Raw genomic sequence first — 42888 nt, 5'->3', positions numbered from 1 at the left:
TGTGGAAGCGCGGTAACGCGTGGAGCTGACGAATACTAATCGGTCGAGGACTTATCCACACACTTAGCAATCATGCGTATTCAGTTTTGAAGGAACAAGCCTTCTATATGGAGCTGTGGTGAAGTTGGAGTTCACGCCGGTCTGTCACACCGGAGGTCGCGGGTTCGAGTCCCGTCAGCTCCGCCATTCTTACTCAAGAGTGGCGAACAAAGTATATGGCTCGGTAGCTCAGTCGGTAGAGCAGAGGACTGAAAATCCTCGTGTCGGCGGTTCGATTCCGTCCCGAGCCACCATGTACGAGCCATTAGCTCAGTTGGTAGAGCATCTGACTTTTAATCAGAGGGTCGAAGGTTCGAGTCCTTCATGGCTCACCAGTTTTTCAATCGGACAAAATATGAATAGTTGATAAGATATGCGGACGTAGCTCAATTGGTAGAGCGTCGCCTTGCCAAGGCGAAGGTCGAGGGTTCGAGACCCTTCGTCCGCTCCATTTTTGTTCGTAAACACCACTTGCTATGGGCCAGTGGTGTTTCTTGCTTTATCCGCTGAACACTTTAAAAGACGAGTCAGCTTGTAGGGTGCTGATGCTTCTGGTACGATACTTGGAGTGTAAGCTCCTACGATGTTGGAGGTTTTATGAAACATAACAAAAGTATTTTGAAGAAAACGACCGTCGTTGACTTTAAGCAAGATGCTGCTTTTTTTGTTGACCGGGGAATGCGTTGTTTGAATCGGTACGACTATGATAAAGCATTGCGTTCATTTCGCCGAGCAGTTGAAATGGAGCCGACGAATGCAGAATGCCATTGCCATTTGGCTAGTGCCTTAGCTGAAACCGGACAGTTTGAAGCGTCGAATGAAGTCCTCTATGAAGTGATAGAAAAATGGGACCCATCCATGACAGAAGTGTATTTCTACATGGCGAACAACTATGCCAACTTAGAAGATTACCATATGGCAGAAGAAATGGCTGTTCGTTATTTACAAGAGGACAGTACCGGACCGTATCGGGAAGATGCTGAAGAGCTCCTCGACTATATTTACTTTGAGCTGGACATGCCACCGCGACACTTCCTCCCAAGCGAAAAAGAGGACGTATACAGCAAGCATGAACGAGCTCGTCGCAGTCTGGAAGAGGGACGTTTCCTGGAGGCACTGGATACTTTAAAAGAAATCGTCGAGGCCGATCCTGACTTTTTGCCGGCGTGGAACAATTTATCTCTCGCCTACTATTATGCTGGAGAATTCAAGAAGGCGATGGAGACAATCGAACAGACGCTGGATAAGGAAGAAGGAAACCTGCATGCACTGTGCAATTTGGCGGTTTTGCTCTCCCATCACAATCAAACGACAGAGCTGTTGAGCTTGATTGATGTGCTGAAAAAGGTCGTTCCGTTCCATCCGGAAAATACTTATAAGCTGGCAACAACCATGGGAGTGCTCGGCCAGCATGATGAAGCGTATTTCCATTACCAACGCATGCTGCGAAATGGACGGCCGCATGAAGCGTGCACGTACCACTATGCTGCGATCTCAGCTTATTTGAGCGGGAAAAAGGATCAGGCACTGCGCTGGTGGCAAAAAGCCAAGCAGCTAGATCCAGAAGCAGGAATCGCAGATCAATACATTCAAATGGTAAAAAACGAACAAGAAGGGGAGACTATAAAACCGATCCCCTACCAATACAATACGACCCAACGTGATGTTTCTTGGGAAAAGGCTTCATTCACGGGAGTGGAAGATTTTAAAACAGATCCAATGATCCGAGCTTCCCTTCTCTGGGCATTGCAACATGGACGCGATGAAGTGAAATTTGCGGTGCTGCAAACGTTGTCTCTGATTGGAGACGATGAAGCTGAAACTGCGGTCCGTCAATTTTATTACCAGACGGATAACCAGCAGCTGCAAAAGTTGGCTTTGCTGGCTTTGGCTGATATGGGTGCAGACATGCCAGAGGGAACTCCTGAAGGATCGAATGATTCACCGACGACGGAAGAGCAAAAGAGCAGTATAGAAGAAGGCATAAGCCGTTATTTGCTCTCGCAGGGCAAGCAAGAGGCCGGAGAATGGTGCCTCGATGTATGGCGCAAGCATCATGAATATGCCCAAAGTCGTGTACAAGTGCGAAAAGAAGTAGCGTGGGTCGCAGCATTAGAATATGTATACGGAACGATAACCAACGAAAAGCAGTCACAAGCCCTTCTAGCTCAAAAATATGGCATTTCTGCCGCTACCTTGGCAAAGTGCGTCAAAGTTTTGTCGACACTGGATTTTAAATAGATTATTACATTATAATTAATTTAAATAAGGAAACAGAACTGTGTGAGATGAGGAGGCAACAAGCATGAGCGATCAAAAAATTTATGATGTGATTATCGCCGGAGCTGGCCCTGCTGGAATGACGGCTGCTGTATATACATCCCGTGCGAACATGAGCACATTGATGCTGGAGAGAGGAATCCCAGGCGGTCAAATGGCGAACACGGAAGATATCGAAAACTACCCAGGTTTCACTTCCATTCTTGGTCCTGATCTCTCTACAAAAATGTTTGAGCATGCACAGCAATTTGGTGCGGAGTATGCATATGGCGAAATCAAGGAAATCCGCGATGAAGAGCCGTACAAGCGCGTTATCACGGGTGACAAGGAATACTTGACAAAATCTGTTATTGTGGCAACTGGTGCAGAGCATCGTTTGCTCGGTGTACCAGGCGAAAAAGAATTGTCCGGCCGTGGCGTTTCTTACTGCGCGGTTTGCGACGGTGCATTTTTCCGCAATAAAGAGCTGGTGGTAGTTGGTGGAGGAGACTCCGCGGTGGAAGAAGCTGTATTCCTTACTCGCTTCGCTTCCAAAGTGACGATCGTACACCGTCGTGATCAGTTCCGTGCACAGAAAATCCTGCAAAAACGCGCTTTCGATAACGAAAAAATCGAAGTGATCTGGGATACAGAACTAAAAGAGATCCGTGGTGAAGGCAAAGTACAAGCGGTTCTCTTGCAAAACACCAAAACTGGTGAACAAAAAGAATTCCCAGCGGACGGGGTGTTTATCTACGTAGGTATGGACCCATTGACTGCAAGCGTACGTCCACTGGGCATCACTAACGACGCAGGCTACGTACTGACAGACGAAAAAATGAACACCAAAGTAAAAGGTGTTTTTGCAGCAGGAGATGTACGCGAAAAAATGCTGCGTCAAGTCGTGACAGCTACTGGAGACGGTTCTATCGCTGCTCAATCTGCTCAACACTATGTAGAAGAGCTGAATGAAAAGCTAAAAGAACAAAATGTCACAATCTCTTAACCTGCTTGTAACATGGGTGAAATAATTCAAGAGTAATCTATAGACAATGAATTGACCCCCTTATCTATATAAACAATTGTTGCGTGGCTGGCATTCAGTCACGCATCTTTTTTTCTAAAAAAGCTTGTACGCCTGTAGAAGACGTCATTGGAAAAACAGGGGAAGCGGTTCAAAAAGGTGCGAATAAGGTGGACAATATGGTATGCTATTGTCAGAATCGTAGGAGGCGAGTTGCGTGACGGAATTGGGAAACGACAAGGCCATGAATCTCCTGATTATTACCGGAATGTCAGGTGCGGGAAAGACAGTTGCTGTACAAAGCTTGGAGGACCTGGGCTTTTTTTGTGTAGACAACCTACCCCCTGTACTGATTCCCAAATTTGCTGAGTTGGTCAAACAGTCTGGTGGGAGTATTGAGCGAGTCGCATTGGTGATTGACTTGCGAGGGCGTGAGTTTTTTGAAAATCTAGCCGTAACCATGGAAAGCCTCAATCAGATGAATGGATTATCGTACCACATCCTTTATCTGGATGCGAACGATCAGACACTGGTTTCTCGCTATAAGGAAACACGTCGCAGACATCCGCTTTCTCCAAACGGTTCGCCTTTGGAAGGAATTCACGCTGAGCGCCGTTTGTTGCAGGAAATGAAGGGCTGGGCGCATCAGATTATCGATACGAGTCAAATGAAGCCAGTACAGCTTCGAGAAAAAATCATCAACCAATACGGTCAACAAGGATCACCACTTACGATTAATGTTTTGTCGTTTGGTTTCAAATACGGCGCACCGATAGACGCTGATTTGATGTTCGATGTTCGTTTTTTGCCCAACCCGCATTATGTGGAGGATTTGCGTCCGAAAACAGGATGTGATCCAGACGTGGCAGAGTATGTGATGCAGCACAAGGACACAAAGGAATTCTTAGAAAAGCTTACAGACTTTTTGGGGTATACCCTGCCGCATTACCAGCGTGAAGGAAAAAGTCAACTTGTGATAGGAATTGGATGCACCGGTGGCAAGCATCGCTCGGTCGCTATTGCAGAACATTTGGGAGAAACCTTTGGCAAAGATTTTTCTGTCCGTGTCAGTCATCGAGACATGGAAAAAAACAAATGAGCATAAGATGGCAGGAAAGACTGAAGCGTACGTAAAAAGCCACCTGTGGTATGTGTATTAGAACTAATGAGGTGACATATGCCTACTAAGGGAGTCGGGAGGCTACAGTCAAGGCCATTACGGGTAGTCGTTATTGGCGGAGGAACGGGTCTGTCCGTCCTTCTACGCGGTTTGAAGCACGAGCCGGTGCATATTACAGCGATTGTGACGGTAGCAGACGATGGGGGAAGCTCTGGACGTTTGCGAGAAGAAATGGATATGCTTCCACCTGGCGACATTCGAAACGTCTTGACTGCTCTGGCCGATACAGAGCCGCTGATGGAAAAAGTCATGCAGTATCGTTTTTCCACAGGCACGGGATTAGCCGGGCATAATTTGGGAAATCTATTACTTGCAGCGATGAACGAAATCACTGGAGATTTTGTCACCGCAGTCAAAACATTAAGCGGGGTTTTGGCAGTGCGTGGAGATGTATTGCCAGCTTCCACGCAATCGATTCGGTTGAAAGCGGAAATGACAGATGGATCTCTCGTAATCGGAGAATCCCAAATACCGTTGACTGGCAAAGAAATCAAGCGGGTGTTCCTTGATCCGGAGGATGCTGTTCCTCTGAGCGAGGCCCTGATGGCCATTGCCGACGCGGATGCCATTTTGATTGGGCCTGGCAGCTTGTACACGAGCATTCTGCCCAATTTATTAGTACGCGGGTTATTTGAAGCGATTACACGCGCACAAGCCCCGAAAATCTACATTTGTAACGTCATGACACAACCGGGGGAGACAGACGGTTTTTCTGCATCCAAGCACGTGAATGTCATGTATGAACATGTAGATAGACCATTTCTGGATACGATCATTGTCAATTCAGCCGAGCTGCCTACCCATGTATTGGACAAATACGCGGAAAAAGGAGCAGCTCCTGTCCGATGTGACCTAAAGCAATTGCGCCAACTCGGTCTGCATGTGGTGGCGAAGCCGTTAGTCACATTTGAGGATGGCTACCTACGTCATGATGCACATGCTGTCAGCAAGCAGGTTGTGTCACTCGTCAAACGTAGACGGAAGGTGCTGAAGATAGAGAAGGAGTAGTGAAGTCGATGTCATTCGCCGCGCATACCAAAAAAGAACTGACCATGACGGAGGGTGCCGATTGCTGCAGCAAGGCAGAGCTCTCAGCCTTGATTCGGATGAATGGAAGTCTGCAGTTTGGAGCCGGACGACTGGTGCTGGATGTGACGACAGAGAACGCGGCGATTGCCCGACGCATTTACACATTAATCAAGAGGTTGTTTCAGATACACGCTGAACTGCTGGTTCGCAAAAAAATGCGTCTGAAAAAGAACAACGTCTACATTGTGCGTATTCCGAATAAGGCCAATGAGATCTTGCAGGACTTGGGCATCATGGATCAAAGCCTATCGTTTATTCCAGGAATCGCTCCTGAGATCGTGAAAAAATCCTGTTGCCGCGCTGCTTATTTGCGGGGTGCTTTTTTGGCGGGGGGATCTGTAAATCATCCAGAGGCATCCAGCTACCATCTGGAGATTTTCACTTCCTATCAGGATTTTTGCGAAGCATTGACCAAGATCGCCAATCGGTATAAACTAAATGCCAAGTGCATCGAGCGGAAAAAAGGGTATGTTCTCTATATCAAAGAAGGCGAAAAGATTACAGAGTTTTTGAGCTTGATAGGGGCTCATCAGGCGCTTCTGTATTTCGAGGACGTCCGAATCGTAAAGGACATGCGGAACTCGGTAAACCGTTTACACAATTGTGAAATCGCCAACATAAACAAAACGGTGAATGCAGCCACGAGACAAATGGAAAATATTCAGCTCATCGATCAAGAGATGGGATTGGAGAATTTGCCAAAACGTCTGCGTGAGGTCGCGGAGCTTCGAGTGGCTCATCCTGACATCAATTTGAAAGAATTGGGCGAGATGGTGCCAAGCGGAGTAGTAAGCAAATCGGGCATTAACCACCGCTTGCGAAAAATTAACGAAATCGCTGACAAAATACGAGAAAAACAAAATATTTCGATGTAGATGCATGATATACTAAAGGATAATAGTCTACAAGTAAGGAGGTCCATTCATGGTTCAACAGCAGGTCGTGGTTCAGTTAAAGACCGGTTTGCAAGCTCGTCCAGCAGCCTTTTTCGTACAGGAAGCTAACCGTTTTGCATCGGAAGTATTCGTTGAAAAAGGCAACAAGAAGGTCAATGCGAAAAGCATCATGGGTATCATGAGCCTCGCAATCAGTTCTGGAACGGAAATTACCATTTTGGCAGAAGGGCCGGATGCCTCCCAGGCAGTCACCAGCCTTACGAATTTGGTAAGCAAGGAAGAATAGAGTCACGAGAGACACTTTTCCCTTTTAGGGAGGTGTCTTTTTTTGTTGGTCATCTTGATGAATATGTATCAATTCACTTCGGGCAGGGCATTTCTAACCATGTATATTGCATGAAGGAGGGATGAGACATGAGTAACCGTGATAAGTGTTACGAAGGCCGCGATTGTTATGATATGGACATTGATCGGATGGTGAACGAGGGACTGGGGGGCGGAGTTGTTTCCGACCAAAACGGCCTGATTGAAGAAACGTCTGTAGACACGATGACAGGGGCTACATCAGCCAAGCAAGTCCTTGACGATGACCAGTAGAGGGGGAGCCGCTTATGAATGTAACGAGAGCACAATCCATCATGAAATCCGACGACCATATCAAGGTAGAGTACGAGGGACAAGCTGTTTGGATCGATGCTGTAGACGAAAAAACCTCGACAGCACGTGTGCATGACGAAAAAAATCCAGCACATAGCCAGACTGTCTACGTCAGTCAGTTAATGGAAGTATCACAATGACCCATCGAAAAAGCCGAGCAAACGAAGGGAAGCCCTTGGGGTTTGCTCGGCATACAAAAGAACACTCGGCCAGTAGTCCAGGCACGAGTGCTTCTTTTTTACTACGTATCGCTTATTTTTTGGAAGACGGTTCGGAAGTGATGACTTTGTCAATCAATCCATACTCTACTGCTTCTGCGGCAGAGAGGAAGTTGTCGCGATCGGTATCCTTTTGGATGCGCTCCAAAGGCTGTCCAGTGCGATCAGCCAGGATGGTGTTCAGATGATCACGCATCTTCAAAATACGTTTTGCGGCAATCTCAATGTCGCTCGCTTGTCCTTGGGCACCACCCAATGGTTGGTGGATCATGACTTCACTGTTTGGCAGAGCAAAACGCTTGCCTTTTGCCCCAGCAGCCAGCAGGAATGCTCCCATCGAAGCAGCCATTCCGATACAAATGGTGGATACATCAGGCTTGATGAAGTGCATAGTATCGTAAATCGCCATACCAGCAGTAATAGAACCGCCTGGGCTGTTTATGTACAAGTGAATGTCTTTCTCCGGATCTTCCGCCTGAAGGAACAACAACTGTGCCACAACGATATTGGCTACGGTGTCGTTGATTGGGGTTCCCAGAAAGATGATGCGGTCTTTGAGCAGGCGGGAATAAATGTCGTAAGCACGTTCCCCGCGGTTTGTCTGTTCAATGACGGTTGGAATTAAATTCATATGCATCTAGTCTTCCTCCTCTCTTTGTAACAATATCATACACAAAAGGTCAATGAAGGTCAAACACATAAGTGCGCTCCCTCACTACCATGTTTGCCAATTTCCCTCTGTCTAAACCTACTCGAAAAAGAAAACATTCATTCCTTGGAATTCTCATCGGCTTCGGTCAAATCGACGGCGAGTTTCAGCGTGGCTTTCATCTTTTTTCCCTTGATGATCGTATACTCATCGACTTGTTTGGCTTGCAATTGATTGATGGCTTCCGCTAGCTCCTGTTGGTCTTTGTATGGTTCAATGGTCAATAAGCATTCTTCGTCACTGGCCTCTTGATAAATGAGAAAAAAACGTTCCCCTGCCATGGCAAACCTCACTTTCGAAAGTTATCCACAATGTTATACACAGGTTGTGCACAAAAACATTTGTTCGCGGGATATTTATTTTTTCATTAGTCTGGTCATGTTTGGCGAGAGAATTACATAGGAAATGTATGGGATAAAAAAGAAGGAAAAAGTTGATTTGTGTCGAACATTACAAAATTGGAATTCATTTCATGATATTTGAGGGGTGTTCATTATGCTTCGCAAGTTTTCGACAATGATGCTGACAGCGGCTCTTCTAACAGGAAGTGTAGCGGCAACGGCTGCGTTTGCCCAAACTGCTCCTGCTCCTGTACAGCAACAAAAAATCAAGGTTCAGCTAAACGGCAAGGAGTTCCCATTCCCACAAGAAATCGTTACTGAAAATGGTGTTGCGTATGTGAATGCGAGCACATTGGCGATTGCTTTGGGTGGTTCCGCAGCTTGGGATAGCACGACCAAATCTCTGCTGGTTGCCAAAGACAACACGTACGCTCTGCGTATGTACGAAAACAAAAACTTTGCTTATAAAAACGGCAAAGAAACCAGTGTAGCAAATCCGCCACGTCCAGTGACCGGAGCAGTACTCGTTCCTCTCGTATTTATTGCCCAAGAATTGGGTGCAAAAGTAGAGTACGATGCAAAAACGCTCACTTACAAGCTGAGCATTCCAATTAATTCCTAAAAATGAATGGAACTTCTCATCAAGATAGCCACTTCTATGCGTAGAAGTGGCTATCTGCCTCAATACTACACGTGTACGCCTCTATTAGCAGACAGCGATAGAGGCTTTTTGATTGATTCTTCTTTTAATCATTTCTATTGCAAATTTTCTAAAATATCCTACAATAAGATTGTGATTCATAGTTTGCTCATAAATAAAGAGGGGGATGTTTTGCTATGAAAAAACAGAAATCATTGTCGATACTGGCTGCAACATTTGCTTTGAGCACATTGCTCGCAGGCTGCGGTGGAGGTACAGGGACTGGTGGACAAAGCGCGACACCACAGCCGAGCAATAATAGCGGAGGAAGCACGGGCGGTGCAAGCGGAGCAACTGAGAAGCTCGTGATTGCTGTCGTTGGTCCGATGTCTGGTCAGTACTCCGATTACGGAAGCACAGCAAAAGCTGGTGCTGAATATGCGTTGAAAGAAAAGGCGGAGGCATTCAAAGCACTTGGCTTTGACGTTCAATTGTCCGCTCAAGACGACCAAGCTGACCCGAAACAAGGGGTAGCAGTCGCGCAAATGTTGATTTCGAATCCTGATGTAGTCGGGGTGGTAGGCCATGCTACAACAGGTGCTTCGATTACAGCAGCAGCGCAATACGAGCAAGAGAAGCTTGTGATGGTATCTCCTTCCGCAACGGGATCAGATTTGACTGAGCAAGGCAAGAAGATCGTACACCGCATTTGTGCGCGTGATGATCAGCAAGGCTCCAAGGCTGCTATTTTTGCCAAAAATCAGTTGAATGTAAAAACGGCTTTCGTCATGCATGACAAGGCTGCTTATGGACAAGGTCTTGCGGAAGAAGTGAAAAAGCAATTTGAAAAAGACGGTGTACAAGTTCTCGGCTTTGAAGGGGTAACGGCAGGCGAGAAGGATTATAGTGCGATCATCACCCAAATCCTTGCGAAAAATCCAGAGATGATCTACTTCGGTGGATACTACTCTGATGCAGGGATCATTGTGAAGCAAGCACGTGAAAAAGGCTTCAAAGGTGTCTTCATGGGTGGCGATGGCTACGACTCCGCTGACATGGTGAAAATTGCTGGTGCGGAAAATGCCAATAACGTAGTCTTTACTTCTACTGTAGGCGATATTGGTGCTACCGAAGACGGCAAGAAATGGATCACAGACTTCGAGAGCGCGACAGGCAACAAAGTTGGGATTTTCACTTCGTTTGGCTATGACTCCATGGGTGTTATGCTGAACGGACTGGAAGAAGCGATCAAAGCAAACGGCGGCAAAAAGCCAACTCGTGAACAAGTGCTGGAAGCTGTTCACAAAACCAAAGATTACAAAGGCAAATTCGTCAACGTAACATTCAATGATAAAGGCGATAACGACTTTGCTTCCGTATACGTGTACAAGTATGAGGACGGAAAGAAAGTATTTATGGGTGAAGCGAAGTAATTCTTCATTAGGAATAAGCCGTCTGGGACATACTAGGTTTGGCATGAATACCAGAATGAAAAGGAAGGGATTCTAATGTCAAACAATCGAAATACGAAGAATGGCGGCAATCAAGGACACAGCAGCAAGACGCAAGGCACCCAGAAGCAAAAGTCCGAAAGAGATCGTAACCTGAATAAGCAAGATCCGCAATAACAATGACAAAAGCCCACCCGTTTGAGCCAAAGGAGCTCGCGGGAGGGCTTTTGCTTGTTAAATGCCTTGCTTGCTGGGCAAACGCTTTTCGGGATGACCGTAGCCTTGATGTTGTCTGCTTCGCAGATTTTTCGCTTGGGATTCGCGAATTTTGGCCACGAACTCACTCGTGCTCATTTTGGTGAAATCCATAGGGCACCTCCACTGATGATGGGATGTACACCTTTCTAGGATGACCCAATTTGGTCCTGTACAATCGGAAGTGTAATCTCTACTACTGTACCTTCGTGCTCCCTGCTTTTAATTTCCAGGCTGCCGTTGTGGTCTTTCATGATTTTGCTGCTGATCATGAGGCCGAGGCCAGTTCCGTTTTCTTTTGTCGTGAAAAAGGGGGCGCCCAGCTTGTGAATCATTTCTTCAGAGATTCCACAGCCAGTATCCGTGAGCGTAATGAGCACCTGATGATTGTCTTTTAAAGTGGTGGCAATCAGAACTTCACCATGTCCGTCGATCGCTTCAATGGCATTTTTAATGATGTTGATAAAGACCTGCTTGAGCTGGTTTTCTTCTCCCGCAATGATCGGATAGTAAGCGAATGCGGTACGGAAATCGATGTTTTTCAAATTTGCTTCTGACCTCAATAGTGCCAAGACGCTTTCAAGCAAAGGGATGAGCGGAAGAGGCTTGATTTGAATGCTATGTGGCTTTGCCAAGACTAGCAATTCACTCACAATAAAATTGATCCGGTCCAGTTCAGAGAGCATGATGTCGGCGTACTGCTGGTTATCATTCATGCTCGGATAAAGAAATTGGATGAAGCCCTTCAAAGATGTGAGCGGATTGCGAATCTCATGGGCGATTCCAGCAGCCAGTTCCCCAATCACGGACAGCTTCTCAGCCTTCCGTAATAATTCCTCGTTATTTCGGCGTTCTGTAATATCCCGCGATACGATGATAAAGCCGTCACAATCTCCCGTTTTTGTCAGGATAGGGGTACCCTTTGATTCGAGAACGATCCATTTGTTATTTTTTGTTTGGAAACGAAACTCGCATATTTTTGGTTCTTGGCTCGCCAGCAAATGATGAAAGTGGTCAATGACAGTTTGCCGATCTTCTGGATGAATCTCGGCAAAGGTGAGCTGACGGCAATTTTCACTCGTTTCGATTACGCGTGAATGCGAAGGGGAGAGATAGAGGATATCCCCGTTTTTGTCTGTAATCAGAATAAGATCATCTGTGTATTCCGAGATGATTTTGTTCGTTTTCTCGCTTTTAAACAAGGCAGCCTCAGAGTATTTGCGTTCTGTGACATTTCGCGAGACTAACATGATGTTTTGGACGTCTCCTACCGCGCTTAAAATGGGGATACCGCGTGTTTCAAAGGAGACCTCGTTTCCATTCCTATCCATAGAGCGTGTCTCGAAATGAACGGGTTGTTTCGTTGTCATGATCTCTTGAAATTTGTCCCGGAACATGGGGATATCCTCTGGATGTGTGAGTTGCAGATTGTTAGGGGAAGTAACCTCGGCTGGAACAAATCCCAATTGCTCGATTGATGGGGATGCATAGATACGTCGCATGGATAAATCATAAATCGTCACGATATCCTGGGTATGATCAATGAGGAGACGATATTTGGCTTCGGTTTGACGTAAGGCCTCTTCAATTTTTTTGCGGTCGGAAATGTCACGGGTAATGCAGGAAGCACCAATAATTTTTCCTGTTTCATCTTTGATTGGAGCAGCCGACAGAATGACATCCATCTTCGTGCCATCTTTTCGCTGTCTGATGGTTTCGTAATTGGTTAGTAATACACCCATGCTCCTGACCGCATCAAATAACTGTTTGGTTTCGCTCCTGTACTCTTCTGGAATAAAGCAGAGCGGTGAAGCGTAAATCTCCTCCATGGACCAACCGTAGTATTGCTCAAAAGCATGATTCACCAAGACGATATTGTTATCGAGATCACTAATCGAGATGGCATCTGTTGTAAAGTGAAAAAATGCTTTTAATATTTGATCTGGAAATAACACTTGCGTGATTTCCTTTTTCGAGCGTTTCTTTTTCCATAAGAAAGGGGTTTTAAGCTTGTTCATCAGATTTCCCCCGCATAGTCTATCAAGTATTTGAATGAGATAGCGTTGTCGTAACTATTCGAGATATAGGAGCCATTTTCCTATCAAAATTTGGAATAGTTTGTTATTCCATAATGAATTGGTTATGCATGAAGGTTCTGACTTGCATGGAAATCCGCTATAATGAGAGTTAGAAAAAAGTCGGGGGTGTATGCATGACAACTGGTTTTATCGTTGCGTTGGTGCTTATTTTTATCGTCATTATCGGTGCGACGATTTTGGTTACAAACAAAGCTTATTCGCGTAAACCTGAACAAATAGATCCGATTCTGCCCAGTAAGGATACCGCTGGAAATAAGGAACTCGATCAATAATGCCAGCAGGCAAAAGAAAAGGAGTGGTTATCTCAACCACTCCTGCTTTATTGACGGAATCGGAAAGTATATAGCCTACAGTTTGGAGAAGCGTTCTACGATGTCATCAACAAGCAGTTCAGCAGAAAGGATTCCGCCGCCTACGTTCCAGATCACTTCGTCAACTTGGAATGCCTTATTGTTTTTCGCGACATTCAGTTTTTGATAGAGCGGATCTTTCATCCATTCCTCGGTGTATTTATTAGCAGATCCATCACCAGAATAATCGCCGATCCAGTAAAACATGACGTCGCCATCCATTTCAGCCATGAGCTCTTTTGGAATGTCTTTTTTGAACTCATCGATGTCTTGGGAGGCTGGTCGAGCAAAGCCAAGCTGGCTCAGAACAACGCCAGAGAAAGTGTCTTTCAAGTAAAGACGAGTTTTGCCAGCTACGAAACGAACGACAGAGATTTTCATCTTCGTCTTGTCACCCAGTTTTCCTTTTGCATCCTCAATCTTCTTATCGAAATCAGCCATCAGCTTGTCGCCTTCAGCTTTTTTATTCAGCGCTTCTGAGTAAAGGGTAAAGTTGATTTTCCATCTGCCTACGAGATCCTCGGAGAAGACGGTTGGGGCAATCGAGGAAAGCTGAGCGTATACTTTTTCTTGCCCTTGGCGTCCTTTTGTTCCCAGAATCAGGTCTGGCTTCAGGCTGGCGATCAGCTCAACGTTCGGTTGGTTCTCATCGCCTAATTCAACTGCATCCTTCATTTTCTCTTTAATATGTGGATGCCATGGGTCACCAGGTTTGCCGAGGCCACTCATGACAGCCCCAACTGGTGTAATTCCTAATGCGAGAACAGCCTCTGTGCTTTCACTAGTGAGAGTGACGACACGTTGAGGAGTCCCTTTTATTTTTGTTGACCCCATAAAGTGTTTGACTTCTCTCTCTTCAGACGCTGCCGGTGCAGGTGCTGATGATGCGGCTGGTGTTGAAGAAGACGAGTTGGATGAAGGCGTTGCCTGTCCTCCGCAACCTGTTACGAGCATGACAGCGGAAAGCATAGCCCCGAGCATCAAACGCAGGGAAGTTTTGCGCATGATGGAAAATCCCCCTTTTAACTGATAATGATTATCATTTTTCTTCATTACTGTATATGCTCATATGACAATGTGTCAATATATTTTTTGGAACCAAAGGAAAACTATAGATATTTTTGTGCGATATTTTCCATTAGCGATAATAAAAATCAATATCATTGACTAGCCCAATCCGCACGCTTAGACTGATTAGTGGGAGAAACTTACATACAGATGTAACGAAAAGGAAATAGACAGAATAGGGAGAATGCAACGGAAAGAAGGGAACAGGCGTGAATGTAATTTTGTCCAGCCGACTGCAAAAGACTACTGTACTCATAGTAGGACTCGTCGTCTTGGCGGTCGTGATGGTAGCTAGTATCCTTTTCGGAATCAATCGGTATTCGCTCACTACGGCAGTAGAGGCATACACTCAATTTTCCGGTTCGGAGGAACATTTGATTATTACGACTTCCCGAATGCCGCGTACACTGACAGCAGTAGCGGTGGGGAGCAGTCTCGCTGTAGCAGGTGTTCTGTTGCAGGCGTTGACTCGTAACCCTTTGGCTTCACCATCTCTTATCGGTGTGAACGCTGGAGCTGCAGCCGCTATAGTGACGACGATTGCTGTTTTTGGCTCGAAATTCCCAGTGTCGCAAATGATGTGGGCAGGCTTTATCGGAGCGGGTGTGACTGCATTGCTTGTATACGGATTGGCTTCCGCTGGGCGGGGAGGCATGACTCCGATTAAGCTGACACTTTCGGGTGCAGCGGTTGCTGCTTTTGCTTCGTCTGTGACTTCTCTGTTTATGCTGCTGCAAGAAAAGACGATGACAGAGGCCTTTTACTGGTTAGTTGGCTCTGTGGAGGGAAGACAGCTCGATCATTTTTTTATGATCATTCCTTATTTGCTTGTAGGCTGGTTAGGTGCTATGCTACTGACCGGCTCGTTAAACTTGATGGTACTCGGTGATGATGTAGCGACTGGCCTGGGCCAAAAGATTATCTTGGTAAAAGCTTCAGCGATTTTGATCGTGGTGCTCTTGGCTGGTGGGAGTGTCGCACTCGCCGGACCGATTGCATTTGTGGGTATCATCATACCGCATCTTTGTCGTTTTTTAGTCGGTCTTGATCATCGCTGGTTGATTCCCTATTCGATTGTCTTCGGCGGAGCTTTTCTGGTTTGCGCGGACTTGCTTTCTCGCCTTGTATTGATGCCTATGCGTTTGGAAGTACCAGTAGGCGTAGCAACCGCCATGATCGGAGTGGCTTTTATCATCCCGCTGGTCAGGAGGAGGGCGTATGCATAGACATGTAGTCATTCGGACCAAAAAGCCGGCGCTCTCGTTTCATGTAAATAAGCGGGCGTTAGGAATGAATTTCATACTATTTTTGCTCTTATCTGTTGTGATTGTATTGAGTATTGGCTTAGGAAGCTTGCATATTCCTGTGTGGGAAGTCATCAAAGCTTTTGTGGGCGCGGGCAGTGAACAGAATGAATTGATCGTGCTCGATTGGCGATTGCCTCGCGTTGTCGTTTCTGTCATGGTGGGGGCTTCCTTGGCAGTATCTGGGGCTATCTTGCAGTCCTTGGTGCGAAATCCGTTGGCTTCGCCTGATTTGATTGGAACTACAGCGGGAGCGACGGCAGCGGCGGTAGCATTTATCACATTCGCAAAAGATGTAAGTGTGCAATGGATGCCATTGGTGGCCTTGATCGGTGGATTGTTAACCGCTACGCTTACGTATCTCACTGCCTGGAAGGAGGGAGTCTCCCCTTTCCGTCTCGCGCTTGTGGGTGTATGTATTTCAGCAGGCATGGGGGCATTAACGATCTTTTTCATGGTGATCACTCAAACCCACAAAGCCTCAAACGCTCTCGGGTGGATGACAGGAACCGTGTACGGTATGTCTTGGGTAAATGTGATGACCTTGCTTCCGTGGACTGTTTTGTTTCTCGGCGCTACGATTTTCCAAATCCGTTATTTGAATGCCCAGGAGCTCGGGGATGATATCGCCAAAGGCATTGGCGTAGCGATTGATAAGAAGAGATTGCTCCTGATTGCGATTAGTGTGGCATTGGCTGGTGCTGCTGTCGGAGTGGCAGGAGGAATCAGTTTTATCGGTTTGATGGCTCCACATATTGCGCGTAGGCTAGTAGGTTCTGCGTATGGCTACTTGCTGCCGGCTTCCGCCGTTTTGGGCGGGATGCTTGTCGTCTTGGCTGATTTGATTGGGAGAACGGTGTTTTTACCGCATGATTTGCCAGCAGGGATTTTTACCGCAGCGATTGGAGCGCCGTTTTTTGTGTATCTTTTGTATAAAACGAGGAATCATCAGTAGGAAATAGCTTTTTAACGAAAAAAAGCAGCCCGTTCTCCTTAAGGAAGCGGGCTGCTTTTCTTCCAAGGGTGCAGAAGAAGCTCCTACTAGAGAAGAAGTTCGCGCATCGAGGCTGTCAATTGAAAAGCAAGTCGCCCCATCTCTTTACAGGACTCTTGAAATCGTCTCAATGTCCACTCAATCAAAAGCACATGGAGGGTGGAGGACATCGATCTTTGTGCATAGTAGTAGAGGCTCTCCTGTTGATGATGGTTCTCTGGATTTGCCCTGTTTGGAAAACGCTCTTGAATAGAAAAGTCAACGCTCCGAAAAATGATCTGTCGCACTTTCCTGTCACCACTGCAAATGTTCTCTATTAAGGAAGGGGGAGAGTGCTGCTGCCACATCTCGAAAAAAGCTATCAGCATATCTTCATTCAGCTCGTTCTCTTCATCTATGATCCTCCAGTAGGTCGCATACTGAGCGCACAAATATTCATATAAGATTTCGTCTTTATCCTCGTAATTGCGATAAAAGGTTTGTCTGGCAAGCCCTGCTTTTTGTGTGATCTCGGTAATGGAGATGTGGGAGTATTGCGTTTTTTCCATGAGTTGAAGCAGAGCAAGAGTGATCCATTCTTTTGACGGTTGTGTTCGATTTCTTACATTGAGATTCAAATGTGACACATCCTTGCTTTTGTCTATTTTCGAGTGGTTTTTCCTGAATTCAATTGAAAATGGGAGATATCTATATTAGTGTACAATTGTAACATTTGATCTCCCTTTGCGCAGTGGGAGAACGTGGTGGAAGAGGAAGCACAGATAGATAGGCCTATTTTTTTACTTCCAAATTGATAATGATACTCATTACCGTAAAAGGGGACACAACTATGTTTAAAACAGGAAAGCTCTCACTGCTAGTGACGATGATCATGTCGCTGCTTTTGGCTGCTTGCGGTACGGAAACGGCTGCTCCAGCCCCACAGGCACAAACAGAGCAGCCGCAGTCAGAACAGGTCCGCAAGATTACACATGCCATGGGTGAAACAGAAATCAAGGGCACCCCACAGCGCATCGTTGTTTTGACCAACCAGGGGACAGAAAGTTTGCTTGCATTGGGAATCAAGCCGGTAGGAGCAGTTAAATCATGGATCGGAGAACCGTGGTTCGACCATATTAAAGATCAGATGAGTGGGGTTGAAGTCGTAGGGGACGAGACACAGCCTAACATGGAGCTGATTGCCAGCTTAAAGCCCGACCTGATCCTCGGAACAAAAGTGCGACAAGAGAAGATTTACACGCAGTTATCAGCGATTGCGCCAACCGTTTTTACTGAAAACCTTGGTGACAGCATGATTGAAAACTTCGAATTATATGCGCATGCGGTAAATAAGGAAACAGAAGGAGCGAAAGTCCTGGCTGATTTCGATAAATTGATCGCAGAGACTAAAACCAAGCTAGGTGACAAAGCGAAGATGGAAATCTCGTTGGCACGATTCCAGCCTGGGAAAGTACGTGTCTACTATAAACAAAACTTTGCAGGGGTTATTTTCGACAAGCTAGGCTTTGCACGTCCAGCGGAGCAGAACAAGGCGGAGTTTTCCAAAGATATCGCAAAAGAGCAGATCAATGTACTGGACGGAGATGTTTTCTTTTACTTCACCTCTGACCGTAATGGGGATACCGGAGCTTCGAAGACCGCACAAGAATGGCTAAGTGATCCACTCGCGAAGAACATGAAGGTGGTACAGACAGGCCGTGCGTATCAAGTAAACGAAGCTGTTTGGAATACGGCCGGGGGAATCCTGGCAGCGAATTTGATGGTGAAGGATATCGAGAGGATCTTTGCGGATATCAACTAATAGAAGAGATAGGAAAATAAAAAAGGCTGGAAGCATCCAGCCTTTTGGTTAGCAATTATGGTACGCCTGAAGGGAATCGAACCCCCGCACATGGTTCCGGAGACCATTGCTCTATCCACTGAGCTACAGGCGTATAGTGTTTTTTAATGACACTATTTCATTATATGACAGCGATCAGGCAAAATGCAAACGAAAAAAAGTGGTTTTAGTGGATTTTTTCATGAATATGAACTCGGTCCATATCTAAATGGGCAGCAGCATGAGAGAAGGGGATCGAACGTGCAATCTTTTTTATGCAGCCGTGTTCAAAAATGGTCTGTACTGATTATGGGGATCGTGATTCTTGCGTTGGCCATGACGGCGAGCGTACTGTATGGATTGCAAAACTTCCCTCTATCAACAGCCATTGAGGCGTATACTCAGTTCGATGGGAGCACAGAACATCTTATTATTAAGGATACGAGAGTACCTCGGGCAATTACGGCTGCATTTGTCGGAGGAAGCTTGGCTGTAGCGGGAGTTCTTCTGCAAGCCCTCACCCGCAATCCGTTAGCTTCCCCCTCTGTTTTGGGAATCAATTCGGGAGCGGCCCTGTTCATTGTGATTGCGTTGTTTTTGGCAGGGAACGTTTTTTCCTTTACACAGTTGATGTGGATTGGATTTTTGGGCGCGGGATTTACGGCTATTCTGGTTTATTTGCTTGGATCAGCGGGACGAGGTGGGAGCTCGCCGTTAAAAGTGACACTTGCGGGCTCGGCTGTGGCCGCTTTTGCCTCTTCGTTGACTTCCTTATTGATGCTAATGAGTAACCAGACGTTAGAGGAAGCGCTCTATTGGCTGGTGGGATCTGTGTCTGGACGCGATTTGCAGCACGCCTTGATGATTATTCCCTATTTGTTCTGTGGGTGGATACTGGCATGTTTTATGGCAGGCTCTCTCAATTTGATGGCACTGGGTGACGATGTTGCCACAGGTCTGGGACAAAAGATTATATGGATAAAGACGGCGATCGTTTTGGTTGTCGTACTTCTCGCAGGTGGGTCTGTAGCCTTGACCGGCCCCATTGGCTTTGTTGGAATCATGATTCCCCATATTGCGAGGTATTTGGTCGGCTTTGATCACCGTTGGATTTTGCCTTACAGCGTCGTGTTAGGTGCCATATTCCTCGTTGTGGCTGACGTGATCTCCCGGTTCTTGCTTGTGCAGGAAGAAGTCCCTGTAGGAGTAGCTACTGCCGTTCTAGGAGTGCCGTTCGTCATTGCCATTGTAAGGAGGAGGGCACATGAATAACTTTAAAGTGATTCGAAGTCAGAAGCCGATGTTCTCTTTTCATGTGGAAAAAAGGTCGATGGGCATCTTGATCCTTTTGGCTATTCTGCTGGTGGCTGCTGTCGTCATTAGTATCGGATTGGGCAGTACACGCATTCCCGTGTTGGAAGTTTTGAAAACATTGGTTGGTTTGGGAAATGGCACTGAGCAACTCATTGTGCTCGAGTTGCGTCTGCCGCGCATTGTGCTCTCGGTACTTGTGGGTGCAGCGTTGGCTGTGTCCGGTGCTATTCTCCAAGCCCTCGTCCGCAACCCGCTGGCTTCGCCAGATTTGATCGGGACGACAAGTGGTGCAACAGCTTCGGCTATGGCTTTCATCGCATTTTCCAACGGAGCGTACAGTATTCACTGGCTGCCAGTTGCTGCGCTAATCGGTGGATTTTTTGCTGCTTTTCTCACTTACATAACTGCTTGGAAACGTGGGGTCTCTCCGTTTCGCTTTGCTTTAATAGGTGTTTCGATCTCAACGGCAATGAGTGCATTGTCTATTTATTTCATCTTATCTGGTCCAATCTATCTCGCTTCCCAAGCGCTTGGCTGGATGTCCGGGACTGTGTACGGGAGTTCGTGGAATCATGTGTTTAGTTTACTTCCGTGGACAGTCGGATTCTTCATTCTGATTATGATGCAGGCAAGGACACTGAATTCACTGGAGCTAGGGGACGAAATAGCAAAAGGATTGGGTGTTTCCGTCGAACGAAAGCGGCTCATTTTGATTGCCATTAGTGTGGCGTTGGCAGCGGCAGCAGTCGGGATTGCAGGAGGAATAGGCTTTGTTGGCTTGATGGCTCCGCATATGGCACGCAAGCTGATCGGTTCAGGCTACAGTCGTTTACTCCCTGCCTCTGCCATACTTGGTGGACTTTTCGTTTTAGTGGCTGATTTGGTGGCACGGACGCTGTTTGTCCCACTGGATGTGCCTGTTGGCGTGTTTACGGCAGCGGTAGGAGCTCCTTTTTTTATCATGATGCTTTATCGCAGCCGCCAAGGATAGAAAAAGACTCCAAAAGTGATCCTGACCACAAGGGTCACTTTTTTGTGCTGCTGTATCATAATTTGGCAGGAAAATTGCATGAGAGAACGAATATAATGAAAATAAAGAGTCATCGAGCAGCATGAGCAAGTGCGAAGGAGGCGAGCTTCATGAACATGGGATTGGGGTTATTTCAAGAACAAACACTGAAATTAGTGATGACGCCGGAATTACGCCAAGCGATTACCATATTGCAGTATTCAGCCATTGATCTCATCTCCTATTTGCAGGATCAGGCAAATGAAAATCCTGTTTTCGACCTTGAAGTGGCTGGAGAAGTCGCTTCTGCAAAAGCAGAGAAACCAGCTCCTGAGATTGACTGGAAAGAAATTGTGGGCAATCGCGCGACAGGTGAGTACGGCTCGTCGAAAAATGAAAGCACTTACAATCCGCTGGATCACGTCCAGCAAGGTGCGGAGACGCTGTACGAACATCTGGAGCGTCAACTCGGCTATGTAAAAGGATTCTCGTCGCTGCAAAAACAGATCGCTCTCTTTTTGATCGGGAATCTGGATGAGAAGGGGTATTTGGAAATTACATTGGAGGAAGCGAGTGCGCGCCTGGGCGCCGAAATGCTGGAGATTGAGGACGTGTTGTCCGTTTTGCAGCATTTTGATCCGGTAGGCGTAGCTTCACGCAGCCTGGAAGAATGTCTTTTGCTGCAGCTCGGGCATTTGGCGCTCGATGATGAAAAGATCGTTCAGGTCGTTCGCAACCACCTGCAAGATTTGGCGGACAATCGCTATCAGCGGATCGCAGACAAAATCGGATGTACACCGCAAGAGGTACAGGCGATGGCAGACCTGATCCGTACGCTGAATCCGCGTCCAGGGGCGGCTTTTTCCACAGTAGAGACAAGATATGTCATTCCAGATGTGACGGTAGAGAAGGTCGGGAATGATTATGTAGTATTGGTCAATGATGTTGCTGCACCGCGGCTGAAAATCAACAGCTTCTATGAAAAAATGCTGAGCCAGCAAAAAAGTCAGGATGAAGCCAAACAGTTCATTCACGATAAGCTGAATGCCGCCATGTGGCTGGCAAAAAGTCTGGAGCAGCGCCGCTTGACGCTTATGCGTGTAACACAGGCCATCCTCGATATGCAACGGGAGTTTTTTGATCGGGGAATTCATTATTTAAAGCCCATGACGCAAAAGGAAATAGCAGAGCGGGTCGGCCTGCACGAATCGACGATCAGCCGGGCAACCAGCAACAAGTACGTCCAGACACCGCGCGGAATTTTTGAGCTGAAGTATTTCTTTACGTCAGCACTCTCTACTTCCAGCGGGGAAGCGACTTCTTCTGAGAGTGTGAAGCGCAGGATCAAAGCACTGATCGAGCAAGAAGATCGGAAGTCTCCGTTATCTGATCAAAAGTTGGGTGAGATGCTCCTTACAGAGGGGATTGAAATCTCCCGCCGCACGGTTGCCAAGTACCGGGAAGAGATGCTGATCCCATCGTCGGCCAAACGAAAGAGGTTTTAATGAGAATGAATGAAAAAACGTTTGAAATTGTTTTGTACGGACGAAAGAAATGTCATTTGTGCGACGAGGTGGAGCTCTACATCCGAGGTCTGGCGGAGGAGTTCCCCCTTCGTATGCGCATGGTTGATATTGAAAGTGATCCGGTCTTGCATGAAGAAATGATGTTTGTCATTCCAGTAGTCGAGATAGATGGAGAGATCGTGTTTCGCTCCATTACACATGTGGTGACGTTCGAGGAGCTGCGAAACGAATTAGATAGACGTGCCGCTCGGTCATGAGTGGCACTTTTTATATAGGCTCGGGGGAACTTGCAAGATTTTGTTAAATATGATACATTCGAGTTGTAGCAAGTGATCTTTTTTTGCACCAAGCGGGACATAAAATGTATATACAGGGACACAAAACGTCCCGATCAACAATTTGTAACCAAGGAAGAAGGCCAAATGCGACGTTTACTGGAACTGCAACAAAAATTGTTGCCTGACTTGATTCAGGTTTTGCGTCAGCGGTACATGTTGCTCCGATCCATCTATCATTTGCAGCCGATTGGCAGAAGAGGTCTCGCTCAAGCCATGGATACCACTGAGCGTATTTTGCGGGCAGAAGTGGAACTGCTAAAAGAGACGGGGCTCCTTTATGTAACGGCTGCCGGAATGAGCCTGAGTGAAGAAGGACAACAAGTCTTGGACGACATGGAGCCTCTCGTCGGAGAGCTGTTCGGTCTTACTGACTTGGCGGAGCGCCTGCAAAAAAAGCTGGGCATTCCGGAAGTCATTGTGGTGCAGGGCAATGCAGACCAATCGCCTTGGGTAAAGGAAGAGCTGGGACGGGTAGGGGCAAGGGTCCTCAAACAGGTCGTTCAAGAAGGAGACATTGTAGCGGTAACAGGTGGTTCATCCATCGCTAGCGTAGCAAGTCATCTGACGCCTTCTGCTTCGTTCAAAAACGTTCAGTTTGTCCCTGCTCGCGGTGGACTGGGAGAACGCGTAGAGCTGCAAGCGAATACGCTCGCTTCCGCCATGGCAGCGAAAACAGGTGCTTCTTATCGGCTTCTTCACGTACCGGATCGCCTCCATCCAGAAGCCTTGCAGACATTGGTCAAAGAGCCGCAAGTGCAAGATGTGCTGTCGCTCTTGGGCGAGACTCGAATCGTTTTGCATGGAATCGGGGATGCCGTCAAGATGGCGAAAAGGCGGAATTATTCGGAGGAAGAGCTCGCAGAATTAGTCGAGACGGGTGCTGTATCAGAAGCATTCGGCTACTACTTTAATGAAGCGGGAGAAACGGTCCACAGAATGCCGACCATTGGTTTGCAGCTAGAGGAAGTGCACAAGGCAGAAACGGTGCTCTCCATTGCGGGGGGCGAAAGCAAGGCAAAAGCGATTCTTTCCTTTGCTAAGCAATCGTGTCAGAATGTACTCATTACGGACGAAGGGGCAGCTTACACGCTGTTGTCCACACGATTGTAACGGAAGGAAGTCGGTCGCATGTCTATCACATCGGTAACACCCATCTTGGCAATGATCGCTGGCATCATTTTGAGCCTATCGCTCGGTTTTCCGATCGCATGGGGGATTGTTTTTGCGATCTTGGTCACACTGGTTAGTGTAAAAAGATTGGGGTATCCGTGGAAGCAGCAGCTCGTTTTTGGCTGGGAAGGTGTCCAAAAGGCAAAGCCCGTCCTTACGATTCTGTTTTTAGTAGGACTCTTGATTCCGCTATTAATGATGGGAGGAACCATACCCGCCATCATTTACTACGGATTATCGATTGTGAATGTCGAGTATTTGTTCGTCCTCTCTTTTCTGTTGACCGCAGGCGTCAGTTATTTATTGGGTACATCAATCGGTACGCTGAGTACGATTGGGCTGTCCCTGATGGGCATTGCACACGCAGCAGGGATATCACCTGCGATCGTAGGAGGTGCGCTCATCTCTGGAGCGATGGTGGGGGAACGTTTCTCACCGATATCCAGCAGTCGTTTACTTGTGCTTTCCAATGTCGGTATGACAGAAGAGCAGGAAAGAAGAATACGGCGTCCTGCTTTGCTTACGGTAGCGATTTGCGCTTTGCTTTTCCTGATCCTTGATCTGTTTCGACCGCAGGCGAACTCGACGGATACCATTCAAATGTACCAAGAGCTGCTAGTCAGTCATTTTTCTGTACATTGGAGCTTGATGCTGCCGCTCGTCGTATTAATTGCTTCTTTTGCACTGAGAGTCAAGGCGGTCAAGGCATTGTTTTACGGTATCGGAGCCAGTGCGATTCTAGTCGGGATCAATGGGAATTTGGATGTGAAGACGTTTTTTACATCGATGCTAGTTGGATTTGAGCTTCATTCAGGAACGCCGCTGGATCAACTGGTCCATGGGGGCGGGATGTTCGCCATCTTCAGTGTTCTGGCGTTAATCATTCTCGCAGGCTTTTTAAACGGCATTTTGAACAGAGCCAATTTATTAACCCCCATCGTAGACAAAATGATGGGCCATACAAAAAATAAGACGGTACTGGTAGCGAAGGCAGCGGCATTGTCGTTGTTAGTGGTCATCATCAGCTGTAATCAAACCATTCCGATTCTGGTTCTCGGCTCTACTCTTCTCGGGCGGTTCTCCCAATGGGAGGGAGGGCGCGAGCTGTTGGGCAAGACGATGCTGGACTCCACAGTTGTCATGCCTGTACTGATTCCGTGGAACGGACTATCGATGATGATGGCGCTCACGCTAGGTGTTTCGACGATCCAGACATTGCCCTTTGTGTTTTTTCCAATCTTATTACCGATTGTAACGATATTATCGACCCGCTGGTTTTGGCCGGAGGGCAGGTTTCTCGCGATGAAGAATAAAGCTAGCTAATGAGCAGGAGGTATACATTATGGTAAAAGTAGGTATTAACGGATTTGGTCGTATCGGTCGTAACGTATTTCGTGCAGCACTGAACAATCCGAATGTAGAAATCGTAGCGGTCAATGACCTGACAGATGCGCACACACTGGCGCACCTTTTGAAATATGACTCCGTACATGGCGTACTTAACGTGAACGTTGAAGCTTCCGAGAACACGCTCATCGTTGACGGCAAAGAAATCAAGGTGTTGGCAGAGCGCGACCCCGCTCAACTCAAGTGGGCAGATTACGGTGTTGAAATCGTAGTGGAATCGACTGGACGCTTCACGAAGCGCGAAGATGCAGCGAAGCATTTGGAAGGTGGCGCGAAAAAAGTCATCATCTCTGCTCCAGCAACAAATGAAGACATTACAGTCGTAATCGGTGTAAACGAAGACAAGTACGATCCAGCACAACACACCGTGATCTCCAACGCATCCTGCACAACGAACTGCTTGGCGCCATACGCGAAGGTTCTCAATGAAAAATTCGGCATCGTACGCGGATTGATGACAACCGTTCACTCTTACACCAATGACCAGCAAATTCTCGACCTGCCGCACAAAGATTTGCGCCGTGCCCGTGCTGCTGCGGAGAACATCATTCCAACCTCTACAGGAGCGGCAAAAGCAGTGGCACTCGTATTGCCTGAGCTGAAAGGCAAGCTGAATGGTTTCGCTATGCGCGTACCAACTCCAAACGTTTCGGTAGTGGACCTGGTAGTTGAGCTGAAGACAGATGCAACTGTTGAAGAAATCAACAACGCGCTGAAGGAAGCGGCAGAAGGCCCGCTCAAAGGCATTCTGGGCTACTCCGAAGAGCCGCTCGTATCGTCTGATTACAACGGAAACCCTGCATCCTCCACAATTGATGCTTTGTCTACTATGGTACTGGAAGGAAACATGGTGAAAGTCGTTTCCTGGTACGATAACGAGTGGGGTTACTCCAATCGTGTCGTAGACTTGTGTCATTATGTTGCACAGCGCGGCTTCTAACACGTAAAATAGAACTGTTGTGGAAAAAAAGGGAGAGCAATCTCCCTTTTCCCATATCTTTTTTCCGAATAAAAAGCCAATGATTTGGGAGGATCGTTCATGAACAAGAAATCTATCCGCGATGTTGAGCTGGCAGGCAAGCGCGTATTCTGCCGTGTCGACTTTAACGTGCCGATGCAGGACGGGGTAATCACCGACGATACACGCATTCGTGCTGCTGTACCAACCATCCGTTTCATGGTGGAGGCAGGAGCCAAAGTAATCCTGGCGAGCCATTTTGGGCGTCCTAAAGGCCAAGTAGTGGAAGAGATGCGTCTTACTCCTGTCGCAGCCCATCTGTCCTCACTCTTGGGCAAGGACGTACGTAAGCTGGAGGATTGCCATGGTGCTGACGTAGAGGCGGCAGTGGAACGGATGGAGTCTGGCGACGTCATCCTGTTGGAAAACGTGCGCTTCCATGCGGGAGAAGAAAAGAACGATCCAGAACTGGCAAAAAGCTTTGCGGCCTTGGCTGATCTGTTTGTCAATGATGCATTCGGGACAGCTCACCGGGCACATGCTTCTACAGCGGGAATCGCTGAGTACATACCAGCAGTTGCGGGCTTGCTGATGGAAAAGGAAATTCGCTTCATGGGCGGAGCCTTGTCCAATCCGGAGCGTCCGTTTACAGCGATTGTCGGCGGTGCAAAAGTAAAAGATAAAATTGCTGTCATTGAAAATTTGTTGACCAAAGTTGATCACCTGATTATCGGCGGCGGTATGGCGAATACATTCCTCAAAGCACAAGGTTATGGTACTGGTGCTTCTCTGTGTGAAGACGACAAGCTCGACCTTGCACGTACGTTGATGGATCAGGCAAAAGAGCGCGGCGTTCAATTGCTGATGCCAGTTGATGTTGTGGTAGCTGACCGTTTTGCGGCAGATGCAGAAAAGCAGGTCGTGGGAATCGATGCGATTCCAGAGGGCTGGATGGCACTCGATATCGGTCCAAAAACAGTGGAACAGTACCACAGCGTTATCGTAGATTCGAAAACGGTTGTTTGGAACGGTCCAATGGGCGTATTTGAAATGGATGCTTTTGCAAGCGGCACGATTGGCGTAGCCAAGGCAATGGCAGCATGCAGCGGTACGACGATCATCGGTGGCGGTGATTCCGTAGCAGCAGTGGAAAAAGCAGGTGTAGCCGAGCAAATGACACACATTTCTACAGGCGGCGGAGCGTCTCTGGAATTCATGGAAGGCAAGGAACTGCCAGGCGTAGCTGTGTTGGCAGATAACGAATAAGAGCGAAGAGGGGGAGTTTGCATGCGAACACCAATTATCGCGGGGAACTGGAAGATGTTCAAGACGATGGGCGAGGCAAGAGCGTTTGCCCAGGAAGCCAAGGCTGGCAATAATACTTCCGGAGTACAAAAAGTCATTTGCGCACCTTTTACAGCGTTGGCTGCACTTAAGGAAGAGCTGGCGGGCACGGATATTGCCATCGGCGCGCAAAACATGCATTTTGAAGAGCAAGGTGCTTATACAGGCGAAATCAGCGCGTCTATGCTGAAAGAAATCGGTGTGGAGTACGTGATCCTTGGTCACTCAGAGCGCCGTCAATATTTCAATGAAACAGATGAGACGGTGAACAAAAAGGTTGTAGCCGCGTTAGCAGCAGGTCTCGTACCGATTGTGTGCGTAGGCGAGAGTCTGGAGCAACGGGAAGCGGGCGAGACAGCTGACGTAGTCCGTACGCAGACAGAAGGTGCCTTTGCTGGAGTAGATGCTGCACAAGTGGCGGATACCGTTATTGCATACGAGCCGATCTGGGCGATTGGTACAGGCAAATCTTCCACGGCAGAGGATGCGAATGAAACGATTGCTATCATTCGCAACGTAATCGGAGAACGCTTCGGACAAGCGACAGCCGAGAAAGTGCGCATTCAATACGGCGGAAGTGTCAAGCCGGAAAACATCGCAAGCTACATGGCACAGCCGGATATCGACGGAGCATTGGTTGGTGGAGCGAGTCTCGTAGCGGACAGCTATTTGCAGCTTGTGGCGGGAGCTACGTCGCGATAGGAGGAGAAAGCAATGGCACTAAGACCAAAACCGGTTGCCCTTTTGATTTTGGATGGTTTTGCTCTGCGGAACGAAACGCATGGAAACGCAGTAGCACAAGCCAACAAGCCGAATTTCGACCGTTACTGGAACCAATACCCTCATGCGACCCTGGAGGCAAGTGGGCTGGCTGTTGGACTGCCAGAAGGACAGATGGGGAACTCCGAGGTAGGCCATCTTAATATCGGGGCAGGGCGTGTTGTTTATCAGGATCTGACGCGCATTACCAAGTCGATTCGAGAAGGCGCATTTTTTGAAAACGAAACATTGATCGCTGCTTTCCAGCACGCGAAGCAAAACGGCAAGCAGCTCCATCTGTTCGGGCTTTTGTCCGATGGCGGTGTACACAGTCACATTGACCACCTGTTTGCGATGCTCGAGTTGGCGAAAAAGCAGGACTTTGCGGATGTGTTCATTCACGGTTTCCTCGATGGCCGCGATGTATCGCCTGACAGTGCAGTGGGCTATATCGAACAGCTGCAAGCCAAAATTGCAGAAATCGGCGTTGGCCGCATTGCTACCGTACAAGGTCGCTACTATGCGATGGATCGTGACAAACGCTGGGAGCGCGTAGAGAAGGCGTATCGTGCCATGGTGTACGCAGATGCTCCGGCTTATCGTGATCCGGTTCAAGCGGTAAAGGAATCCTACGAAAAGTCCATTATGGATGAGTTCGTCATGCCAACCGTGATTCTCGACGAGGCAGGAAAACCAGTGACGACCGTTCAAAGCGGCGATTCGATTATTTTTTATAATTTCCGCCCAGATCGTGCGATTCAAATGTCGCAGGCATTCACGAATGAAGATTTCCGTGGCTTTGACCGCGGAGATGAGCGCCCACGCGATCTGCATTTTGTGTGCCTGACGCATTTTTCCGAGACGGTTGACGGGTATGTCGCTTACAAGCCTTCCAATCTGGATAACACGTTGGGAGAGGTGCTTTCCCAGCACGGTTTGAAGCAGCTGCGCATTGCCGAGACGGAGAAATACCCGCACGTGACATTCTTCTTCAGCGGCGGGCGTGAAAAGGAGTTTCCAGGTGAGGAGCGTATCTTGATTCCTTCGCCAAAAGTGGCGACGTACGATTTGCAGCCGGAGATGAGTGCACCAGAGCTGACAGACGCTGTTGTCGCTGAGATCGAGGCAGATAATTTTGACGCGATCATCCTGAACTTTGCCAACTGCGACATGGTGGGTCATTCCGGCATGATGGAGCCAACCATCAAAGCAGTCGAGACAGTCGATGCATGCTTGGGCAGAGTAGTCGATGCAATCGTAGCAAAAGGCGGCGTAGCCGTCATCACGGCTGATCACGGCAACGCGGATCTGATGCTGGATGAAGCGGGACGTCCGATTACTTCACACAGTACGTATCCGGTGCCTGTAATCGTGACCAAAGACGGGGCTGCTCTGCGCGAAGACGGTATTCTGGCCGACTTGTCGCCAACGCTTTTGGAGCTTTTGGGGGTAGCGCAACCAGTTGAAATGACAGGTAAATCGTTACTTGCAAAATAGGCTTCACTGGGACACACTGTAAGGGTAGCTTGGCGTTTATCGAAATAGAGTGTAAGTGCACATGAAAAAAGGAGATGGACGAGAAATGGCAATGATTACTGACATTTATGCACGTGAAATTATGGACTCCCGCGGTAATCCAACTGTGGAAGTAGAAGTGTATCTTGAAGATGGCTCGATGGGTCGCGCAGATGTTCCATCTGGAGCGTCTACAGGTGCGTATGAAGCAGTAGAGCTTCGCGACGGTGACAAATCCCGTTACTTGGGCAAAGGCGTTCTGAAAGCCGTAGAAAACGTGAATGAAATCATTGCTCCTGAACTGATCGGCATGGATGCCCTGGATCAAGTCGGCATCGATATGGCGATGATTCAGCTCGACGGCACGCCAAACAAAGGCAAGCTGGGCGCAAACGCGATTCTCGGCGTGTCCATGGCAGTAGCACGTGCAGCTGCAGATTCTCTTGGCGTTCCTCTCTACAACTACCTCGGCGGCTTCAACGCGAGAATGTTGCCAGTTCCTATGATGAACATCCTGAACGGTGGTAAGCACGCAGACAACACTGTAGACATTCAGGAATTCATGGTTATGCCAGTAGGTGCTACTTCCTTCAAGGAAGCGCTGCGCACAGGTGCGGAAATTTTCCACTCCCTGAAAAAAGTATTGGGTGAAAAAGGCCTGAGCACAGCAGTAGGGGATGAGGGCGGTTTCGCTCCAAACCTGAAATCCAACGAAGAAGCGATCACAACCATTTTGGATGCGATCAAAGCAGCTGGCTATGAGCCAGGCAAAGACGTGTTCCTCGCGCTGGACGTAGCAGCTACAGAAATGTTCAAAGACGGCAAATACCACTTCGAAGGCGAAGGCGTTGTGAAAACAACAGAAGAAATGATCGCGTTCTACGAAGATCTGGTAAACAAATACCCAATCATCTCCATCGAAGACGGTCTGTCTGAAGACGACTGGGATGGCTGGAAAGCACTCACTGACAAACTGGGCAGCAAAGTTCAGCTGGTAGGTGACGACTTGTTCGTTACGAACACAGAGCGTCTGGCTCGCGGAATCGAGACCTCTACAGGTAACTCCATTCTGGTAAAAGTAAACCAAATCGGTACGCTGACAGAAACCTTCGAAGCAATCGAAATGGCGAAGCTGGCTGGCTATACTGCGGTGATTTCCCACCGTTCCGGTGAAACCGAAGACTCTACGATTTCGGATATCGCAGTGGCTACAAATGCAGGTCAAATCAAGACTGGTGCGCCTTCCCGCACGGATCGCGTAGCGAAGTACAACCAATTGCTGCGCATTGAAGACGAACTCGCTGATACAGCTCGTTTTGGCGGTCGTTCTGCATTCTACAACCTGAAGAAGTAAGCTTGCATGATTGCTAGATAGAGCGCGGCAGTCCAGGACGAAAAAAAGTCCGGGACTGCCGCTGTTCTTTTTGTAGGATTAAAGAAACATGCCACCGGAAGCCTCGATTCGTTGCGCGTTCACCCAGCCCATTTCGTCGGTGCACAATGACGCGACAAGACCACCAATATCATCAGCTCTCCCAACCCGGCCTAACGCTGTTTGCGAACCAATAAAGTCATGTATTTCCTGATTATCCCGTACTGCTCCTCCCTGAAAGTCCGTAGCAATCGCTCCCGGGGCGATCGTATTAACCCGGATGCCCCGTTTTCCCCATTCCTTTGCCATATATCTCGTCAATACTTCGACGGCGCCTTTCATGGCGGCGTATGCTCCATAGCCGTCAAGGGCAAACCGGGTCAATCCAGTCGAGACATTAATGATTCGTCCATCATCAGAAATACGGGGCAATAATTTCTGTGTTAAGAAAAATACGCCTTTGAGGTGCACGTTTACCAAACTGTCAAACTGTTCCTCAGTGGTAGCCGAAAGTGGAGCGTTCACTCCGAAACCAGCGTTGTTAATCAGAACATCAAAACGCTCCGTATTCCATTTTTCTTGCAGTACATCGGCAAGGCGGGATACGAACCTTTCGAAAGTGGACACGTCACCCGCATCAAGTTGCAAGGCGGCAGCTTTTTGACCATTCTCCTCAATTTCTTTGATTACCAATTCCGCTTCTTCCTTGCGAGAATGATACGTCAGGATGACATCAAATCCTTTTCGAGATAGCGCGATAGCTGAATTTCGCCCTAGCCCGCGACTGCCCCCCGTTACCAGGGCGATCTTTTGCATTTTATTCATAGCGATTTATCTCCTTTACGTTATAATTGGACCACTTGAATGGTTGTAAACATGTGATCTATAGTGAGCATAAAGGTTAAAGTTCACTTTAAGTCAAGGGGGCGTGAAAAGATGTTTTACACGATTAAGCAGGTGGCTGATCTATTCGGCCTACCTGCCCATACATTGCGTTACTATGACAAAGAAGGCCTGCTGCCCTTTGTCTCACGAGACAAAAACGGTAATCGTCTCTTTAGCGAATTGGATCTCAATTGGATAGCCTTAATCTGCTGCCTCAAAAATACCGGTATGCCCATTAAAGAAATCAAAGAATACAGCGATTGGTGTAAGCAAGGAAGCCAAAAGCTAGAGGAGAGAAAAGCCCTACTTATCGCTCATCGTGAGCAAGTGGAAAAGCAAATGGAGGAATTCCAGAAAAACCTTGCGCTTATCGATGCGAAGATAGCAACCTACGAAGATCCCAAATTGGTCAAAAAAATGGACGAGCAAGCGACATTAGCTTTGCGGCAATCTGCCCATTAGCTTAAGGAAGGACGTTTTTGCATACGAAAAAAGACTGCCCATACTACTCATGGACAGTCTTTTTGTTGTTTGGAGCTTATGACATGGCGAATGCTTTTTGTTCGGTTTGCACAGTGCCCAGACGGCTTTTACTGTACGGGATGCACATAGGAGTTCCGTACAGCGGGTCTTGCGTAATTTGGCAATCCATATCGAAAACCGTACGGACAAGGTCGGTCGTCAGCACTTCGTCCGGAGCACCTTCTGCCACGACGGTCTGATTGTGAACGGCAACGATATGATGGGCATAGCGGCAAGCGAGATTCAGATCGTGGAGAACCATGACGATGGTGCGCTGTTCCGTTTGATTCAGTTCAAACAACAGGTCCAAAATCTCAATCTGATGCGACATATCCAAATAAGTCGTAGGCTCATCCAGCAAAATCGTTTCGGTACCTTGGGCGAGAGTCATCGCAATCCAGGCGCGCTGACGTTGTCCGCCAGAGAGACTGTCGACGGCGCGGTTAGCCATATTCGTTAGTTGAGTAGCTGCCAATGCTTTGTTGACCATCTGCTCGTCTTCTTCTGACCATTGCTGTAGCCAGTTTTGATAAGGATAGCGTCCTTGTTTGACCAATTGCAGAATCGTCAATCCTTCTGGTGCAGATGGGCCTTGAGGAAGGATGGCAAGACGTTTGGCTACCTCTTTGGTAGAGCGTTTCGCGATCGATTCTCCTTCAAGCAGGATGGCGCCTTCCTTTGGTTTGAGTAAACGTGCCAGAGAGCGCAGCAACGTCGATTTGCCACTGCCATTACTGCCAATGAAAACTGTGATTTTTCCACGTGGGATATTTAAATCTAACGCTTCAATGATATTGCGTTCTCCGTACGATAACGTAAGCCGTTGGGTTTCCAAAGCTTGCATATGGTCTTGACTCCTTTCAACGTATAGGAAGTTAAAAAATATTTTCAGGGCCGCATGTGGCTGTGGTGGGAGAAGAATATTTCCAGTCTAGGCTCGCTACGTCTGGAAATATTCTTCTCTGGCGTTACTGATCACATTCTTCAATGTTTTAAAGGCTTTTTAAAATCCGTATAGCACGACAGCTCGTAGAGGAAACAGGAGAAATAAGCGAAGATCTTTGGTACGCCGACCGAGACGGAATGCAAAAAGCGAAACACGCTCTTAAGCGTCCACCTCTGTAAAACTTCCTGATAGAACCACTTTGGACGCGGGTTTCGCTTTTTTTCATGGAGTCGGGCAGTCCATCCCACAGCGGGTGGCCCAAGAAGCTGAGCGTTTTCTCCTGTTTCCTCCCCACCACCACAGCGGGACAAAGTTTTTCCTAGCGATTTCGGTTTTTGTACAGCAAGTAGATGAAAAACGGAGCGCCGATGGCAGAGGTGAATACCCCTACAGGCACTTCGATTGGTGAAAATGCCATGCGTCCAATCAAATCGGCAAGCAATACGATAATGGCACCCAAGAAAGCCGAGAGTGTCATGGCACCGCCAAAGGACGGACCAATCAGTTGCTTGGCAATATGTGGGGCCAGCAAAGCCACAAAGCTGATATCTCCTCCAACAGAGACGGCTGTTCCCGTCAAAGCCGCGCAAATCATCAGCAGGAGGAAGCGATCTAATTGCAAGGAACTGCCGAGACTCGTCGCCAGATCATCGCCGAGCTGTTGAATGTTCACGCGTCTAGCAAGGAAGCCAGCTGCGAGAATCAGTCCGACGACCCACGGCAAAATCATGAATACGTCGTTCCAGTCAACGCCGTAGATGCTGCCAGTCAGCCAGAGCAATGCCTTATTTTGCAGCAAAAACGGACTGAACATGATCAGCATGGTGACAATGGCACCCGCTGCGATTTTGATTCCAACACCGATCATGACGAGACGAAGCGGTGTGACGCCTTTTTTCCAAGAGAGGGCGTACAGCAGGAATGTCGTCAATGTTGCCCCCAAAAAAGCGATGGGAGGAAGCCACTTGATGCTCGCTGTTTCAAATAGGATCAAGAAGCCGACAGCAAAAACAGATGCTCCACCCGATACCCCAAGAATATCCGGGGAAGCCAGCGGATTGCGGACGAGACCCTGCATGATGGCACCAGCTACGGCGAGTGCGGCACCTACGAGAATAGCAATGACGATGCGCGGCAGGCGAAATTGCTCCACTATCAAAGCATTCTCTTCTGAACCGATTCCCAACAAAACTTTTACCACATCGAGCGGGGCGATTTTCATTTCACCCATTCCGAGACTGACAACCGCCACTGCTACGACAATAAGCAAGGCGAGTAGCGAAAACCAGATCGTCTTTTTATGTAGCTGAAACGATGAAAAGCGCTTGCCGATGCGAAGAGACAGGTAGTCTTTCATTATTTATCCAGCCCCTTGCGTGCGACATAGATGAAGAACGGAATCCCGATCAGGGCTGTCATTACTCCAATAGGCACTTCAGCAGGCATTGCAATATAACGAGCGCCGATGTCTGCTAACAGCAGTAGGATGGAACCAAGCAGACCGCTGTACAAAAGTACCCAGCGTGTATCGATTCCGACGAGATAGCGGGCCAGATGCGGAGTGACTAAACCGACAAAACCAATAGGTCCAGCAACAGCAACTGCGCAACCGGATAAGAGAACAATGACGATTCCAACACTGAATTTGACCAATAATGTGCGTTGTCCGAGACCTTTTGCTACGTCATCACCCATCAACAACGTTTGAATCGGACGTGCGAGGACAAAAGCAGCGATCCAGGCGATGACCATATAAGGAAAGACAGTGGCTAAGTACTCCAGCTTTCTGCCTCCGACTGATCCTGCCAACCAGAAAAGCACCTCATCCGTAGCCTTTTCATTCAGGACCATCATGCCGTGTCGGATCGAAGAAGCCAAGGCGGTGATAGCTGCACCTGCTAGGACCAGCTTCACAGGCGAAAGTCCATCTCTGCCGAATGAACCGAGCAAGTAGACGATCAAACCTGCTACAGCGGCTCCTAAAAAGGAAATCCAAGTAAATTGGGTCAAGGAGCTGATCCCGACAAAAGTAACGGCGAACACAACAAATAGAGAAGCACCTGCATTTAGACCGAACAGTTCAACGTCTGCAACAGGGTTTCTCGTCAAGGATTGGAGCAGAGTTCCGGCCAAGCCGAGGCAGAAACCGACCGTAAGCGCATTGAGCACACGCGGTACACGCACTTCTTTAATGACGATGTGTTCATTGGAGCCGTTAAAATTCGTATAGGCATCAATCGCAGTTTGCCAACTCGTGTCAATGACGCCAAAGATGAGGCTGGCATAACTGAGGTAAGTCAGGAGGAGAAGGGCGAATACCAGTCCCAGAATTTTACGAAAGTTGCTAGCTAAAAAAGTATTCATGATGGCTACATCCTTATTTCTTAGATGGTTTCATAGTTAAGTGTAGAGCTACATAAAGGAAGTGTCAATGATGTTGATAGTCATTATCATTTTATGATTGACTTTTGACAAGCAGGGGAGTAGGATAGACTCTGTCATTGATATGCATTCTCATTATAGAAAAGGGAAGGGGTCCTTTCATCATGTTTTCTCGTACATATCGGACCGCAGGCGGTAAAGCTTTCTTTGCTGTCTTAATGGCGCTCTTGCTGGTTGTTACTGGTTGTGGTGCTCCGCAAGCAAGCGAACAAAAGCCAGCAGAACAAAAGCCTGCTGATCAAGCAACTGGCAATTCCGAGGGTTCCGGCCAAAGCTACACAGTGAAACACGCGATGGGCGAAACAACCATCAAAGGTACACCAGAACGCATCGTCATGTTGACCAACCAAGGTACTGAAACCTTGATGGCACTTGGTGTGAAGCCAGTAGGGGCTGTAGGTTCGACCATTGATCCTACTCAATTCTACGATTTCACGAAGTCTTTCCTTGAGGGGACAAAATCCGTAGGTACAGAAGGTCAACCTAACCTGGAAGCAATCGCGGCACTGAAGCCTGACTTGATTCTGGGTATGAAATTCCGTCATGAAAAAATTTATCAACAATTGACTGCAATTGCTCCAACCGTATTCGTGGAAGAGCCACGCGGCGACTGGAAAGCAAACTTCTCCTTGTTCGCAGAAGCAGTAAACAAAAAGGCTGAGGGAGAAAAAGTCCTCGCTGATTGGAACAAGCGCGTTGAAGACTTTAAAGCAAAAGCTGGCGACAAGCTAAACACACAAGTATCTGTTGTACGCTTTATGCCTGGTAAAGTTCGCATCTACTATAAAGACACTTTCACTGGTGCTATCTTCAAAGACCTTGGCCTGGCTCGTCCAGCTTCCCAAGACAAAGACGAATTCGCAGCAGAAGTTACGAAAGAACGCATTCCAGAAATGGACGGCGACATCATGTTCTACTTCACGTACGAAACAGGCAAAGGCGAGGCTTCCAAGCTGGAGCAAGAGTGGACAAATGATCCTCTCTGGAAAAACCTGAACGTCGTGAAAGCAGGCAAAGCAATTAAAGTGGATGACACCATCTGGAATACTTCCGGTGGCGTAATCGCAGCGAATAAAGTACTGGATGAGCTGGAAGGCCACATCATCGGTAAATAATGAGAAAAGACGGGACTGATGCTCCCGTCTTTTTTGTGTGGTTATCCCGCCATATTGTTGAATGTTCCTCGCGGGTAGTAAATGTTTACATGATCGATGTAGAGGCTGTTTGGATCATCGGTCATGATGCCTGAGAAAATGAATTTCAATTCATAATCAGGGGTTACCTTGTAGGTGTAGATGGTTTGGCCGCCCGTGGTGGTTTTGCTAACTGGCTCCCCAAGTGTTTCACGTACCTCGGCAAGTGTGATTGCTTGCAGACGAAGGTCATAGGAACGAATATCAACGATCTGCATTCCTTTGTTAAAGGCGAAGACTAGATTTAGATCCCGGTACGTATTGTACGTGATGCCATTGACGAAGGAGACGACATCTGGTTTGCCCAGCTGTTTTTCTGCTTCATCGAACACATCTTTTTCTACTCGATACTGACTACCAAAGATTTGGCCTTTCCCGGCGAGATCACGCACGCTTTGCAACATCTCGGCATTGTCCCCATACAGCATCAGATTTTTGTTTCCTTGTGGGTAATACAGATGGTATTCAACAAGAATCAGGTCTTCCTTGCTCGTGCTTTTTGTTCCTTGGAAGAGGAATTTCACCTGATAGTTGCTTGTGACATCGTAGGAGTAAATCGTTTGGTTGCCAAACTCGCTGATACGCCCCGGCTTTCCCCAGCTCTTTTCGACGGCAGACAGGCTGATTTGCTGCAAACGTGAATCTGTCCTGTGCATGTCTACGATCTGCATGCCTTTGTTGTAGCCAAACACGACTTCTTTTTTCGGATAAGCGGAGTAGATCAGTCCATTTGCTGTGTAGGTTTTCTCAGCTTTTCCCCAGCCCTTTTCCACTTCATCTACCGTTTTTTCCAGAACGAAAGGAAGGGAGATGACTCTGCCTTCTTTAGCGTGTGAGCGAATTTGTGACAATAGCTCCTCTGACTGCGGAGCAGGCTGTGTTGTTATGCTGTTGTTTGGACCTGGTCCCGGAGAAGCGGTAGGAGAGCCAGGAGCGATAGGCGCAACGGTGTCTGGCAATGTGCTCTGTTGTTGGTTCGTAAGGAGTGAGGCTCCCAGCCAGACGGTCACAGCGAGTACGGAGCAGAGGGCCAATCCCTTACCAAGCGCAGAGAAACCACGAAAAGAAGTAGTCCCTCCATTTTTGCTCACATTTGTTTGGCGAATAGCAGAAACGATCTCTTGCTTTTTTTCTCCGCTCATTTTCATATCCGGCATCCCTTTCAATTTCGCTAGTAAGTCATGGTCTGAATTAGATCGCATCGCCAATCATCTCCTTTTTCTCACGCTCAAGTATTTCCCTGACCGCTTTCATGGCACGGTGCAGTGTCACGTTTACTTTGTTTTCGGACCACCCAAGTATTTCAGCCGTCTCCTTGGAGGACAGTCCCTTGACTCCGCGCAAAATGAGCACTTCGCGAAAAGCGGGTTTTACGTCACGGATTGCATGGTAAAGTGCTTGCTGCTCCTCATGTACGTGCAGAATTTCTTCCGGTGTTTTTTCTTCAGTCTCTACGTTCGCCAGCCATTTATCTGGCAGCCAATTGCGAAGACGTTGCTTTCGTCTATGATCGATGGCGGTATTCCTCGCGATCGTCAATAGCCAAGTTTTTGGCTGCGACCTGCCTTCGAATGCATCCAGAGACCGAAGCGCTTTTAAAAAGACATCCTGAACGAGATCTTCTACATCGCGGGTTCCGGTGTAGTAAATAAGAAATTTGTAAATATCATCGCCATAGCGCAGGAACCATTGCTCTATTAAACCGTTTTTGTCCATAGCTGAACCACCTTTTGTACGTTCTACTTGTAATTTGACGACTCAGGGGGCATTTCATTACAAAAACAAAAAAACTGCCGGAAGCAGAGGTCCGACAGTGCGTGTATTTAAGAGTGGAGCATAGAATCCCGTGTAAACCAGAGCTGATAGCTGAGCATGCTGATCAGAACCGCCGAAATGGCCGCAGAGGAGCTGAAGCTGAGCATAATGAGGATTTGGTAGCGCACGGCTTCGATGGGACTGGCACCCGCGACGATCATTCCGGTCATCATCCCTGGCAATTGGACGAGTCCGATTGTTTTCATCGTATCGAAGGTAGGAATCATGCTCGCTTTAACAGCGCGCTTCAACACCACATGCACGGCTTGGCGTGTCGTGGCTCCCAGACAAAGTAGTGTCTCGATTTCCCCACGGGAGGCTTCCACTTCTCTGTTCATGTGCGTGAGAAAAAGGCTCGTGACGATCATGGAGCTGCCAATAATCATGCCGCTCATCGGGATAAGGTGCTGCGGGGTAGGAGAGACAAGCCCGAGTACAACCAACAGTCCCATGGTGATGACCTCTGTTATCGCAAGTGAAATGGAGATCCGCCAAAAGATCCCCGATAACCGTTTCGCTCTGCTGGCAGCGTTCCACGAAGCGACCAAGATCATCATGAGAATGATCAATAAAATAAACCAGACACTATCGGCAGCAAAGACAAAATGTAGGACGTAGCCGATCGCGAGCAATTGAACGGTAGAGCGGATGGTGCCAATCAAAATGTCTTTTTCCAAACCGAGCTTCTGCCAAACAGAGAGCAGGAGGGCAATGAAAACAAAGGCATAGGCAAAGAGTAGCCACATGTATGAAAACGTAAACGTATGCGTCATCGCTGCACCTCACTTAGGGCAGCATGGACATAGCCATCTTGCAAAAATTCACGGGCTTCAACGGATTGGGGCGAGTGGAAAAATGCATCACAATCAGCGTCTTCTGCGAGCTGGTGGTTGGCCATAAACCAGATGCGCTTGCAAGCGACTCGAGCTTCTTCTAAATCATGCGTGACCCAAATTAAGGTCGTACCCGTTTGGCGGTGCAAATCGACGAGGAGCCGCTCACCAGCCTGCTTGCTTTTCGGATCAAGTGAAGCAGTGACCTCATCCAGAAGCAGGACAGGTGGCTGAAGCAACAGGCTGCGGACGAGAGCGAGCCGTTGCTTTTCACCGCCGGACAGTTGAGCGGCTGGTTTTGCCCAATCGATCTCTTCCATATATAACTGCTCCATCAAGTCAGAGGCGAGCTTCTTATCAAAAGGACGCTGATGCAGGCTGCTCACTGTCCGCAGGTTGTCTTCCACGCTGCCTGGCAGCATAACAGCCTGCTGTGCCACATAACTGATTTTCATTCGCCAAGCTCTCGCGTCCCACAGTGACATTTCTTTATTCTCTAAGAAAACCGTACCGGCGTCAGGCTGCAGAAGACGACCCAAAATACGGAGCAAGGTGCTTTTTCCTTGGCCTGATTTTCCCAGAATTCCAATAATCGTAGGCTTTGTAATACTGGCGTTTACGTCACGGAACAACCATGTACTCGTGGGAGAGTGGATTTGTTTCCCTAAAGCTTCGATCTTGATGGTCATATGTAAAAGCCTCCCCATTAACGCGGAAAACACCGAAGAGGACGAGTCTTCGGTGTTTCTTTCCTACTGGCTATCTATGTACTTATTTCTTCTCCGACAGCCACTGTGAAACCGCTTGAATTTCTGGTTGTTTCTTCAGCAATCCAGGAGGCATGCCGCCCTTACCTTCTTTGATAATTTTGGCAATGTCTTCAGCGCTGTGTGTTGCTCCAACTTTCGTCAGGTTTGGACCTGCAATGCCTTCGAGATTTTGACCATGACAGGAAGCGCAATTTTGTTTGAATACAGCAGCAGCGTCAATTTGTGCAGTTGGTGCGCCGCCACCATTTGCTTCTTCCCCATGTGTTGGTGGGAAAATGATTGATCCTACAAGTGCAATGAGAAAAACTAGAAACAAGATACCAAACGAAGTAAAAAAGGCCTTCGCGGAATCAATTACATCGTTTTGATTCATGTCTTTTTTGTTGGACCCAGCCATCTGACAAAGACCTCCCAAAGCAAATAATAAAGTTTCATGGTAATTTTACGGCAAAAGTTTGACAATATCAAGGCGACTACCAAACAAGACAAAGAAAGTACACAATTTGCCATTTTTTATTAAAAACACGTTGCTCTTATTCTACCTTACAACGGTCAATATTATTTGAGAGAATTTCTCTTATAATGGAAGGGATAGCGGGTTGCTGTTACCAGACAAGTGTGATAAAGTTGTTGTATTGGTTTTTTCCGCCTTGGAAATACGTTTTGAGGTGAATGAAAATGGCATTGGCTGCGAAAATTTTACTTGTGATCGCAAGTATTGGCTTAATTATCGTCGTGTTGCTGCAATCGGGAAAAAGTGCCGGCCTTTCCGGAGCGATTGGTGGCGGCGCAGAGCAACTGATGGGCAAACAAAAAGCCCGCGGGATTGACGCACTTTTAGGGAAACTGACCGTTGTATTTGCGGTTGGCTTCATGATTTTTGCGATTTTGCTCGGGTATTTCTTGAAATCAGGAGCGTAATAGACGAACGGCCGAAAGACAGCGAGTGCAACTTGCTGTCTTTTTCTCTATTCCGATTGCGATATGCGGGAACGGTGAATACTACATAATAGGATGGTCATGGAGAAACGCGGGAATGCCACGCGAAAAAGGAGGTTTGTGAATGGAAGACCAAGAAAAAATACTCGCGTTTATGCGAGAGCAAGCATATCACCCGATGACGGTGAGGGAACTGGAAGAAGCGTTTGGAATCAAGGATTCTGCCACGTTCAAGGAGCTTGTGAAAACGCTGAATGCACTGGAAGCGAGCGGAGAGGTGATCCGCACCAGAGCGAATCGGTATGGCGTGCCTGAAAAAATGAATTTGGTACGTGGACGTCTGCAAAGTCATCCGAAGGGCTTCGGATTTGTGATCCCGGAAACACAGGGCACGGAGGACGTTTACGTTCATGCGAATGATATGAACGGTGCACTGCATGGGGATACCGTACTGGTTCGTGTGGAAAAGGAAGCGGGCGGCAATCGTCTGGAAGGGCAGATTATTCGCATCGTCGAGCGGGGAATGAAGCAGGTTGTCGGGACGTTCAAGGACGAGACGTATTACGCGTTTGTCATTCCCGATGAAAAGCGGCTCGGCAAGGATATTTTTGTCCCCAAAGAAGCCTATAACGGTGCCGTAGATGGTCACAAGGTAGTTGTGAACATCGTTCGCTACCCAGAGGGACGAGTGAATCCTGAGGGTGAAGTCGTCGAGATTCTCGGCCATAAGAATGATCCGGGCGTCGATATCCTGTCGATTATCCGTAAGTTCAACTTGCCTGAAGCTTTTCCAGAAGACGTGTTAGCAGAGGCTGAGGCAGCACCAGATGAGATTTCCGAGGAGGAGATCAGCGGCCGTCGTGATTTGCGCGAGCGAATGATGGTTACGATCGACGGTGCGGATGCCAAAGACTTGGACGATGCCGTTTCCCTGGAGAGGCTGCCAAACGGAAATGTAAGACTCGGCGTGCATATCGCTGACGTCAGCTATTATGTTCGTGAAAAGTCCCAGCTGGACAATGAGGCGTATCGTCGCGGTACCAGTGTCTACTTAGTTGACCGCGTCATTCCGATGCTGCCGCATCGCTTGTCCAATGGCATATGCAGTCTCAATCCGCAGGTAGATCGATTGACGATTTCCTGCGATATGGAGATGGATGCGAACGGAAACACCGTGAAGTACGACATCTTTTTGAGTGTGATTCGTACAGATGAGCGCATGACGTATGCAGATGTACGCAGTATTTTGGAAGACAAGGACGAAGCCTTGACCGAGAAATACAGCAGACTCGTTCCGATGTTCGAGGATATGAAAGAGCTGGCCTTGAAGCTGCGTAAAAAACGGATGCAGCGCGGCGCGATTGACTTTGATTTCCGCGAAGCAAAAATTTACGTCGATGAAGAGGGAACCCCTACAGAAATCGGCTTCCGTACGAGAT

Annotated in this window: 44 protein-coding genes and 5 tRNA genes (1 of these 49 cut by a window edge); 33 read left to right on the top strand and 16 right to left on the bottom strand. The window is 47.8% G+C overall.

Annotated elements, in window-relative coordinates; genetic code table 11:
* Positions 1-109: 109 nt before the first annotated feature.
* From FB479_RS22800 to FB479_RS22745, 12 genes are all read left to right on the top strand, one after another.
* Positions 110-186: transfer RNA gene (locus tag FB479_RS22800), tRNA-Asp, on the top strand.
* Between the two features lie 31 nt (positions 187-217).
* A tRNA-Phe gene (locus FB479_RS22795) sits at positions 218-293 on the top strand.
* Between the two features lie 5 nt (positions 294-298).
* A tRNA-Lys gene (locus tag FB479_RS22790) sits at positions 299-374 on the top strand.
* Between the two features lie 40 nt (positions 375-414).
* Positions 415-490 (top strand) — tRNA-Gly (locus tag FB479_RS22785).
* Between the two features lie 146 nt (positions 491-636).
* Positions 637-2280 carry a tetratricopeptide repeat protein gene (locus FB479_RS22780; RefSeq protein WP_142066812.1) on the top strand — a complete coding sequence of 548 codons (1644 nt, stop codon included), beginning with the start codon at positions 637-639 and terminating at the stop codon, positions 2278-2280.
* 64 nt (positions 2281-2344) lie between these two features.
* Positions 2345-3304 carry a thioredoxin-disulfide reductase gene (gene trxB, locus FB479_RS22775; RefSeq protein ID WP_106656368.1) on the top strand — a complete coding sequence of 320 codons (960 nt, stop codon included), beginning with the start codon at positions 2345-2347 and terminating at the stop codon, positions 3302-3304.
* Positions 3305-3539: 235 nt separating this feature from the next.
* Positions 3540-4421, top strand: coding sequence for an RNase adapter RapZ (gene rapZ / locus FB479_RS22770; protein WP_106656367.1), 882 nt, complete (start codon positions 3540-3542; stop codon positions 4419-4421).
* Positions 4422-4499: 78 nt separating this feature from the next.
* Positions 4500-5510 carry a gluconeogenesis factor YvcK family protein gene (locus FB479_RS22765; RefSeq protein ID WP_106656366.1) on the top strand — a complete coding sequence of 337 codons (1011 nt, stop codon included), beginning with the start codon at positions 4500-4502 and terminating at the stop codon, positions 5508-5510.
* Between the two features lie 8 nt (positions 5511-5518).
* Entirely contained in the window at positions 5519-6466 is a 948-nt protein-coding gene (gene whiA / locus FB479_RS22760) for a DNA-binding protein WhiA (protein WP_106656365.1), read from the top strand.
* Between the two features lie 49 nt (positions 6467-6515).
* Positions 6516-6773 carry an HPr family phosphocarrier protein gene (locus tag FB479_RS22755; RefSeq protein WP_048034964.1) on the top strand — a complete coding sequence of 86 codons (258 nt, stop codon included), beginning with the start codon at positions 6516-6518 and terminating at the stop codon, positions 6771-6773.
* 128 nt (positions 6774-6901) lie between these two features.
* On the top strand, positions 6902-7084 hold the full coding sequence (locus FB479_RS22750) for a hypothetical protein (protein ID WP_142066811.1): 183 nt from the start codon (positions 6902-6904) through the stop codon (positions 7082-7084).
* Between the two features lie 14 nt (positions 7085-7098).
* The gene (locus FB479_RS22745; RefSeq protein ID WP_106656363.1) at positions 7099-7284 is read left to right on the top strand and encodes an H-type small acid-soluble spore protein; all 186 of its coding nucleotides are present in this window, start codon (positions 7099-7101) and stop codon (positions 7282-7284) included.
* Positions 7285-7396: 112 nt separating this feature from the next.
* Here FB479_RS22745 and clpP read toward each other — a convergent pair whose 3' ends face one another.
* Together clpP and FB479_RS22735 are read right to left on the bottom strand one after the other, a co-directional pair.
* A complete protein-coding gene (gene clpP, locus FB479_RS22740; RefSeq protein ID WP_185746401.1) occupies positions 7397-7993 on the bottom strand; it encodes an ATP-dependent Clp endopeptidase proteolytic subunit ClpP in 597 nt (198 codons plus the stop codon).
* 137 nt (positions 7994-8130) lie between these two features.
* Positions 8131-8352 (bottom strand): hypothetical protein, encoded by a 222-nt coding sequence (locus tag FB479_RS22735; RefSeq protein WP_026043328.1) that lies wholly within the window; start codon positions 8350-8352, stop codon positions 8131-8133.
* 214 nt (positions 8353-8566) lie between these two features.
* Between FB479_RS22735 and FB479_RS22730 the strand changes: the two genes are divergently transcribed.
* Positions 8567-9034 (top strand): copper amine oxidase N-terminal domain-containing protein, encoded by a 468-nt coding sequence (locus tag FB479_RS22730; protein ID WP_106656362.1) that lies wholly within the window; start codon positions 8567-8569, stop codon positions 9032-9034.
* A 215-nt stretch (positions 9035-9249) separates the two neighbouring features.
* A complete protein-coding gene (locus FB479_RS22725; RefSeq protein ID WP_106656361.1) occupies positions 9250-10485 on the top strand; it encodes a branched-chain amino acid ABC transporter substrate-binding protein in 1236 nt (411 codons plus the stop codon).
* A gap of 252 nt (positions 10486-10737) precedes the next feature.
* On the opposite strand, the gene FB479_RS22720 is transcribed toward FB479_RS22725, so the two are convergent.
* The gene (locus FB479_RS22720; protein ID WP_015893478.1) at positions 10738-10872 is read right to left on the bottom strand and encodes a DUF4023 domain-containing protein; all 135 of its coding nucleotides are present in this window, start codon (positions 10870-10872) and stop codon (positions 10738-10740) included.
* Between the two features lie 35 nt (positions 10873-10907).
* Positions 10908-12776, bottom strand: coding sequence for a PAS domain-containing sensor histidine kinase (locus FB479_RS22715; RefSeq protein ID WP_142066809.1), 1869 nt, complete (start codon positions 12774-12776; stop codon positions 10908-10910).
* Positions 12777-12970: 194 nt separating this feature from the next.
* Between FB479_RS22715 and FB479_RS30595 the strand changes: the two genes are divergently transcribed.
* Complete coding sequence (locus tag FB479_RS30595) at positions 12971-13129, top strand: hypothetical protein (protein WP_007720456.1); 159 nt, start codon at positions 12971-12973, stop codon at positions 13127-13129.
* A 75-nt stretch (positions 13130-13204) separates the two neighbouring features.
* Here FB479_RS30595 and FB479_RS22710 read toward each other — a convergent pair whose 3' ends face one another.
* On the bottom strand, positions 13205-14212 hold the full coding sequence (locus tag FB479_RS22710; RefSeq protein ID WP_142066808.1) for an ABC transporter substrate-binding protein: 1008 nt from the start codon (positions 14210-14212) through the stop codon (positions 13205-13207).
* 272 nt (positions 14213-14484) lie between these two features.
* Between FB479_RS22710 and FB479_RS22705 the strand changes: the two genes are divergently transcribed.
* Entirely contained in the window at positions 14485-15501 is a 1017-nt protein-coding gene (locus FB479_RS22705) for a FecCD family ABC transporter permease (protein ID WP_142066807.1), read from the top strand.
* On the top strand, positions 15494-16534 hold the full coding sequence (locus FB479_RS22700; protein ID WP_142066806.1) for a FecCD family ABC transporter permease: 1041 nt from the start codon (positions 15494-15496) through the stop codon (positions 16532-16534). The genes FB479_RS22705 and FB479_RS22700 overlap by 8 nt, the downstream gene beginning before the upstream one ends.
* 86 nt (positions 16535-16620) lie before the next feature.
* On the opposite strand, the gene FB479_RS22695 is transcribed toward FB479_RS22700, so the two are convergent.
* Positions 16621-17190: a TetR/AcrR family transcriptional regulator gene (locus FB479_RS22695; protein WP_142066805.1), complete on the bottom strand. Its 570-nt coding sequence runs from the start codon at positions 17188-17190 to the stop codon at positions 16621-16623.
* Between the two features lie 212 nt (positions 17191-17402).
* Here FB479_RS22695 and FB479_RS22690 point away from each other — a divergent pair, with 212 nt between their 5' ends.
* The gene (locus tag FB479_RS22690) at positions 17403-18374 is read left to right on the top strand and encodes an ABC transporter substrate-binding protein (protein WP_142066804.1); all 972 of its coding nucleotides are present in this window, start codon (positions 17403-17405) and stop codon (positions 18372-18374) included.
* Between the two features lie 58 nt (positions 18375-18432).
* Here FB479_RS22690 and FB479_RS22685 read toward each other — a convergent pair.
* A tRNA-Arg gene (locus FB479_RS22685) sits at positions 18433-18507 on the bottom strand.
* Positions 18508-18653: 146 nt separating this feature from the next.
* Here FB479_RS22685 and FB479_RS22680 point away from each other — a divergent pair.
* From FB479_RS22680 to eno, 11 genes are all read left to right on the top strand, one after another.
* On the top strand, positions 18654-19664 hold the full coding sequence (locus tag FB479_RS22680; protein ID WP_142066803.1) for a FecCD family ABC transporter permease: 1011 nt from the start codon (positions 18654-18656) through the stop codon (positions 19662-19664).
* Positions 19657-20697: a FecCD family ABC transporter permease gene (locus tag FB479_RS22675; protein WP_142066802.1), complete on the top strand. Its 1041-nt coding sequence runs from the start codon at positions 19657-19659 to the stop codon at positions 20695-20697. Before FB479_RS22680 ends, FB479_RS22675 begins: the two co-directional genes overlap by 8 nt.
* A gap of 149 nt (positions 20698-20846) precedes the next feature.
* Positions 20847-22220 carry an RNA polymerase factor sigma-54 gene (rpoN, locus tag FB479_RS22670; RefSeq protein ID WP_106656312.1) on the top strand — a complete coding sequence of 458 codons (1374 nt, stop codon included), beginning with the start codon at positions 20847-20849 and terminating at the stop codon, positions 22218-22220.
* Positions 22220-22498, top strand: coding sequence for a glutaredoxin family protein (locus FB479_RS22665; RefSeq protein WP_185746400.1), 279 nt, complete (start codon positions 22220-22222; stop codon positions 22496-22498). Before rpoN ends, FB479_RS22665 begins: the two co-directional genes overlap by 1 nt.
* A 165-nt stretch (positions 22499-22663) precedes the next feature.
* Positions 22664-23689, top strand: a complete 1026-nt coding sequence (locus FB479_RS22660) for a sugar-binding transcriptional regulator (protein WP_106656311.1) — start codon at positions 22664-22666, stop codon at positions 23687-23689.
* An 18-nt stretch (positions 23690-23707) separates the two neighbouring features.
* Entirely contained in the window at positions 23708-25072 is a 1365-nt protein-coding gene (locus tag FB479_RS22655) for a Na+/H+ antiporter NhaC family protein (protein WP_142066800.1), read from the top strand.
* 19 nt (positions 25073-25091) lie between these two features.
* Positions 25092-26096: a type I glyceraldehyde-3-phosphate dehydrogenase gene (gap, locus tag FB479_RS22650; protein WP_106656309.1), complete on the top strand. Its 1005-nt coding sequence runs from the start codon at positions 25092-25094 to the stop codon at positions 26094-26096.
* A 99-nt stretch (positions 26097-26195) separates the two neighbouring features.
* Positions 26196-27380 carry a phosphoglycerate kinase gene (locus tag FB479_RS22645; protein WP_142066799.1) on the top strand — a complete coding sequence of 395 codons (1185 nt, stop codon included), beginning with the start codon at positions 26196-26198 and terminating at the stop codon, positions 27378-27380.
* A 21-nt stretch (positions 27381-27401) separates the two neighbouring features.
* On the top strand, positions 27402-28160 hold the full coding sequence (tpiA, locus tag FB479_RS22640) for a triose-phosphate isomerase (protein ID WP_142066798.1): 759 nt from the start codon (positions 27402-27404) through the stop codon (positions 28158-28160).
* Between the two features lie 12 nt (positions 28161-28172).
* Positions 28173-29714 (top strand): 2,3-bisphosphoglycerate-independent phosphoglycerate mutase, encoded by a 1542-nt coding sequence (gene gpmI / locus FB479_RS22635; RefSeq protein WP_142066797.1) that lies wholly within the window; start codon positions 28173-28175, stop codon positions 29712-29714.
* An 85-nt stretch (positions 29715-29799) separates the two neighbouring features.
* Positions 29800-31086, top strand: coding sequence for a phosphopyruvate hydratase (eno, locus tag FB479_RS22630; protein WP_048034946.1), 1287 nt, complete (start codon positions 29800-29802; stop codon positions 31084-31086).
* Between the two features lie 78 nt (positions 31087-31164).
* Here the strand turns inward: eno and FB479_RS22625 are convergent, their stop codons facing one another.
* Entirely contained in the window at positions 31165-31929 is a 765-nt protein-coding gene (locus FB479_RS22625) for an SDR family NAD(P)-dependent oxidoreductase (protein WP_142066796.1), read from the bottom strand.
* Between the two features lie 111 nt (positions 31930-32040).
* Between FB479_RS22625 and FB479_RS22620 the strand changes: the two genes are divergently transcribed.
* Complete coding sequence (locus FB479_RS22620) at positions 32041-32451, top strand: MerR family transcriptional regulator (RefSeq protein ID WP_142066795.1); 411 nt, start codon at positions 32041-32043, stop codon at positions 32449-32451.
* Between the two features lie 76 nt (positions 32452-32527).
* On the opposite strand, the gene FB479_RS22615 is transcribed toward FB479_RS22620, so the two are convergent.
* The 3 genes from FB479_RS22615 to FB479_RS22605 form a co-directional block, all read right to left on the bottom strand.
* The gene (locus FB479_RS22615) at positions 32528-33355 is read right to left on the bottom strand and encodes an ABC transporter ATP-binding protein (protein ID WP_142066794.1); all 828 of its coding nucleotides are present in this window, start codon (positions 33353-33355) and stop codon (positions 32528-32530) included.
* A gap of 421 nt (positions 33356-33776) precedes the next feature.
* Complete coding sequence (locus tag FB479_RS22610) at positions 33777-34814, bottom strand: FecCD family ABC transporter permease (RefSeq protein ID WP_142066793.1); 1038 nt, start codon at positions 34812-34814, stop codon at positions 33777-33779.
* Positions 34814-35821, bottom strand: a complete 1008-nt coding sequence (locus FB479_RS22605; RefSeq protein ID WP_142066792.1) for a FecCD family ABC transporter permease — start codon at positions 35819-35821, stop codon at positions 34814-34816. Before FB479_RS22605 ends, FB479_RS22610 begins: the two co-directional genes overlap by 1 nt.
* Positions 35822-36003: 182 nt before the next feature.
* On the opposite strand from FB479_RS22605, the gene FB479_RS22600 reads away from it, so the two are divergent.
* Positions 36004-37014, top strand: a complete 1011-nt coding sequence (locus tag FB479_RS22600; protein ID WP_142066791.1) for an ABC transporter substrate-binding protein — start codon at positions 36004-36006, stop codon at positions 37012-37014.
* Between the two features lie 41 nt (positions 37015-37055).
* On the opposite strand, the gene FB479_RS22595 is transcribed toward FB479_RS22600, so the two are convergent.
* From FB479_RS22595 to FB479_RS22575, 5 genes are all read right to left on the bottom strand, one after another.
* Positions 37056-38294, bottom strand: a complete 1239-nt coding sequence (locus tag FB479_RS22595; RefSeq protein ID WP_142066790.1) for a YjgB family protein — start codon at positions 38292-38294, stop codon at positions 37056-37058.
* Positions 38284-38808: an RNA polymerase sigma factor gene (locus FB479_RS22590; protein ID WP_142066789.1), complete on the bottom strand. Its 525-nt coding sequence runs from the start codon at positions 38806-38808 to the stop codon at positions 38284-38286. The genes FB479_RS22595 and FB479_RS22590 overlap by 11 nt, the downstream gene beginning before the upstream one ends.
* A 107-nt stretch (positions 38809-38915) precedes the next feature.
* Complete coding sequence (locus FB479_RS22585) at positions 38916-39680, bottom strand: ABC transporter permease (RefSeq protein ID WP_142066788.1); 765 nt, start codon at positions 39678-39680, stop codon at positions 38916-38918.
* Positions 39677-40429 (bottom strand): ABC transporter ATP-binding protein, encoded by a 753-nt coding sequence (locus FB479_RS22580; protein ID WP_142066787.1) that lies wholly within the window; start codon positions 40427-40429, stop codon positions 39677-39679. The genes FB479_RS22585 and FB479_RS22580 overlap by 4 nt, the downstream gene beginning before the upstream one ends.
* Positions 40430-40511: 82 nt before the next feature.
* Complete coding sequence (locus tag FB479_RS22575) at positions 40512-40907, bottom strand: YqzM family protein (protein ID WP_106657084.1); 396 nt, start codon at positions 40905-40907, stop codon at positions 40512-40514.
* 281 nt (positions 40908-41188) lie between these two features.
* Here FB479_RS22575 and secG point away from each other — a divergent pair, with 281 nt between their 5' ends.
* Both secG and rnr read left to right on the top strand, forming a co-directional pair.
* The gene (gene secG / locus FB479_RS22570) at positions 41189-41431 is read left to right on the top strand and encodes a preprotein translocase subunit SecG (protein ID WP_007728789.1); all 243 of its coding nucleotides are present in this window, start codon (positions 41189-41191) and stop codon (positions 41429-41431) included.
* Between the two features lie 142 nt (positions 41432-41573).
* Positions 41574-42888, top strand: the 5' portion of a protein-coding gene (gene rnr, locus FB479_RS22565; protein ID WP_142066786.1) for a ribonuclease R. It continues 1196 nt past the right edge of the window; only the first 1315 of its 2511 coding nucleotides appear in the window; its start codon is at positions 41574-41576; its stop codon lies beyond the right edge, outside the window.

This window comes from Brevibacillus sp. AG162, assembly GCF_006715575.1.
In the GTDB taxonomy this organism is placed as follows: Bacteria; Bacillota; Bacilli; order Brevibacillales; family Brevibacillaceae; genus Brevibacillus; species Brevibacillus brevis.
Note: the sequence above shows the minus strand (reverse complement) of the source record. Positions and strands in the feature narration are given on the sequence as shown.

What these genes read in the sequence shown, in the direction of transcription:
- FB479_RS22780 (WP_142066812.1), top strand. Translation starts at nt 637, where the DNA reads ATGAAACATAACAAAAGTATTTTGAAGAAAACGACCGTCGTTGACTTT.
- trxB (WP_106656368.1), top strand. Translation starts at nt 2,345, where the DNA reads ATGAGCGATCAAAAAATTTATGATGTGATTATCGCCGGAGCTGGCCCT.
- FB479_RS22765 (WP_106656366.1), top strand. Translation starts at nt 4,500, where the DNA reads ATGCCTACTAAGGGAGTCGGGAGGCTACAGTCAAGGCCATTACGGGTA.
- whiA (WP_106656365.1), top strand. Translation starts at nt 5,519, where the DNA reads ATGTCATTCGCCGCGCATACCAAAAAAGAACTGACCATGACGGAGGGT.
- FB479_RS22755 (WP_048034964.1), top strand. Translation starts at nt 6,516, where the DNA reads ATGGTTCAACAGCAGGTCGTGGTTCAGTTAAAGACCGGTTTGCAAGCT.
- FB479_RS22750 (WP_142066811.1), top strand. Translation starts at nt 6,902, where the DNA reads ATGAGTAACCGTGATAAGTGTTACGAAGGCCGCGATTGTTATGATATG.
- FB479_RS22745 (WP_106656363.1), top strand. Translation starts at nt 7,099, where the DNA reads ATGAATGTAACGAGAGCACAATCCATCATGAAATCCGACGACCATATC.
- clpP (WP_185746401.1), bottom strand. Translation starts at nt 7,993, where the DNA reads ATGAATTTAATTCCAACCGTCATTGAACAGACAAACCGCGGGGAACGT.
- FB479_RS22735 (WP_026043328.1), bottom strand. Translation starts at nt 8,352, where the DNA reads ATGGCAGGGGAACGTTTTTTTCTCATTTATCAAGAGGCCAGTGACGAA.
- FB479_RS22730 (WP_106656362.1), top strand. Translation starts at nt 8,567, where the DNA reads ATGCTTCGCAAGTTTTCGACAATGATGCTGACAGCGGCTCTTCTAACA.
- FB479_RS22725 (WP_106656361.1), top strand. Translation starts at nt 9,250, where the DNA reads ATGAAAAAACAGAAATCATTGTCGATACTGGCTGCAACATTTGCTTTG.
- FB479_RS22720 (WP_015893478.1), bottom strand. Translation starts at nt 10,872, where the DNA reads ATGGATTTCACCAAAATGAGCACGAGTGAGTTCGTGGCCAAAATTCGC.
- FB479_RS22715 (WP_142066809.1), bottom strand. Translation starts at nt 12,776, where the DNA reads ATGAACAAGCTTAAAACCCCTTTCTTATGGAAAAAGAAACGCTCGAAA.
- FB479_RS30595 (WP_007720456.1), top strand. Translation starts at nt 12,971, where the DNA reads ATGACAACTGGTTTTATCGTTGCGTTGGTGCTTATTTTTATCGTCATT.
- FB479_RS22710 (WP_142066808.1), bottom strand. Translation starts at nt 14,212, where the DNA reads ATGCGCAAAACTTCCCTGCGTTTGATGCTCGGGGCTATGCTTTCCGCT.
- FB479_RS22700 (WP_142066806.1), top strand. Translation starts at nt 15,494, where the DNA reads ATGCATAGACATGTAGTCATTCGGACCAAAAAGCCGGCGCTCTCGTTT.
- FB479_RS22690 (WP_142066804.1), top strand. Translation starts at nt 17,403, where the DNA reads ATGTTTAAAACAGGAAAGCTCTCACTGCTAGTGACGATGATCATGTCG.
- FB479_RS22675 (WP_142066802.1), top strand. Translation starts at nt 19,657, where the DNA reads ATGAATAACTTTAAAGTGATTCGAAGTCAGAAGCCGATGTTCTCTTTT.
- rpoN (WP_106656312.1), top strand. Translation starts at nt 20,847, where the DNA reads ATGAACATGGGATTGGGGTTATTTCAAGAACAAACACTGAAATTAGTG.
- FB479_RS22665 (WP_185746400.1), top strand. Translation starts at nt 22,220, where the DNA reads ATGAGAATGAATGAAAAAACGTTTGAAATTGTTTTGTACGGACGAAAG.
- FB479_RS22660 (WP_106656311.1), top strand. Translation starts at nt 22,664, where the DNA reads ATGCGACGTTTACTGGAACTGCAACAAAAATTGTTGCCTGACTTGATT.
- FB479_RS22655 (WP_142066800.1), top strand. Translation starts at nt 23,708, where the DNA reads ATGTCTATCACATCGGTAACACCCATCTTGGCAATGATCGCTGGCATC.
- gap (WP_106656309.1), top strand. Translation starts at nt 25,092, where the DNA reads ATGGTAAAAGTAGGTATTAACGGATTTGGTCGTATCGGTCGTAACGTA.
- FB479_RS22645 (WP_142066799.1), top strand. Translation starts at nt 26,196, where the DNA reads ATGAACAAGAAATCTATCCGCGATGTTGAGCTGGCAGGCAAGCGCGTA.
- tpiA (WP_142066798.1), top strand. Translation starts at nt 27,402, where the DNA reads ATGCGAACACCAATTATCGCGGGGAACTGGAAGATGTTCAAGACGATG.
- gpmI (WP_142066797.1), top strand. Translation starts at nt 28,173, where the DNA reads ATGGCACTAAGACCAAAACCGGTTGCCCTTTTGATTTTGGATGGTTTT.
- eno (WP_048034946.1), top strand. Translation starts at nt 29,800, where the DNA reads ATGGCAATGATTACTGACATTTATGCACGTGAAATTATGGACTCCCGC.
- FB479_RS22625 (WP_142066796.1), bottom strand. Translation starts at nt 31,929, where the DNA reads ATGAATAAAATGCAAAAGATCGCCCTGGTAACGGGGGGCAGTCGCGGG.
- FB479_RS22620 (WP_142066795.1), top strand. Translation starts at nt 32,041, where the DNA reads ATGTTTTACACGATTAAGCAGGTGGCTGATCTATTCGGCCTACCTGCC.
- FB479_RS22615 (WP_142066794.1), bottom strand. Translation starts at nt 33,355, where the DNA reads ATGCAAGCTTTGGAAACCCAACGGCTTACGTTATCGTACGGAGAACGC.
- FB479_RS22610 (WP_142066793.1), bottom strand. Translation starts at nt 34,814, where the DNA reads ATGAAAGACTACCTGTCTCTTCGCATCGGCAAGCGCTTTTCATCGTTT.
- FB479_RS22605 (WP_142066792.1), bottom strand. Translation starts at nt 35,821, where the DNA reads ATGAATACTTTTTTAGCTAGCAACTTTCGTAAAATTCTGGGACTGGTA.
- FB479_RS22600 (WP_142066791.1), top strand. Translation starts at nt 36,004, where the DNA reads ATGTTTTCTCGTACATATCGGACCGCAGGCGGTAAAGCTTTCTTTGCT.
- FB479_RS22595 (WP_142066790.1), bottom strand. Translation starts at nt 38,294, where the DNA reads ATGCGATCTAATTCAGACCATGACTTACTAGCGAAATTGAAAGGGATG.
- FB479_RS22590 (WP_142066789.1), bottom strand. Translation starts at nt 38,808, where the DNA reads ATGGACAAAAACGGTTTAATAGAGCAATGGTTCCTGCGCTATGGCGAT.
- FB479_RS22585 (WP_142066788.1), bottom strand. Translation starts at nt 39,680, where the DNA reads ATGACGCATACGTTTACGTTTTCATACATGTGGCTACTCTTTGCCTAT.
- FB479_RS22580 (WP_142066787.1), bottom strand. Translation starts at nt 40,429, where the DNA reads ATGACCATCAAGATCGAAGCTTTAGGGAAACAAATCCACTCTCCCACG.
- FB479_RS22575 (WP_106657084.1), bottom strand. Translation starts at nt 40,907, where the DNA reads ATGGCTGGGTCCAACAAAAAAGACATGAATCAAAACGATGTAATTGAT.
- secG (WP_007728789.1), top strand. Translation starts at nt 41,189, where the DNA reads ATGGCATTGGCTGCGAAAATTTTACTTGTGATCGCAAGTATTGGCTTA.